Raw genomic sequence first — 57063 nt, 5'->3', positions numbered from 1 at the left:
CTCGGGCCGGCGGTCGTCTTCTACCTGTTCTACATCGGGGTGCTGGTCTATTTCGTGAGCTGGCCCGCGCTGCGGGACGGCCATTCGCTGGGGTGGGTGGCGCTTCATGCGGGCCTGCTCGGGGCGTTCGCCTACGGCACCTACGAATTCACCAACTACGCCACGCTGGCGCGGTGGCACTGGCAGATGGTGGCGGTGGACGTGACCTGGGGGACGATCCTGACTGCGACGGCGGCGACGCTGGGCGTGGTCGCGGCCCGCGCCCTGAGCTGACGCCGGTCGGGCGCGGCGGGGAAATGCCGCAGCCGCGCAGGCGTCGGGATCTATGTCCAAGGCTGCGGGGCGGCGGTAGACTCGGGCCATGGCCGCAGCAGATCCCGCATTGGTCCGACGCGGAGGCGACGGGACGTCCGGGTCCGCACAGGACCCGGAGAGGCCGTGGCACAGCCGGACGACCGGGGAAACCCTGGAGGCGTTCTCGACGGGTCCGGACGGGCTGTCGGAGGCCGAGGCGCGGGACCGGCTCGGGACGGCAGGGCCGAACCGGCTTCCGGAGCCGCCCCGGTCCGGTCCGGTCGTGCGGTTCCTGCGCCAGTTCAACAACCTGCTGATCTACGTTCTGCTCGCGGCGGCGGTCGTGACCGCCGGCCTCGGGCATCCGGTCGACACGGGCGTGATTCTTGCCGTGGTGCTGGTGAACGCGATCATCGGCTTCGTGCAGGAGGGGCGCGCCGAGGAGGCGCTTGCCGCGATCCGCGGAATGCTGGCGCCAGAGGCGCGGGTGATCCGCGACGGCCGGCGGCGCAGCGTGCCCGCCGATGCGCTGGTTCCGGGCGATCTCGTGATCCTCGAGCCCGGCGACCGGGTACCGGCCGATCTGCGGTTCATCCTCGCCAACGGCCTGCGCATCCAGGAGGCGGTTCTGACCGGCGAGTCCGTCGCCGTGGAGAAGACCACGGAGCCGGTCGGGGAGGACGCGGCGCTCGGCGACCGCCGGTCGATGGGGTTCAGCGGCGCGCTGGTGGCCGCGGGCAGCGGGCGCGGGATCGTCGTGGCGACGGGCCCCGCCACGGAGATCGGCCGGATCAGCGGGCTGATCCAGTCGGTCGAGACCACGACGACACCTCTTCTGCGGCAGATGAACGTCTTTGCCCGCACCGTCACCCTGGCGATCCTCCTCGTGGCCGCGGCGATCCTCGCCTTCGGCGTCTTCGCCGCGGACATGCCGTTTCGGGAGGTGTTCATGGCGGTCGTGGGCCTCGCGGTCGCGGCCATACCCGAAGGCCTTCCCGCGATCCTCACGGTCACGCTCGCGATCGGCGTGCAGGGGATGGCGGCGCGAAACGCGATCGTCCGGCGGCTCCCGGCGATCGAGGCGCTCGGCTCGGTCTCGGTGATCTGCTCGGACAAGACCGGCACCCTGACGAAGAACGAGATGACGGTGGCCTCCGTGGCCACGGCGGGGTGCGGCTACGGCGTGGAGGGCGCCGGATACGCGCCCCATGGCGGCATCGTGCAGGACGGCCGCGAGGTGACGCCGCAGGAGCATCCGCTGCTCGGCGAGCTCGCCGCGGGGGCGGCGCTCTGCAACGATGCCGAGCTGGCCGAGGCCGGCGGCGCATGGACGGTCTCCGGCGATCCGATGGAGGGCGCCCTCGTCACCTTCGCCTGCAAGGCGGGACTCGATCCCGCGGCGCTGCGCGCGGCAAACCCGCAGACCGACGCGATCCCGTTCGACGCGGCGCACCGCTTCATGGCCACGCTGCACCACGATCACGAGGGCCGCGCGGCGGTCCATGTGAAGGGCGCGCCGGAGCGCATCCTGTCGATGTGCGCCACCGAGCGCCGGGATGCGGACGGCACCGGCCCGCTCGACCTCGACCGGTGGCACCAGCGGGCTCTCGAGATCGCGGAGCGGGGCCAGCGGGTCATCGCCATCGCCACCCGGCCGATGCCCGCGGACGTGCGCGGGCTCCGGTTCGAGGACGTGGAGGGCGGTCTGACGCTTCTGGGGCTCGTGGGTCTGATCGACCCGCCCCGCGAGGAGGCCATCGCGGCGGTAGCCGAGTGCCGGACGGCGGGTATCGCGGTGAAGATGATCACCGGCGATCACGCCGGAACGGCCCGCGCCATCGCCCGCCAGCTCGGCCTCGAACAGGCGGACAGGGTTCTGACCGGCGCCGAGATCGACGCGCTGTCGCCCGAGGAGCTGCGCGCCGAGGTCGCGCGGACGGATGTCTTTGCCCGGACCTCGCCCGAGCACAAGCTGCGGCTCGTTGAGGCGCTGCAGGCGGGGGGCGAGGCGGTCGCCATGACGGGGGACGGGGTCAACGACGCGCCGGCCCTCAAGCGCGCCGACATCGGCATCGCGATGGGCCGCATGGGCACGGATGCGGCGAAGGAGGCGGCCGAGATCGTTCTGGCCGACGACAATTTCGCGACGATCGCGGCGGCCGTCAGGGCGGGCCGGACCGTCTACGACAACCTCAAGAAGGCCATCGTCTTTCTGCTTCCGGTCAACGGCGGCGAGTCGCTGGCGCTGATCGTGGCGCTGCTTCTGGGGCTCACGCTGCCGATCACGCCGGTCCAGATCCTCTGGGTGAACATGGTCAGCTCGGTGGTTCTGGCCATGGCTCTCGCCTTCGAGAGCGCGGAGCCCGACATCATGCGCCGCCCGCCGCGCCCGGCGGACGAGCCGATCCTGTCGCGGTTCGTCCTGTGGCGCGTCGTCTTCGTGTCGCTGCTGTTCTGCGCCGGCATCTTCGGGATGTTCTCCCTCGCGCAGGCGCGCGGCGCCACCCTGGAGGAGGCGCGCACGGTCGCGGTCAACACGCTGGTGGTGATGGAGATCTTCTATCTCTTCTCGGTGCGGTTCCTGAACACCACGTCGCTCTCCGTCCGGGCCGTGCTGGGGACGAAGCCGGTGCTGGTGGCCATCTCGGTGGTGACGGCGCTGCAGTTCGCCTTCACCTATGCGCCGTTCATGGCCACCTTCTTCGACACCCGGCCCCTGACCCTCGGGGAGGGGCTCGCGGTGCTCGCGGTCGGGCCGGTCCTGCTTCTCGTGCTGGAGGTGGACAAGCGCATCACCCGCCGGCGCCCGGCCCTCCGCTGAGCGGGCGGTCGCGCGGCGGCCCTGTCAGCGCGAAGCGGGCTCGGGCCGGAGCGTCGTGATGCCCGTCGCGCCGCCCCGGGCGAGGGCCGGGTCGAGGGACATCGGGATGTATTCGCCGCGCCGCCAGAGCCCGCCGAGATCGTCGTAGTGGCGCGACAGCGGGTGGCCCGACTGGCCGGTCGCGATGACGAAGACGGAACTGTCGGGATCGGCGAAGTCGTAGACGCCGCGATAGGCAGCGGCGTGGACGTTGAGGAACGGATGCGGCCCGGTGCCGAGGGTGCGGCCGCGCTGGAGCGTGTGATCGCCGCCCGAGGTGGACTGGCGGATGTTCACGAACCAGCGCAGGAGCGGCACCTCGCCCAGCACCGGGTGATCGTGCGTCGCCTCGTGGGCGTCGCCCCAGCGCAGGGTCTCGAGGCTGGAGCCGTAGGTCTCCTCGACCCAGACCAGGGCGTCGTCGAGGGCGAGGCGCGACATCTCGAGGCAGGTCTCCTCGACGGCCGACTGGATCACGTTGCACCAGCGCGACGCCCCGTCCACGTCGCGGAACACGCGCTCGATGAAGAGCGGCTCCACATGGGTGAATTCCTCGGCGAGGGGGCCGAGTTCGTCGCGGATAAGGCGCTGCTGCAGGAAGCGGACCCAGGCGGCGTAGAGGAGCGGCTCGGGCAGGTGCTCGTTCATCTCGCCGTTCCATTCGGCCAGCAGCGCCAGCGCCATCTGGCGGCGGCGTTCGGGCGTGCCTTCGGGCGCCGCCTCGCCGGTGAACCACAGGTCCGCGCCGATCAGCGGCAGGAGCGAGCGGGCGGTGAAGCTGACCGTGTCGAGCTGCGCCTCCATGAAGCTCTCGCGGGTGTGCACCTCGCGGGTCTGCATCAGCCGCTGCCAGCGGTTCACGCGCTGCGTGTCGCCCCAGTCGAAGCTGACGTGGCGCGGGAATGGGGCATCGAGGATCTTGTTGTTGGTATGGCCGACGAGCCCGCCGGGCGGATCGACCCATTCGGGATTGGCGCTGGCGGGGAACATCCCCTGCCAGCGGTTTTCCTGTCGCCAGCCGGGCGAGGGCAGCCGACCCCGGGACTGGTGATCGGGGTGGCGTTCCGGCATCGCACCGATCAGGCGCAATGCCACGCGGTTGCGGTCCGCGAGGGTCAGCATCATCGCCGGGGCGACGAAGCGTTCCGAGGCCTCGATCGCCTCTTCCACGCTGGTGGCGCGCATCAGGTCGTAGGCGGCCGTCACCGAGGTGTCGTCGGGATCGAGCGCCGTCCAGGCGACGGAGGTGACATGGCCTGGCGGGCGGATCGTGCCGAGGTCGAACATGTCGGGCGGCAGGACCGGGCCGTTCTCGGTCCAGCGCAGCTGCAGGGTCACCGGGCTTTGCCCGCGCACGCCGACGATGCTGTCGCGGGCCTCGAACGGCGCCCAGCCGTCCGGCGTGCGGTAGCGCGTGGCGTCGGCGGAATCGACCTCCTCGATATAGACGTCGGCATCGTCGAGATAGGCCGAGGTGATGCCCCAGCCGATCTCTGCCGAGCGCCCGGCGAGGATCAGCGGCACGCCGGGGATCGTGGCCCCGATCACGCCGCCCGAGCTCAGCTCGAGTCGCGCGAGATAGAAGATGGAGGGCGCGGTGAGGCCGAGGTGCGGATCGTTCGCCAGCAGGGTCGAGCCCGCCGCCGCGCGGGCGGGGGCCGCGGCCCAGGCATTGGACGCGCCCGCAAGGGGCGGCGCGGCCACGGGCCAGAAGCCGTCCTTCGGCGCGGGGGTGGAGGCGGCGTAGCGCGGCGCGCCGGGGGCCAGGGCGCGGTAGCGGGGCAGGGCGGCGACGCCGGGGCCCGGCGCGTCGGGCAGGATGTCGGAGACGCGCCCGTCGTCCAGCATCAGCGACACCCGGGCGCGCAGCACCTCGCGGCCGATCTGGTTCTGCATCTCCAGCGCCATCAGCTTGACGATGGCGATGCTGTCGGCGGCCGCCCAGGGCGAGACGGCATGGTTGAAGAGCCACATCTCGGGCGCGCCGCGGCCCCGCGCGCCCTCGTTCACCTCGCCGAGCCAGGCATTGACGCCTGCGGCATAGGCGTCGAGCGCCGCGCGTGCCGCGGGCGACTGGTCGGGCACCGAGGCCACCGCCGTCCCGTAGAGATCGAGCCGGCGCATCAGCTCGTCGGTCTCGAGCGTGCGCGGGCCGAAGAGCTCGCTCAGCCGGCCCTGGGCGGTGCGGCGCAGCATCAGCATCTGCCACATGCGGTCCTGCGCATGGGCGAATCCGAGCGCATAGAAGACGTCGGCATCGGTCTCGCCGAAGATGTGGGGCACGTTGGCGTTGTCGCGCACGATCTCCACGGGGGCGGAGAGACCCGCGGTCTCGTAGGTCGCCTCATAGTCGGGCAGCGAGCGCGCGGCGAACCACCAGGCCAGCACCAGCATGGCCACGGTCAGCGCCACGAGACCGGTGGCGATGCGCAGAAGCCAGCGGAACAGGAGGCTCATGTCGGGCGGGCTTTCAGGGGCTGGTCATCGCGGTTGCGGCGGGGCGGCGTTGACCGCGCGCCGGCTGTGGCTAGGGTTGCGCCCGGCTTTAGGCCGTCAGGCGGAAAGGGACAAGAGAATGGCTGCATGCGCGTATCTGGGACTGGGCGTGATGGGGGCTCCGATGGCGCGGCATCTCGCCGGGGCGGGGCATCAGCTCTGCGTCTACAACCGCACGGCGGCGAAGGCCGAGGCCTGGGTCGCGGCCCATGGCCATCGCGCGGCGGACTCGCCGCGCGAGGCGGCCGAGGGCGCGGAGATCGTGCTGGCCTGCGTCGGCAACGACGACGACCTGCGCAGCGTCTGCCTCGGCGAGGACGGCGCATTCGCGGGCATGGCGGAGGGCGCGCTCTTCGTCGATCACACGACCGTCTCGGCGCAGGTGACGCGCGAGCTGGCCGAGGCAGCGGCGGCGCGCGGCATCGGCTATGTGGACGCGCCGGTCTCGGGCGGGCAGGCGGGGGCGGAGAACGGGCAGCTTGTCGTCATGTGCGGCGGTGCGGAGGCCGATTTCGCCCGGGTCGAGCCCGTGATCGCGGTCTATGCCAAGGCCTGCCGGCTGATGGGGCCCTCGGGCGCGGGTCAGCTCACGAAGATGGTCAACCAGATCTGCATCGCGGGGCTGCTTCAGGGCCTGTCGGAGGGGCTGCATTTCGCCGAGAAGGCGGGGCTCGACGGGCGCGCGGTGGTGGAGGTGATCGCGGGTGGCGCAGCGGGGTCCTGGCAGATGGCGAACCGGCACGGCACCATGCTGGACGGTCAGTTCGACCATGGCTTCGCGGTGAACTGGATGCGCAAGGATCTCGCCATCTGCCTTGCCGCCGCCGAGGAGAACGGCGCGAGCCTGCCGGTCACCGCGCTCGTGGACCAGTTCTACAAGGACGTGCAGAAGATGGGCGGCGGGCGCTGGGACACCTCCTCGCTCTTCGCCCGGCTCAGGGGTATCGACGGACTCGGGGGCAGGGACTGAGGCCCGGGCATCGTAGCCCGGACGAACGGGGTAGAGGCCTTCCCGCCCTTCCGGCGGGGGTCCCGGAGGCATCGCTCTCACGGTCGTTTCTCGCGTGACACAAGGCAGCGCGACCGCGGGCTCAGCGCAGCAGGATCGCACGGAAATCGTTGACGTTGGTGCCTGTGGGACCCGGGGAGAAGAGGTCTCCGAGCAGGTCGAAGGCCGTCCAGGCATCGTGCCGGGCAAGAAGGCGCGCGGGGTCCGCTCCGAGACGGCGCAGCCGGGCGCCGGTCGTGCCGTCCGCGAAGGCGCCGGCATTGAGTTCCGAGCCGTCGATCCCGTCCGTGTCCGCCGCCAGCGCCGCGACGCCCTCCACGCCCTCAAGGGCCAAGGCCAGCGACAGCAGGAACTCGGTGTTCCGCCCGCCCCGTCCCGCGGCCTCGCCCAGGGTCACCGTGGTCTCGCCTCCAGACAGCAGGATCACCGGGCGCGCGAAAGGCCGGTCGCGGGCGGCGATCTCGCGGGTAATGGCGGCAAGCACCCGGCCGGCCTCGCGCGCCTCGCCCTCGATCGCGTCGGACAGGATCACCGCGCGCCAGCCCTCCCGCTCCGCCGTCGCCTGCGCCGCCTCGAGGGACTGGCGGGCGGAGGCGACGACATGGACCTCGTCCCGGGCGAAGGCGGGGTCCGCCGGGTGGGGGGCATCCTCGGGGGCGGCGGCGAGATAGGCGCGGATGGGCTCGGGCAGGGCAATGCGCCATGCGTCCGCGGCGGCGAGCGCCGCCGCGCGGTCCCGCGCACAGGGCACGGTGGGGCCCGAGGCGACCTCGGCGGGATCGTCGCCGGGCACGTCCGACACCACGAGGCTGACCACCCGCGCGGGATGGGCTGCGGCGGCGAGGCGGCCGCCCTTGATACCGCTCACCTGCTTGCGGATCGCGTTCATCGCCGAGATCGGCGCGCCCGAGGCAAGGAGCGCCCGGGTGAGCGCGATCTCGTCCTTAAGCGTCAGCCCCGGGGGCGGCGCGGGCAGGAGCGCGGAGCCGCCGCCCGAGACGAGGGCGATCAGAAGATCGTCGGGCGTCAGGCCCCGGACCGCCTCGAGAAGCGCCGCGCCGGCGGCGAGCCCCGCCGCGTCGGGCAGGGGATGGGCCGCCTCGAGGACGCGGATGCGGGCGGTGGGGACGGCCTGTCCGTGGCGGGTGACCACGACGCCCGAGAGCGGCGCGTCCCACAGCGCCTCGAGCGCGCGCGCCATTTCCGCCGCGCCCTTGCCCGCGCCGACCACCACGGTGCGCCCGCGGGGGCGGGGCGGCAGGACGTCGGCCATGGCGCGGGCGGGATCGGCGGCGCGGACGGCGGCGTCGAAGAGGCGGGTCAGAAGGGCGCGGTCGCGGGCATCGGGCATGGCGGCAGTCATGCACGCCCCGGGTCGGGGTGCCAGTGGAACATCAATTGGGGAGGACCGATGGAGCGGGTGATGAGATTCGAACTCACGACCCTTACCTTGGCAAGGTAATGCTCTACCCCTGAGCTACACCCGCATCCGTTCGGTGAGCGGGGATTTATAAAGAACCGCGGGGGGCCGCAAGGGGAAAATCCGCGATTCTCGCACGTCAGACCGGTGTTCCGTCCTCGCGGGGTTTCGCCGCGCGTGCCGCGCGGCGATCCGAGGGGGCGCTGCCCCCTCTGGCGAAAGCGGGGCTTTCGCCATTCACCCCCGGGATACTTCCAGCCAGAAAAACCCAGGACGGGGTTCCGGGGAGGGCTGCCGCGCGCGGCCGTCCTGCGACGGGGGGCGCGGTCATTGGGCCGGCGCCCGGCCATGGCGCGCCGCCCGGGAGGACAGGGCCGTGGCCCCCTCCTCATCTGGCCGGAAATACTCCGGGGAGGTCCGGAGGGGCAGCGCCCCTCCGGCGGATCGCCGGGCCGCAGGCCCGGCGAAACCGCCTGCGCCGCCCTAGTCGTATTCGACGAGGAGGTCCTTCGCGTCGATCTGGGCGCCCGGGGTGACGTGGACCGCCTTCACCGTGGCCGCCCGTTCGGCATGAAGGCCCGTCTCCATCTTCATCGCCTCGATGGTCAGCAGAAGGTCCCCCTCCTTGACCTTCGCGCCGGCCTGCACCCCGACCGAGGCCACCACGCCCGGCATGGGCGCGCCCACATGGGCGGGGTTGCCCTGCTCGGCCTTGGGGCGCCTGACCGTCTCGCCCGCGACCTTTCGGTCGGGGACGCGGATCGTGCGGGGCTGGCCGTTGAGTTCGAAGAACACGCGGACCTCGCCCTCCTCGTTGGTCTCGCCGAGGGCGGAGAGGCGGATCTCCAGCGTCTTGCCGGGGTCGATCTCCACCGAGATCTCGGCACCGGGCTCCATGCCGTAGAAGAAGGTGGAGGTGGGCAGGGTGCGCACGGGGCCGTAGGTCTCGTGGCGGCGGGCGTAGTCGGTGAAGACCTTGGGATACATGAGATATGCCGCCAGATCCTCGTCGTCGGCATCATGACCCAGGGCCTCGGAGACCGTGGCGCGGGTGGCCTCGAGATCGGCGGGGGGGAGGTGTTCGCCGGGGCGGTCCGTGAAGGGCTGCTCGCCCTTCAGGGCCTTCTTCCGGATCGCCTCGGGCCAGCCGCCGGGGGGCTGTCCGAGCCCGCCCTTGAGCATCTCGACCACGCTGTCGGGGAAGGAGACGTCCTTGTCGGGATTCTCCACATCCGCCCGGCTGAGGCCCTGGGAGACCATCATCAGCGCCATGTCGCCCACGACCTTGGACGAGGGCGTCACCTTCACGATGTCGCCGAACATCATGTTCACGTCGGCATAGGCCTGGGCGACCTCGTGCCATTTCTCCTCGAGCCCGAGGCTGCGGGCCTGGGCCTTGAGGTTGGTGAACTGCCCGCCGGGCATCTCGTGCAGATAGACCTCGGAGGCGGGGGCCTGCATGGACGATTCGAAGGCCGCGTAGTGGGCGCGCACGGCCTCCCAGTAGTTGGAGATCGCGCGGATCGCGGCGATGTCGAGGCCGGTGTCGCGCTCCTGGAACCGCAGCGCCTCGACCACCGAGCCGAGGGTGGGCTGGGAGGTGTTGCCGGAAAGCGCGTCCATGGCGCTGTCGACGCAGTCCACCCCGGCCGCCTGGGCGGCCATGATCGTGGCGATGGCCGCACCCGAGGTGTCATGGGTGTGGAAGTGGATCGGCAGGTCCACCGCATCCTTCAGCGCCGAGATCAGCGCCGTGGCCTGGGCGGGTTTCAGGAGGCCGGCCATGTCCTTCAGACCCAGCACATGGGCGCCTGCGGCCTCGAGGTCCTTTGCCATGGCGACGTAGTATTTCAGGTCGTATTTCGCCCGGTCCGGGTCGAAGATGTCGCCGGTGTAGCAGATCGAGCCTTCGCAGATCTTGCCGCTCTCGATCACCGCGTCCATCGCGACGCGCATGTTCTCCACCCAGTTGAGGCTGTCGAAGACGCGGAAGACGTCGACGCCGCTGTCGGCGGCGGTCTTAACGAAGAACTGCACCACGTTGTCGGGATAGTTGGTGTAGCCGACGCCGTTGGAGGCGCGCAGGAGCATCTGCGTCAGGATGTTGGGCATCTTGGCGCGGATGTCGCGCAGGCGCTGCCAGGGGCATTCCTGCAGGAAGCGGTAGGCCACGTCGAAGGTGGCACCGCCCCAGCATTCGACCGAGAAGAGCCCCGCCATGTTCGCGGCATAGGCGGGCGCCACGCGGACCATGTCGATGGAGCGCATCCGGGTCGCGAGCAGCGACTGGTGGCCGTCGCGCATGGTGGTGTCGGTGATCAGGAGCTTCTTCTGCGCCTTCATCCAGCGCGCCACGCCCTCGGGCCCCTCGCGGTCGAGGATCTGGCGGGTGCCCTCGGGGGGCGTGTCCGTGAGCGCCGCGGGCGGGACCGGCTCGCGCGCGTCGGCGCGGGGGCGCTGGCGACCCTCGGTCTCGGGATGGCCGTTGACAGTGATGTCGGCGATGTAGGTCAGGATCTTGGTCGCGCGGTCCCGGCGCGGCTTGAACTCGAAGAGCTCGGTCGTCGTGTCGATGAACTTCGTCGAGTATTCGTTGTTCAGGAAGGTGGGGTGTTTCAGCAGGTTGATGACGAAATCGAGGTTGGTCGACACGCCGCGGATGCGGAATTCGCGCAAGGCGCGGTCCATGCGGGCGATGGCGGCCTCGGGCGTGGGCGCCCAGGCGGTGACCTTTTCCAGGAGCGAATCGTAGTAGCGGGTGATGACCGCGCCCGAATAGGCCGTGCCGCCGTCGAGGCGGATGCCCATGCCGGTGGCGCCGCGGTAGGCGGTGATCCGGCCATAGTCGGGGATGAAGTTGTTCATCGGATCCTCGGTGGTGATCCGGCACTGGATCGCATGGCCCTCGAGGCTGACATCGTACTGGCTGGCGCAGCCCGTGGCCTCCATCAGGCTCTTGCCCTCGGCGATCAGGATCTGGGCGCGGACGATGTCGATGCCGGTGACCTCCTCGGTCACGGTGTGTTCGACCTGCACGCGGGGGTTCACCTCGATGAAGAAGAACTCGCCCGTCTCCATGTCCATCAGGAATTCGACGGTGCCCGCGCATTCGTAGTTCACATGGGCGCAGATCTTCTTGCCGAGGTTGCAGAGCTGCTCGCGCTGCGCGTCCGAGAGATAGGGCGCGGGGGCACGTTCCACGACCTTCTGGTTGCGGCGCTGCACAGAGCAGTCGCGTTCCCAGAGGTGGTAGATGTTGCCGTCCTTGTCGCCGAGGATCTGCACCTCGACATGGCGGGCGCGGGTGATCATCCGCTCGAGATAGCCCTCGCCGTTGCCGAAGGCGGCTTCGGCCTCGCGGCGGCCTTCGCGGACCTTCTCCTCGAGCTCCTCGGGCTTCAGGATCGGGCGCATCCCGCGCCCGCCGCCGCCCCAGGAGGCCTTGAGCATCATCGGGTAGCCGATCTCCTCGGCGGCCGCGCGGGTCTTCTCCATGTCCTCGTCCAGCACCTCGGAGGCGGGGATGACCGGCACGCCCGCCTCGATGGCCACGCGGCGCGCGCTGGCCTTGTCGCCGAGGGCGCGCATGGTCTCGGCGCGGGGGCCGATGAAGGTGATTCCGGCGGCGTCGCAGGCATCGACGAAGGCGGGGTTTTCCGACAGGAGGCCATAGCCCGGGTGGATCGCGTCGGCGCCGCAGTCGCGGGCGACGCGGATGATCTCCTCGATCGACAGATAGGCCTGGACCGGGCCGAGGCCCGCGCCGATCCGATAGGCCTCGTCCGCCTTGAAGCGGTGGAGCGAGAGCTTGTCCTCCTCGGCGTAGACCGCGACCGTCCGCTTGCCCAGCTCGTTGGCCGCCCTCATGACCCGGATGGCGATTTCGCCGCGGTTGGCTATGAGGATCTTCCGGAAATCGGCCATGACGGGCTCCTGACGTTCGCACTCGCAGAAATTTGTAGGGGCAAGCCGGGGGAACGTAAACTGGGCGTGACAGGAAGGCCGCGCCGTTAACGAATGTTAACGACGCGGACCCCGCTTCGCTTGCCGGACGCGGGTCCGGGATCCATGTAAAGGGCATGGTTTTCGAGACGGAACTGACCGCGGCGCTCTGCGCCTTCGTGCTGGGCGGCGAGGTGGAGGTGCGGCACGACTTCACGCTGGCCGATGATCGGAGCCATATCCGCGTCGATTGCGAGACCGAGAGCCATGTCTACGAGGTGGGCCTCGATGCCCGGACGTCCTCCTATGACAGCGTCAGTCAGGCGCTCTTTGCGGCGGAACTGACGGGCAAGCTGCCCGCCGTGGTCATCATCGACACCAACGGGATCGAGGATCACGAGGAATACCGGGTGCGCGTCGCGGCGCGGGCGGCGGGGATCACCTATCTGACGATCGACCGCGACTTCCTGATCCGGATGCAGATGGCCTGGCCCTTCAGGCTGCGGAAGGAGCATTTCCTGGGCCCCGACGAGCTGGCGGCGCTGAACTGACGGCTGGGGCAGGGCGCGCGATCCGGGGAATTGCCGGAACGGATCGTGAACGGACCCTTTGCGCGCGGGGCGATCTGCGCTAGGATCGCGTCCCATGAGCAGTCATTCCGAAGAAGACGCCTTCGAAGGCGCCGTCTCGCTCTCCGCGCGCGCGATGGCCGCGCGGCCGGCGCCCTATCTCGACGATCTCAACCCCGCGCAGCGGCAGGCGGTGGAGGCGCTCGACGGCCCCGTGCTGATGCTGGCCGGCGCGGGCACGGGCAAGACCAAGGCGCTGACGAGCCGCATCGTGCACCTGCTGGCGCAGGGCCGGGCGCGGCCCGACCAGGTGCTGGCCGTGACCTTCACCAACAAGGCCGCGCGCGAGATGAAGACGCGCATCGGCCGGATGCTGGGCGAGACGGTGGAGGGGATGCCCTGGCTGGGCACGTTCCACGCGATCTGCGTGAAGCTGCTGCGCCGGCACGCGGAACTGGCCGGGCTGAAATCGAACTTCACCATCCTCGACACGGACGACCAGCTGCGCCTGCACAAGCAGCTGATCGTGGCTGCCAACATCGACGAGAAGCGCTGGCCGCCACGGATGCTGTCCGGGATCATCGACGGCTGGAAGAACCGCGCCTGGACGCCGGACAAGGTGCCTGCCGCCGAGGCGGGGGCCTTCGATCACAAGGCGGTCGCCCTCTATGCCGAATACCAGGCGCGGCTGCGGGAGCTGAACGCCGTCGATTTCGGCGATCTGCTCCTGCACATGGTCACGATCTTCCAGACCCGCGAGGACGTGCTGGCGCAGTATCAGGCCCGGTTCCGCTACATCCTCGTGGACGAATACCAGGACACGAACGTGGCGCAGTACCTGTGGCTGCGGCTGCTGGCGGGCAAGGCGCACAACATCTGCTGCGTGGGCGACGACGACCAGTCGATCTATGGCTGGCGCGGCGCCGAGGTGGGCAACATCCTGCGCTTCGAGAAGGATTTTCCGGGCGCCACGGTGGTGCGGCTCGAACAGAACTACCGCTCGACGGGTCATATCCTTGCCGCCGCGTCGGGCGTGATCGCGGCCAACAAGGGGCGGCTTGGCAAGACGCTCTGGACCGCGGGGGAGGAGGGCGAGAAGGTCCGCCTGATCGGGCATTGGGACGGCGAGGAAGAGGCGCGCTGGGTCGGGGAGGAGATCGAGGCGATGCAGGGCGGCACCCGGGGCATGGCGCCCATGTCGCTCGACGACATGGCGATTCTCGTGCGGGCCTCCCACCAGATGCGCGCCTTCGAGGACCGCTTCCTGACCATCGGTCTGCCCTATCGCGTGATCGGCGGCCCGCGGTTCTACGAGCGAATGGAGATCCGCGACGCGATGGCCTATTTCCGCCTCGCGGTCAGCCCCGAGGACGATCTCGCCTTCGAACGGGTGGTGAACACGCCCAAGAGGGGCCTCGGCGACAAGGCGATCCAGACGATCCAGACCACCGCGCGCGCCAATGGCGTGAGCCTTGTGGAGGGCGCGCGGCTCTGCGCGGAGGACGGGCTGGTGAAGGGCAAGGGGGGCGCCGCGCTGGCGCTGCTGGTGAAACAGATCGGGCGCTGGCACGGGCAGGTCCTCGACGAGGCGGACACCCATGTGGAGCTTGCCGAGATGATCCTCGACGAGAGCGGCTACACGTCCCATTGGCAGAACGACAAGACGCCCGAGGCGCCGGGCCGGCTCGAGAACCTCCAGGAACTGGTGAAGGCGCTGGAGGAATTCGAGAACCTTCAGGGGTTTCTCGAGCATGTCGCGCTGATCATGGACAACGGCAGCGAGGCCGAGGGCGCGAAGGTGTCGATCATGACGCTCCATGCCGCCAAGGGCCTCGAGTTTCCCGCCGTGTTCCTGCCGGGCTGGGAGGACGGGCTGTTTCCGTCCCAGCGGTCCATGGACGAGAGCGGTCTCAAGGGCCTCGAGGAGGAGCGGCGGCTGGCCTATGTGGGGATCACCCGCGCCGAGGAGCTGTGCACGATCTCCTTTGCCGCGAACCGCCGGGTCTACGGCCAGTGGCAATCGGCGCTGCCGTCCCGGTTCATCGACGAGCTGCCCGAGGCCCATGTGGAGGTGCTGACGCCGCCCGGCCTTTACGGCGGCGGCTACGGGGCGGCGGGGATGGCGGCGGCTTCTCCGGTGCTGCAGGGGATGGCGGGGTCCGAGCTGCACCATAAGGCGAGCCGGGCCGATGTCTACAACTCGCCGGGCTGGCGGCGGCTGCAGACGCGCAGCCAGGAGCGCGGCATGTCCCAGCCGCGGGAGGCGCGGGCCATGACGATCAATCTCGAGGCGGTCTCGGCCTTCAGCGAGGGAGACCGGGTGTTTCACCAGAAGTTCGGCTACGGGCGCGTGACCGGGATCGAGGGCGACAAGCTCGAGATATCCTTCGAGAAGGCGGGCACGAAGAACGTGGTGGGCCGCTTCGTGGTGCCCGCGGCGCAGGCGGACGACGTGCCCTTCTGAAGCTTGCGGTGCGCCTGCGGCGCGCTGCCCTGAGCCCGGCCCCCGCCTGTGGCGGGGCCCGGGCGGGAGGGGGGCGCTGCCCCCCACCACCGAAAGCCGGGGGCTTTCGGCGGTCCCCCCGGGATATTTCGGGCCAGAAAAATGGAGGACGAGGTCCGGGCCGGTGGCGGCCGGGCAGACGGGCGCGGCGCGCGGTCAGTCGGTGCGGCCGATGGGGCGATCGGGAATCCGACCGTCGCCGAAGGCGTCGTCGGCGTGGAGCGGCTCCTCGCCGTCGGGCAGGCTGCGGGCGCTGTCGTCGATGCGCTCGTCGTCGCGGGTTTCGTCCATCACCGCGTCGGCGGGCTCGAGGCCTGAAATCCAGTCCGCGATCTCGGCATCGGCGCCGAGTTCGTCGAGCCCCAGCGTGTTCTGCAGGAGCCGGTTCACCTCGGCGCGGTCGCCGTCGGTGGCCAGAAGATCCGCCTCGTCGAGTTGCGGCCAGCGGGTCAGGGCCCGCGGCACATGGGCGGTCCAGCGTCTTTCTATGGTGGTCCAGTCCATTCGTCCCTCCCGTGGGTGCGTGTCGGGATGGAACGGAGGCCGGCGCGTCGGGGTTCCGGTCCTCGCCGCGTCAGGCGCGCACCATCACTGTCCGGCCGAGGCGGCGGCGGAAGACGGCGAGCCAGTCGTCGAGGGTCTCGGCGGCCTCGCAGCGGGTGAGCTCGTGGGCATCGGCGAGATAGGTCACCAGCTTTTCGCGATCGCCGCGGAACCGGCGCAGGGCGGCGGCGTCGAGATGGCGAAACTCCTGGGCGAGTTCCTCCGCCACGGAGTGCCAGATTTCCGTTACCTGTTCCCAGGGCATGCTCTCCTCGCCTCCTCTGCTGAAGAGAGAACCTGCGGGCTTGGGTGCCGCAGCGTGAAGCAGCCTAGCAAAAGCGGGCCGTCGATCAAGCGCGGTATGCGAATGGATACGGCAGAAATCTCCTGGGCAGACCAAGGACGGCCCGTGACGGGCCGCCCCTTCGATTATTCCGGATCAGCCTTCCTCGTACCACCACACGTCGGGCTGCCAGTTCGTCCAGTCGCCGAAGAGGGGGATGGTCTCTGGGTAGTGCAGGTTCGCGTCATGGGCGATGCGGCTGATGTTCCACTGGTAGATCGGGATCACGTAGCGGCCCGCCGTGAGCACCCGGTCCAGCGCCTTCGCGGCGGCGTAGAAGTCCTCGGTCTCGGCGGAGGTCAGCAGCCGGTCGACGAGACCGTCGACGGCGGCGCTTTCCACGCCCATCAGGTTGCGCCCGCCGGGGACCTGGGCCTGGGCGGAGCCCCAGTAGAGGTACTGTTCCGTGCCCGGGCTGAGCGAGAGGGCGCGGCGGAACCATGTCATGTCGAAGTCGTAGGCGTCGGTGCGTTCCTTGTACTGGGCGCTGTCGACGAGCTGGACCGTGGGAAAGATCCCCACCCGCGCCAGGGTCTGGACATACATGTCGATGATCGCCTGGTTCTCGGAGCTGCCGGTCTCGAGCAGGATCTCGAAGGTGAAATCCTCGCCCTCGGCATTCCTGAGCACGCCGTTCTCGACGGTCCAGCCGGCGGCCTCGAAGAGGTCGAGGGCGGCGGCGATGTTGGCGCGGTTGCGCTCGCTGCCGTCGCCCACCGGCAGGGCATAGCCCTCGATCGCGCCCGGGGGCAGGTCGTCGTACGCCTCGAGGAATTCGAGCACGCGGCCCGTGGCGGGGGTGCCGGGCTCCATCCCGAGGGGAGAGTTCGAGAAGTAGGAGGTGATGCGGGGCTGGGCGCCGCCGGTCATGGTCTCGTTGATGAACTCGAAGTTGAAGGCATGGATCATCGCGTCGCGCACCCGCCAGTCGGCGAAGAGCGGATTGCGCGTGTTCATCACGAAGCCGGTCATGCCGGAGGGGCGGGCATGGGGGATGATCGACTTGACGATCTCGCCCTGCTGGACGGCGGGGAAGTCGTACTGGCTGTCCCAGCGGCCCACGTTGAACTCGCGCTGGGTGGTGACGATGCCGGCCTTGAAGGCCTCGAAGGCGGCGGTCTCGTCGCCGAAGAATTCGAGCCGGTATTCGTCGATGTTGTAGGTACCGGCGCGGAACGGCACGATGCCCCAGCCCCAGTAGTCCGGGTCCCGCCGGAAGGACACGTAGCGGCCGAGTTCGTAGTCGCCGATCACGTAGGGCGCGGAGCCGATTGGCACGAGGCTGTCGCCTTCCTCGGCGAAGTCGATCCCCTCCCACTGGGCCTTCTTCAGGATCGGGCGCATGCCTGCGATCAGCGCAAGCTCGCGGTTGTCGGTGTTGAAGGTGATGCGGACGGCGCGGGGCCCGGTCTGCTCGATGCGCTCGATCGCGGTCCAGAGCGAGGCGTAGCGGGGATTGCCCTCGGTGCCCAGGGTCTCGAAGGACCAGATCACGTCCTCGACCGTCACCGGGTCGCCGTCGGAGAATCGCGCCTCGGGGCGGAGGGTGAACTCCACCCATTCGCGATTCGGGCCGGTCTCGACGGTTTCCGCGAGAAGCCCGTAGAGCGTGAAGGGCTCGTCGAGCGAGCGTGCCATCAGGGTCTCGTTGAGGTGAAAGCGGATCTGCCAGGGCACGTTTCCCTTGCGGATGTAGGGATTGAGCGAATCGAAGGTGCCCACATTGGCCTCCACGATGCGGCCGCCGACGGGGGCATCCGGGTTCACATAGGGCATGGCCTCAAAATCTGGGGGGAGGGCGGGCTCGCCGTACATAGCTATGCCGTGGGCGGGCTCCGCCACGGCCTGGGCGCCGAGCAAGGTGGCGAGCGCGAGGGTGGCGGCGCCGGCAAGGCGCGGGATCGGTTTCATGGTCATCGGCTCGGGTCTCCCCCTGCTGCTCTGGCTGTTTTGTCGGGAGCCTAAGGGTGTCCGCCCGCCTTATCAAACTTTTAGCTTGGCCTCGGGCGCCGGATTGCTTATACAGGCGGTACTGCTCGATAGGTTTCTTGCCTGTATGAAACCTGCCTCAATAACTTAACGCCCGCCTTGTGCGGGCGTTTTTTTTGGTCGGGCGGGCGGCGAGGTTATGTTGGACGCATCACGGCCCGGCCGGTGCCGCGTCGGGCGCGGGCGCGTCGCGCCGGGCGTTCGGCCCTTCATTTCGCGGACGCAGCATCTATGCTGCGCGGGAAACGGGGACCAAAGGACACGCGACATGAACCTCAAGGGAAAGACCGCCGTCATCACCGGATCGAATTCGGGGATCGGCCTCGGGATCGCACGGGCCCTGGCCGGGGCGGGGGCCGACGTGGTGCTGAACTCGTATACCGACCGCGACGAGGATCACGCCCTCGCCCGCGAGCTGGGGGCGGAGTTCGGCGTCGCCGTCCGCTACATCCGCGCAGATCTCTCGAAGGGCGCCGAGGCGCGCGGGCTGATCGAGGAGGCGGGCGCCTGCGACATCCTCGTGAACAACGCAGGCATCCAGCAGGTGGCGCCGATCCCCGAGTTTCCGGTGGAGAAATGGGACGCGATCCTCGCGATCATGCTGAGCTCGGTGTTCCATACCACCGCCGTGGCCCTGCCGATGATGCGCGCGGCGGGCTGGGGGCGGATCATCAACGTCTCCTCGGCGCACGGGCTCCGGGCCTCGCCCTACAAATCGGCCTATGTGGCGGCCAAGCATGGCGTGGTGGGGCTCACCAAGGTGACCGCGCTCGAGACGGCGGAGGAGCCGATCACCTGCAACGCGCTCTGCCCCGGATACGTGCTGACGCCGCTGGTGGAGGCGCAGATCCCCGACACGATGGCGCAGTACGGGCTCGACCGGGAGCAGGCGATCCGGCAGGTGATCCTCGAGCGGCAGCCGTCGAAGGACTTCGCCACGCTCGAGCAGCTGGGCGGCACCGCGGTGTTCCTGTGTTCGGACCATGCCGCGCAGATCACCGGCACGACGCTGTCCATGGACGGCGGCTGGACCGCGAAGTGACATGAAGGACGCGGGCACCGGGACCAAGCGGATCAACCTCGCGCTTCAGGGCGGAGGCGCCCACGGCGCCTTTACCTGGGGCGTGCTCGACCGGCTTCTGGAAGAGGAGCGGCTGGAGATCGCGGCGATATCCGGCACCTCGGCCGGGGCGCTGAACGCCGCGGCGCTCAAGGCCGGCATGATTCACGGCGGCCGCGAGGGCGCGAAGGCCGAGCTGGACTGGCTCTGGAGCCAGGTGGGCGCAGTGAACGATCCCGCCCTCTCGGACTGGCTCGCCGCCCTGGGACCTTCGGCGCCGGCCATGGCCAAGGCGCTGGAATACAGCCCCGGCTGGCAGGTGGCCGACGGGATCATGCGGATGATGTCGCCCTATGCCTACGGGCCACTCGTGCGCAATCCGCTGGAGCGGATCGTGGAGCGGTTCGACTACGACGCCGTCTGCGGCGCGGGGGGGCCGGAGCTGCATGTCTGCGCCACCAACGTGCGCTCGGGCAAGGTTCGGGTCTTCACGGGAGCGGAAATCTCGACGCCCGCGATTCTCGCCTCGGCCTGCCTGCCCACCCTGTTCCAGGCGGTGGAGATCGACGGCGAGGCCTACTGGGACGGCGGTTACACCGGCAATCCCGCGCTCTTTCCGCTCTACGCGCCGCATCTGCCCGACGACCTGCTGGTGGTGAACATCAACCCGCTCTACCGCGAGGCGCTGCCGCGGGACCCGCAGGCGATCCAGAACCGGATCAACGAGATCAGCTTCAACTCCTCGCTGCTGCGCGACCTGCGCGCGATCAATTTCGTGAAGCGGCTGATCGCGGGAGGGCGGATGCCCGAAGGCGCGATGAAGGACGTTCTGGTGCACATGATTGCCGACGACGGGCTGATGAACCGGCTCAGCGTGGCGACGAAGATCGTGCCGAACCCGGTGGTGCTCGCCCGCCTCAAGGCGGCGGGGCGCGCGGGGGCGGCGGCGTTCCTCGAGACCCACTGGGATGACATCGGGGCGCGGGGAACGGTCGATCTTCAGGCGATGTTCGGCTGAAGCGGCGGCGCGCCGGGTGCGGACCGGGCGCCCGAAGGGAGTATTTCCGGCCAGATGAGGAAGGGGCGTGCCGCGGCAGGTCAGAGCGCGAGCACGAGGCCGGCGGCGAGGGCCGGCATGGTGACGCCGATCCCGGCGTCGCGGAGCCCCCTGGCGCGGGGGGAGGTCATGACCGGCGCGAGGAGCCGCGCGCCGTGGCCTGTACCGACGAAGAAGAGCGCCGGGGCCAGGGCCGCGCCGGCGCCGAAGGCGGTGCGTTCTGCGCCGGTTGCGAGGGCCGTGGCGAGGGTGCCGATCAGCCCCATCGTGTAGAGATAGACATGGGGATTGAGCGAGGACAGCGCCGCTTGCGTAGTGCCCGCGGTGCGCCGCGCTCAGCCGCAGGACACCGTGGGCCGCAAGAAGCGCCGCGCCGCCGAGGTGAGGATCGCGGACGGGCAGGGCCGCGGCCAGCGCGCCGAAGCCGGCCACCCCCGCGGCGCTCAGCAGCGCGTCAAAGAGCGTGCAGAAGAGGCAGAGCTGCCAGTCATGGGCGCCGGTCCTCCCCCGGCGCAGCAGGACGGCGTTCTGCGGCCCGAAGGCGACGATGAGCGACAGGCCGGTCAGGAACCCGGCAAGGCCCGCGGCGGTCGTCGGGCTCAGGCGTCCTCGTTCTCGCGCCGGTGGGCCTCACGGGCCTTGTGGGCGAGACGCTCGGCCTCGTGTTCGAGCACCTCGGGCATGGTGTCCTTTTCGCCGGGATGGACGAGACCGGCGGAGATCACCAGCTTGGCGGCGTCCTCGATCGTCATGTCGAGCTCGATCACGTCCTCCTTGGGGAAGAACAGCAGGAAGCCCGAGGTCGGGTTCGGCGTCGTGGGCACGAAGACCGACAGCATGTCCGCGCCGTGTCCCTTTTCGCGGACCTCTCCGCGGGTCTGCGTGGAGATGAAGCCCACGGCCCAGATGCCCTTGCGCGGATACTCGACAAGGCAGGCCTTCTCGAAGCTGGTTTCGGTCTGGGCGAAGATCGTTTCGGCGATCTGCTTCACCCCGTTGTAGACCGAGCGGACCACCGGAAGGCGGCCCACGAGGTTCTCGCCCACGGCGATGAAGCTGCGGCCGATGATGCCCTTGGCGACCCAGCCCACGAGCACGGTGAAGACGAGAAAGACCACCACGCCGAGACCGCGGACATTGACCTCGATCCGGTCCTCGCCCTCGAGCCCGAGAATCCGGTTCAGGAGGTTGTTCGGCAGGTAGGGCTCGGGGATGAAGGGCCAGACGAAGCCGTCGACCCAGCCCACCACGGTCCAGATCAGCCAGACCGTGAGACCCACGGGCGCGATCACCACGATGCCCGTCAGGAACGAGTTGCGCAGACCCGCCAGGACACGCGCGAACAGGCGCAGGCGCGTGCGGCCCTGGGGGAGTTCGGGGGAGGGCGTGGTCAAGGCCGGGGCATCACATGCAGCTCGTTTCGGGGTATCTATGACGGGGTCGGGGCCGGCACAACGGCGCGGGCGCCGATTATGGCTCCGCCGCGGAAGACGCGCCCAATTCCCGGGCGATCGCCGCGGCGAGGCGCGCATTGTTCAGCACCAGGGCGATGTTGGCGGTCAGCGACCGCCCGTCCGTCATGTGGAAGATGCGGTCGAGCAGGAAGGGGGTCACGGCCTTGGCGGCGATGCCCCGCGCTTCTGCCTCGGCGAGGGCCATGGTGATCGCGGGCGCGAGGTCGTCTGAGGGGATCTCGTCGGCCTCGGGGATCGGGTTCGTCACGAGCTGCCCGCCGGGCAGGCCGAGCGTGGCGCGCATCGCATGGGCGCGAGCGATCTCCGCCGGGTCGTCCATCCGCAGCGGCGCGGGAAGGCCGCTGTCGCGGGACCAGAAGGCGGGCAGACGGTCCGAGCGGTAGGCGATCACCGGCACGCCGAGCGTTTCCAGCACCTCGTAGGTCTTGGGCAGGTCGAGGATGGCCTTGGCGCCGGCGGCCACCACGGTCACCGGGGTCTGCGCCAGTTCCTGAAGGTCGGCGGAGATGTCGAAGCTCGTCTCCGCGCCCCGGTGGACCCCGCCGATGCCCCCCGTGGCGAAGACGGCGATGCCCGCCGCACGGGCCGCGATCATCGTGGCGGAGACGGTGGTCGCGCCGCTGCCGCCGCGGGCGAGGCAGGCGGCGAAGTCGGCGCGGCTGAGCTTGGCCACGTCCGTCGAGCGGGCGAAGCCTTCCAGCGTCTCGGCGTCGAGACCGACCCGGATGCGGCCCTCGATCACCGCCATGGTCGCGGGCACGGCACCCGCGGCGCGGACCGCGTCCTCGGCGGCGCGGGCGGTCTCGAGGTTCTGCGGCCAGGGCATTCCGTGGGTGATGATCGTGCTTTCGAGCGCCACGAGCGGCGCGCCCTCCGCCAGGGCGCGGGCGACCTCGGGGCTGGGCGTGAGGGGCAGGGTCATGGATCGCGGTCTCCGGAGACATGGGCGGCGGCGGCGAGGAGGGCGGCCTCGAGGGAGGCGGCCGGGTCCGCGCCCGCCAGGTCGGCGACGACATGGGCGGCCATGAAGGTGTCGCCCGCGCCGGTGACGCGTGCGACGAGCACCTCGGGCGGGGTCCGCTCGAGGCAGAGCCCCGGCGTGGCGAGGGCCGCCGGGCGGCCGCCGTCGGTCACGAGGACCCGCGCGACGCCGCGCGCGACAAGCGCCCGGGCGGCCTCTGCGGCGGTGTCGAAGGGGGTCAGGGCGAGAGAGCCGGCCTCTTCGAGGTTGACGTAGAGCGTGGCCGAGGGATGGCCCATGAGCGCCTGGAGCCGCGTGGCCTTGCCCGGGGAAGCGGGGGCCACGCGCAGGTCCGCGCGGGCGAAGAGCGGAGAGGCCGCGATCTCGCGCAGGAGCGCCTCCGTGAGGTTGCCGTCGAGGACAACCGGCCCCGCCCAGGGGGCCTCGGGCGTGCCGAGGCGGCCGTCCGAGAGCGGCGCGAGGATGCGGGCCCCGGCCCGCTCGAGCGAATGGGCGTCGGCAATGGCGGCCACGAGGCCGCCCGCCCCCTCGATCGCCATGTAGGCGTCGGTCGGCAGGTCATCGGAGCGGTAGATGAAGCCGGTCTCGATGCCGAGCGCGCCGGCCTCCTGCATGAGCTCGTCCCCCGCCGCGTCGCGGCCGAGGACCGAGAGGAGCGCGGGGCTCAGGCCGAGTCGGGCCAGGGTCATCGCCACGTTGAGCGCGACGCCGCCAGGCAGGCGGACGATGCGGCCAGGGACGTCGGAGCCGATCCGCATGGAGGCGGGCGAGCGGCCGATCACGTCCCAGAGCACGGAGCCGATGCAGAGGATGTCGGGGGCGGAGCGGGTCATGGCGCCTCTTGCCGCGCCGCGCGGGGGGCGTCAATCGCCCCCGGGAGGGGGTGTCGCCGCGCTGGCGCGCGGCGATCCGGAGGCTCTGCCCCCGTCGCCCGTCCCGGGCGTCTCCCCGGCCAGAAAAGACAGCCGGGGGCGGAGCTGCAGGGGTGGCGGGGGTGCTTGACGGGTGGCGGCAGGATGGCGAGGCTTGGCGCGGGGGAGGAGCGGGTGATGAGCGATGCGATGACGGGTGCCGTTCCGCCGCCGGCCTCGCCGCGGCCCGAGGTCCGGCGGGTGACCCTGGCGGACCTGAGGGACTGCCTGGCGCGGGGGGTGGCGGATTTCCGCGCCGCGCCGGCCTTCGGCGTCTTCTTCTCGGCGGTCTATGTGCTGGGCGGGTTCCTGATGGTCTGGCTCGGCGCAGGGCATGTGACCTGGACGCTGGCGACGTCGCTGGGATTTCCGCTGGCCGCGCCCTTCGCGGCGGTCGGGCTCTACGAGGTGTCGCGGCGGCTGGAGGCGGGGGAGCGGCTCGACTGGGGCGGGGTCCTCGGTGTGGTCTGGGCCGAACGCGGGCGGCAGATCCCCTGGATGGGCGCGATCATCGTGATCTATTTCCTGTTCTGGACCTTTCTCGCGCACATGATCTTCGCGCTCTTCATGGGGCTGTCGGTGATGACCAACGTCAGCGAGAGCTGGGAGGCGTTCCTGACGCCGCGGGGGCTTGCGATGATCGCGGTGGAGGTGGCCGTGGGCGGGGTGCTGGCGTTCCTGCTCTTCTCCCTGACCGTGGTCAGCCTGCCGCTGCTGCTGGACAGGGAGGTGGATTTCGTCACGGCGATGATCCTGAGCGTGCAGACCGTGAAGGCGAATGCCGTGGTGCTGGGCGCCTGGGCCGCGCTGATCGCGCTGGCGACGCTGCTGGCGCTGCTGCCCTGGTTCCTGGGCCTCGTGGTCGTGCTGCCGGTCTTCGGCCATGCGACCTGGCATCTCTATCGCAGGGCGCTGGCCACCCCGGTTCCGTCCTGAGGCCGCGGCAGCCGGCCCGCGGGACCCCGAAACGCAGGAAGGCCCCGCCGAGGCGGGGCCCGATCGGCGCGCCCGGAGGCGCGGGTCAGAGGATCACGACTTGTCCTGGGAGGCGGCCGGCTGGGGCGCCTTCGGCTTTGCACTGCCGCTCGTGGAGAGCGGATCGTCCTGGCGCTGGACCGATCCCTCGAAATGGGCGCCGGACTCGATGGCGATGGTCTTGTGGATGATGTCGCCCTCGACCCGCGCGGTGGAGGTCAGGCGGACCTTTAGGCCGCGGACCCGGCCAACGATGCGGCCGTTGATCACCACGTCGTCGGCGATGCATTCGCCGCGCACGGTGGCGCCCTCGCCGATGGTCAGGAGATGCGCGCGGATGTCGCCGTCGACCTGGCCCTCGATCTGGATGTCGCCCGATGTCTTGAGATTGCCGGTCACGGTGAGGTCGGCCGACAGGATCGAGGCGGGGGGTTTTGCCTTGGGGGCGGTGGGCTTGTAGTCCGAGGAGGCCGGCACGGCGGGCTTACCCTGGTCCGATGCGGTGGTCTCGCCGGCCTTGGGGCCCGGCTCGTTGATCTTGCTCTTAGAAAACATCCTGTCCGGCCCGTATATAGATCATGGGGTTCACAGGCCGACCGCCGACACGCACTTCGTAGTGGAGATGAGGGCCGGTCGACCGTCCGGAGTTGCCCATATCACCGATCCGCTGTCCGCGCGAGACCCTTTCGCCCACGCTGACGCGAATCTGGTTGAGATGGGCATAGCGCGTCTCGATGCCGAACTCGTGCTGGATCTTGATGAGGCGGCCGTAGCCCGAGGCCCAGCCGGCCTCGATGACGACCCCGTCGGCGGTGGCGTAGATCGGCGTGCCGATGGGGGCCGCGAAATCGGTTCCGTTGTGCATCCTGCCCCAGCGCATCCCGAAGCCCGAGGTGTAGCGGAAGCTGTCGCGCACCGGCATGGCGAAGGGCGCGCGTTCGGCCGCGATGCGGTAGAGGTTGATGCGGTCGAGTCCGTCGAGGATCTCGTTGGCGCGGGCCGCGTCCGCATCGGGCGCGCCGCGGGTGGAGAAGCTGAGCGGGGTCAGCGGACCGCCGGTGCCGGAATAGCCGCGGCGCACGGCCGTGAGCAGGGTGTCGGGGTTCAGCCCGGCCTCGCGGAACATGCGGTCGAGCGGTTCCACCGAGATGGTCATGGCCTCTTCGAGCTGGCGGAAGATCTCGTCGTTCTTGTCGCGCAGGAGGCGGAGCTCCAGTTCGGCCTCGGCGGCGAGTTCCAGGGCCTCCGCCGCGTCGGCGGCGATCGTGTCGCGGGCCTCGGCGGTTTCGGACAGGGCGGCGGCGACGAGATCGAGCATGCCGGTCATGTCGTCGCCCGGAAGTCCGGTGCCGCCCTCTTCGAGCCGGGCGGCGAGGAGAACGGCCTCGCCCCGTGCGGCATCCCGCTCGCGGCGCATCTCCATCAGCTTGGTCTGCATCACGTCGATGCCGGTGCGCAGTTCGTGGGCGCGGGTCTCGGCCTCGAGGAGTTCGGTCTGCATGACGCTGACCTGATCGAGGGTGGTGGCGAAGCGCTGCTGCGCGGCCAGCGCCTCTTCGGCGCGGGCGTCCCGTTCGGCGGAGAGCGCGTTGAGCCGATCCTCGTAGATCATCTGGTCGCGAAGCGCCTGGGCGCGATAGCTGCCGGCCCCGATGCTGTCCATCAGCAGCACGGCGGTGGCGACGATCGTCCATCCGACCACCAGCGTCGCCCCGAGCCAGGCCACGGCCTGCGTCTCCGATTTCAGGCGGATGAAACGGGTTTCGGTATCCGACCGGATGAAGAGCCGCTTTTCCGGAAACCGGCGTTCGAGCGCGGAATGCACTCCCTGCATCATTCGAGATCTCAAGGTCTCAATTCCTGTCCCTACTCCTCGCACGGACAGCCTGCCCCCACCCGCGCAGGTCGGGTCTAGACGGGGGTCCCCCATGTCGCAAGCCTTGCGCCGCCGCAGGGGGCCCCCGCGGGCGGGACTGTGGCGCCATGGGCGAAATCTTGCCGAAACCGGGCCTTAAGGCGCGTCGGAAAGCGGCCAGTAGAAATCCGGCGGCATCCCGGCTTCTGCGCGCTTCTCCTCGTTGAAGGGCGGTTTCGTGCCGCCGGGGAAATAGCGCCGGACAAGGGCGTGAAAGGTCTCGGTCGGATCGAGGTCATCGCGGCCGCAGAGGAAGTTGAACCACTTGGCGCCGTAGGCGACATGATGGACTTCCTCGGCGTAGATGATCTCGAGCGCGGAGACGACATCCTCGTCCCCGGCGCGCCGGAAGAGGTCGATCATGCCGGGCGTCACGTCGAGGCCGCGGGCCTCGAGCACCATGGGCACGACGGCGAGGCGCGCGAGGATGTCGCCCGCCGTATCCTCGGCAGCGCGCCACATGCCGGCATGGGCGGGCAGCGCGCCGTAGTGGCTGCCGCGGGCCTCGAGGCAGTCGCAGAGCAGGGTGAAGTGCTTCGACTCCTCGTCCGCGGCGCGCACCCAGTCGTCGAAGAAGCCCGGCGGGAAAGGGATTCGGGAGAAGCGGGCGACCATGTCCCAGTGCAGGTCCACGGCATTGAGCTCGATATGGGCCACCGCGTGAAGCATGGCGAGACGGCCGGCCTCGGAACCGGGCTTGCGGCGGGGGACGTCTCGGGGCGGCAGGAGATCGGGCTTTTCCGGGCGAGACGGGCGCAGCGGCGGGGTGGCCTCGCCGACGATAAGCGGCGTGCCTGCGGCGCGGGAGGCCGTCCAGGCGGCCGCATGGCGGCGGGAGAGCGCGGTCTTGGCGCGGCCGTCGGCGGTGGTGAGCACCTCGGTGGCCATGTCGGCGAGGGTCCGGGGCATCGCGATCTCCGTCGTGGCCGGTCTGCCCGCCTCATGCACCCCCGTGCCGGTCCTCGTCCAGTGTGCGCAAGGGGGCCGAGCCGCGCGTGACATGCGTGGACCGGACCGGCGGGGCCGGTCCGGTGCCCCCGGCTCAGAGCGCCTTGACGGCCTCGAGCACCTCCTCGACATGGCCGGGCACGGAGACCTTGCGCCAGGCGCGGGCGATCCTGCCGTCTCCGTCGATCAGGAAGGTCGCGCGCTCGATGCCCATGTAGGTCTTGCCGTACATGCTCTTTTCCTTCCAGACGCCGTAGCGCTCGCAGACGTCTCCGTGTTCGTCCGACAGGAGGGCGACCTTCAGCCCGTGCTTGTCGCGGAACCTGTCGTGCTTCGACACGGAGTCCTTGGAGACACCCAGAACCACCGCGCCCGCCTCGGCAAAGGCGTCGGCATGTTCCGTGAAGCCCAGGGCCTCCCTGGTGCAGCCCGGGGTGTCGTCCTTGGGGTAGAAGTAGAGGACGACGGGCCTGCCGCGCAGATCGGCGAGGCCGATCTCGCCGCCGCCGTCGCGGGGCAGGGTGAAGGGGGGAGCCTCGGCGCCCGCTTCGATGATCATCGTGTCCGACATGTCTCTCGTCTCCGTGGTTGGACCTCGTCCCGCTTTCGTTCTAGGCCGCGGCACAGCAGAATAAAGCGCGGACGGAACGGGAGCGGATGAGCGGGGCGGACGAGCCAGGGCAGGCGGGGCGCAGGCGCGGGACGGGGCGGCGGGCGCGGCGCCTCGCGCGCGCGGGGGCCGCGGCGCTGGCGCTGCCAGTTGTTTTCGCCGTCGTGGCCGCGCTGGTGCTCTTCGGGCGCGACATCTCCGCGCCGAGCTGGGTCGTCGAGGAGGTGGAGGCCCGCGCCGCGGCCCTGACCGGCGGAGAGCTGAGTGTCGGGCATATCGCGGTGACGCTGGGGCGCGACTTTCATCCGCGCGTGCGGCTGTCGGATGCGGTCCTGAGGGATGCGGACGGCACGGACGTGGCGCGCATTCCGAAGGTCGATGCCCTGATCTCGCCGCGCGGCGTGCTTTTCCGGCGCACGCTCCTGGTGCAGCGGATCGAGGTTGCGGGCGCCGTGGTCGACCTGAGCCGGGACGAGGACGGGCGGCTGGCGGTGGCCTTCGGCGTTCCGGACGCGGAGGATGCGCCCGACCTCGCGGGTCTTCTGGGAGCCCTCGACCGGGCCACCGCGCGGGCGGAGCTCGAAGCGCTCGAGGAGATCCGGGCCGAGGGGCTGGTGCTCAATTACGTCGATGCGCGGGCGGGCCGGAGCTGGACGGTGGACGGCGGCAATCTCGCCGTCACCTTCGGCCGCGCGGACCTGGAGATCGCGGCGGACCTGTCGGTGATGTCGGGACTGGCCGAACCGACGGCACTTTCTGCGCGCTACGTGTCGCCGCGGGGGCTGGAGGCGGCGGAGCTGTCGCTGACCGTGGAGCGGGCCATGGCCGCCGACCTGGCCAGCCAGGCGGCCGCCCTGAGCTGGCTTGCGGTCCTCGACGCGCCGCTGACGGCGAACCTGCGCGCGAAGCTGGACGACGCCGGCGCCCTGAGCGACTTCGACGCCTCGCTGGCGCTGGGGTCCGGGGCGCTGAGGCCCACGGCGTCGGCCCGTCCCGTGCCGTTCGACGCCGCGCGCACCTATCTTGCCTATGATCCGCACGACGGCGTGGTCCGCTTCGACCTGATCGAGGTCGAGGGGGCGGCGGGCCATCTGGAGGCGAGAGGCCGGGCCTATCTCGGGGACATGGAACAGGGGTTGCCGGAGGAGATCCTCGGGCAGTTCGAGGTGGCGCGGGCGTCGGCCAATCCCGGGGCGCTCTACGGCGCGCCGCTGGAGGTCACCGGGGCGAGCGCGGATATCAGGCTCGAGCTGCGGCCCTTCCGGCTCACGGTGGCGGGCGCGCGGGCGCTGCTGGCCGCGCCGGGGGACGACGTGGCGCAGGTCACGCTGGCGTCGGCTCCGGGCATGCCGGAAGCGGTCCGGTCGGGGACGGAGATCCTCGGCGGGGCGCGGGTCTGGACCGGGCCGCAGGGCTGGCACGTCGCTGTGGACGGGTCGGCGGACGGTATCGGCCTGCGGCAGGCGCTGAGCCTCTGGCCCGAGGGCTGGAGGCCCGGCGTGCGGTCGTGGCTCGAGGCCAACATCCTCTCGGGCGAGATGCGCGACGCCACCGTGGCGCTGCGGGCCGAGCCGGGGTCGGACCTGCTTCTGGCAACCGATTTCACCCTCGCCGGAGCGGAGGTGCGGTTCCTGCCCCGGATGCCCGTGCTCGAGGGGGTGGACGGCTTCGTCGAGATCGTCGGACGCAGTTTCGCGGTGTCGCTCGACAAGGGCAGGGTCGTGGCGCCCGAGGGCGGCACGCTCGATCTGGCAGGTTCGACCATGGTGATCCCCGTGATGGGTCTCCCCGGTGCGCCGGTGGAATTCGGGCTGGAGGCGGCGGGCCCGATCCCGGCCCTCCTGTCGGTGCTCGACCAGCCGCCGCTGCGGCTGATACAACGGTCGGGTCTCGACACCGACGTGGCGGAGGGGACGGCGAAGGTCTCGGGCCGGCTCTTCATGCCGCTGGTCGAGGACCTCAGCCCCGAAGCGGTGAGCTATGTCATGGCGGCGGAGCTCGCGGGCGTGGACGCCGACGGCCTGATCCCCGACCGCCGGCTGACCGCGGCGCGGCTCGATCTCGCGGCGACGCCCGACGGGCTGGAGATCGCCGGCCGGGCCGAGGTCGACGGCGTCCCGGTGGAGGGGGCCTACCGCAAGGCCTTCACCCGCGGCGCCCCCGGCATCGTGGAGGCAGGGGTCGCGCTCTCTGCCGCGACCCTCGACAGCTTCGGCATCGCCTTGCCCGCAGGCGTGGTGACGGGGCAGGCCGAGGGGCGCCTGACCATGAGGATGCCCGAAGGCCGGGCGCCGGACTTCTCGCTGATCTCCACGCTTCAGGGGGTGCGCCTGTCGCTGCCGTGGATCGGCTGGAACAAGCCTGCCGGAGATACCGGGGCCTTCGAGATCGCGGGCACGCTGGGCCGCGATCCGAGGATCGACCGGCTGTCGCTCTCGGCGGGCGGGCTGGAGGCGCGGGGGCGGATCGATCTGGGACCCGGAGGCACGTTTCAGGCGGCGCGATTCGACCGGTTGACGGTGGGAAGCTGGCTTGACGCGCCGGTGACCCTGCGCAGCCGGGGCGAGGGCAGGCCGGTGGCGGTGGACATGCCGGGCGGGCGTCTCGATCTGCGCCGTGCGAGGTTCGGCACCGGCGACGCGGAAACCGGCGCGGGAGGGCCGCTGTCGATCCGGCTCGACCGGCTGCAGATCACCGACACCGTGGCGCTGACGGAGTTCGTGGGCGCCTTCCGGTCCGAGGGCGGGCTTGGCGGGACCTTTACCGCGCTGGTCAACGACGGTCCGGAAATCCAGGGCAGTCTGGTCCCGTGGCAGGGGCGCACCGGCGTGCGGCTGACCTCCCAGGACGGGGGCGCGGTGCTGCGGGCGGCGGAGCTTCTGCCCAATGCCTCGGGGGGCGGGATGGAGTTGATCCTGCAGCCCGCGGGTGGCGAGGGCACATTCAACGGCTCGCTGCGGATGACGGATCTGCGGGTGCGCGACGCGCCCGCGATGGCGGCGCTTCTTAACGCGGTGAGCGTCGTGGGCCTCCTGCAGCAGCTCGACGGGCAGGGTCTGGCCTTTTCGGAGGTCGATGCGCAGTTCCGCATGTCGCCCGAGGCCATCGTGGTGACCGCGGCGAGCGCGGTTGGCCCGTCGCTCGGCGTCTCGCTCGACGGCACCTACGAAATGGCGAGCCAGGTGATGGATTTCCAGGGCGTGGTCTCGCCACTCTACCTGCTGAACGGACTCGGCGCGGTGCTGACGCGGCCCGGCGAGGGGCTGATCGGCTTCAACTTCCGGCTTGGCGGCACGGTGGGGCGGCCGCAGGTGCAGGTGAACCCGCTTTCGGTGCTGACGCCGGGCATGTTCCGGGAGATATTCCGCCGCCCGCCTCCGCAGGTGGGTCAGTAGCGCCGGACGGGGGGCCTCATGAAGCTGAGCGAGTTCGATTTCGATCTTCCGGAGGCGCTGATCGCCACGCGCCCGGCGCGGCCGCGGTCCTCGGCGCGGCTGCTGCTGGCTGAAGGGGACGGGATCGAGGATCGACTCGTGCGGGATCTCGTGGAGATCCTTCGCCCCGGCGACCGGCTGATCCTGAACGACACGAGGGTGATCCCGGCGCGGCTGACCGGGGAAAGACGCAGGACCGGGGAGGCCGGGGAGAGCGCCGCCCGGATCGAGGTGACGTTGCTGGAGCCGCAGCCGGACGGGCTGTGGACGGCGCTCGTCAAGCCGCTGAGGAAGCTGAGGGAGGGCGAGGAGGTGGTGTTCTCGCCGGACCTTGCGGCCCGTCTCGAGGGGCGGCGCGACGGGCAGGGTCTCTTGCGGTTCAACTGCGCGGGCGAGGATTTCGACCGGGCCCTCGCCGAGGCCGGGGCGATGCCGCTGCCGCCCTACATCGCGGCGCTGCGCGCGCCGGACGAGGCGGACAAGGAGGATTACCAGACGGTCTGGGCAAGCCGGCCCGGCGCCGTGGCGGCGCCGACCGCGTCGCTGCATTTCGACGCGCCGCTTCTCGAGGCGCTGGAGCGGAGGGGCGTCGCGTTCACCCATGTGACGCTGCATGTGGGGGCGGGGACCTTCCTGCCGGTCAAGGTGGACGATGTCTCCCTGCACCGGATGCACGCCGAATGGGGCGAGGTCAGCGAATCCGCCGCCGCCGAGATCACCGCGACGAGGGCCGCGGGCGGGCGGGTGCTGCCTGTGGGCACCACCGCGCTGCGGCTCATCGAGAGCGCGGCGGACGGTCGGGGCGGGGTCAGGCCGTTCCGGGGGGATACGGACATCTTCATCACCCCGGGGTTCGAGTTCCGGGTGGCGGACGGGCTGATGACGAATTTCCACCTGCCGAAGTCGACGCTGATGATGCTGGTCTCGGCCCTGATGGGCGTGGAGCGGATCCGGGCGATCTATGCCCATGCGGTGGCGGAGAGGTACCGGTTCTTTTCCTACGGAGACGCGTCGCTCCTGTTGCCGAAGGGATGAGGGGGACGGGGCAGGCGGACCTTGGCCAAGGCCATGGGGGCGGGGCGTCTTGTCGGACGCGCCGTCGGGTGGATGCGTGGTGGGGGCCGGGTGGCGGGGTGGAACCCCGCCCTGCGGTTGAGGGTGACCGGGGTCGGGGCGCGGGTGCCATTGACCGGGCGGGGGTCCGGCGGTAGGGCCGCGGTCCGGCGGCGACATGGTGATGTCGCGCAAAGGTGCGACCCCCGGCGGGGCGACGCGGCATGGGGTCCGGACTCGGGGGACGCCGGAAGGGACGACGACAGATGATTTCGGTTCTCGGATCGGCCTGGCCGCTGCTGCTGGGGCTCTTCATGCTTATGGTGGGCAACGGTCTTCAGGGCACGCTTCTCGGCGTGCGCGGCGATATCGAGGGGTTCGGCACCTTCGAGATGTCGCTGGTGATGTCGGCCTATTTCGTGGGCTTTCTCGGCGGCTCGCAACTGGCACCGGGGCTGATCCGCCGGGTGGGTCATGTGCGGGTCTTCGCCGCGCTCGGTTCGGCGATCTCGGCGATCCTGGTCCTGTATCCCACGCTGGTGGACCCCTGGGCCTGGATCGCGGGGCGCATCATCATCGGCTTCTGCTTCTCGGGGGTCTATGTCACCGCCGAAAGCTGGCTCAACAACGCGGCCACCAACGAGACCCGCGGGCAGGCCCTGTCGCTCTACATGATCGTGCAGATGGGCGGGATCGTCTCGGCGCAGTACCTGCTGCTGCTGGGAGACGCGGGCGGGTTCGTGCTGTTCATCATTCCCTCGGTGCTGGTGTCGCTGGCCTTTGCGCCGATCCTGCTGTCGGTGTCGCCGACACCGGCCTTCGAGGCGACGAAGCCGCTGAAGCTGCGCAAGCTCGTGGAGGCCTCGCCGCTGGCGGCGATCGGCATGATCCTGCTCGGGGCGGTCTTTTCGGCGCAGTTCGGCATGGCCGCGGTCTATGCGACGCAGGTCGGGCTGAGCCTTGCGCAGATCTCGGTGTTCGTCTCGGCCTTCTACATCGCGGCGCTGGTGGCCCAGTATCCGATCGGCTGGCTCTCGGACCGGCTCGACCGGCGGCTCCTGATCGTCGGGATCGCGCTGGTGGGCGGGGTGGGCGGCCTCATCGGTGTCCTGCTTCCCCCGGACTTCTGGGTGCTCGTTGTCGCGGCGGCGCTGATCGGCGGGGCCTCGAACCCGCTCTATGCGCTGCTCATCGCCTATGCGAACGACTATCTGGAGCGCGAGGACATGGCCGCGGCCTCGGCGGGCTTCGTCTTCATCAACGGACTCGGGGCGGTCGCGGGGCCCGTTGCGGTGGGCTGGCTGATGGGCGCGATCGGCCCCTACGGCTACTGGCTCTTCATCGGGGTGCTGATGACTGCTCTGGCGGGCTACGGCCTCTACCGGATGACGCGTCGTCCGACCCTCAGCGACCCTGGCGCGACTGTGCCCTATCGGCCCGTCCTCGCGAATGCGTCGCCGGTTGCGGTGGAATTGGCGCAGGAGGTCTATATCGAGGCCGACACCGAGCTCGCCGAGATCGCGGAGCGGGCCGGGGACACCAGATCCGGCTGACCGCCGGCCGCGCGGAGGAGACATCGCCATGACGCCCCAGGACATCCTCGACTTCTGGTACGAGGACATGACGCCCGAGGAGTGGTTCTCCGTCTCCGAGACGCGGGACGCGGAGATCACCCGGCGTTTCGGCGCGCTCTGGGAGACGGCCGCCTCCGGCGGGCTGACGCGCTGGCTCGCGAGCCCGAGGGCGACGCTGGCCTACGTGATCGTGACGGACCAGTTTCCGCGCAACATGCACCGCGGCTCGCCCCGCTCCTTCGAGACCGATCCGAAGGCGCGGGCCGCGGCGAAATCCGCGCTCCTGCGGAGGCTCGACGCGCGGCTGAGCCAGAGCGAACGCTACTTTCTCTATATGCCGCTCATGCATTCGGAGACCCTGCCGGACCAGGACCGCTGCGTGCGGCTGATGCAGCTGCGCGTGCCCGACAATGCCCCGGCGCTGCTTCATGCGCGGGCGCATCGCGAGGTGATCCGCCGGTTCGGGCGGTTCCCCTTCCGCAACGAGGCGCTGGGGCGGGTCACCACCGATGCCGAGCGCGCCTTCATGGAGGCGGGCGCCTACGGGGCGGTGGTGCGGGAGATGGACGCCGCCGCCTGAACGGGGCGGAACGCCCGCATTCGAGCCAAATCCCCCGGGTCCGGGCCGACAGCGTTAAGGCTGCGGCAAGGCGGCTCGTCTATGCGTGATGCCGGGGCATGGGCGAAAGAAGGGCCGGTGAGCATCAAGCAGGGCACCGAGCAGTGGCGCGAGGACTGGGCCATGGCTCCGGTCGACGAGGCAGTCGTGCCCGAGGCCCTGGGCATCGCCAGCGAGATCATGGACGTCATGGAGCAGGGGATCGTGGTCTGGTCCGCGGCGGGCCTCTGCGACCTGCACAACGCCCGGGTCTTCGACGTGCTGGGGCTGGAGACGGGCGATCTCGGCCCCGGCATGTCAAGGGAGGCCTTCCGCGCGCGGCTGCACGACCTTGGCGTCGCCATCGACCCCGAGGCCGAGGCGACGGCCGGCGAGCGGATCGCCGACCGTCTGCCCTATACGCTCGACTTCAACCTGCCCGACCGGCGCGTGGTGCGGGCCAGCGCCCGGCCGACCCAGTCCGGCGGCTATGTGGTGAGCCTGTCGGACGTCACCGACGCCCGCCGCGCGGCGCGCGATCTCGTCGCGGCCCAGGAGGAGATGCAGGCGGTCGAGGAACGGGCGAGCCGGGTGCTGGCCCATGAACGCGCCCGCCAGACGGAACAGAGCCAGCTGTCGACGCTCGACGAGTGGCTGCAAAGCTGCAAGACACTGGACGAGCTCTACATGATCGTCACGCGCTTCATGGGGCGGGTCATGACCGGCACCGAGGGCGAGCTCTACACCTTCTCCGGCAGCCGCGACGTGCTCGACGGCGTCGGCAGCTGGGCCACCGGATCGCTGCATTCCGATATCGCGCCCGACAGCTGCTGGGCCTTGCGCCGGGGCAGGGCCTATGAATACGACCCGCAGGGCATCTGTTTCGTCTGCGGTCATGTCGATCCTGCGCCCGATGCCGACTATCCCGACCAGTATGTCTGTGTGCCGGTCGTCGCACACGGGGACACGGTGGGCCTCATGCATGTCCGCTTCGACCCCGGGGTGTGGACGGGGCAGGCACTCGCCGACAAGATGCGCTTCACCCGCCAGTGCGCCGAACACATCTCCATGGCGATCGCCAACGTCCGCCTGCGTGACGAGCTGCACGACCAGTCGATCCGCGATCCGCTGACCGGCATCTACAACCGTCGACATTTCATGGATGCGATGCGCCGGGAAATGTCGATCGCCGACCGTCGCGGGACACCCCTTGGACTGATCTCTTTCGATGCCGACAGGTTCAAGGATTTCAACGACAACCACGGTCATGACGCGGGTGACGCGGTGCTCCGCGCCCTCGCCGCCGTCACGCTCGAGGTGCTGGTCCATGGCGAGATCTGCTGCCGCGTGGGCGGCGAGGAATTCGCCGTGCTGCTGCCGGGACGGACCCTCGCGCAGACCCATGCCGTGGCGCTCCGGCTCTGCGAGGCCGTGGCGGCGATGGGCGTGCGCTACGCGGACGGGGTCCTGCCGCAGGTGACGATCTCCGCCGGCGTGGCGGAATATCCTGTGTCGGCCGCGAAGCCGGAGGCGCTGATCAAGCGGGCGGACGAGGCGCTCTACCGTGCGAAGCAGGAAGGGCGGAACCGGGTCGCGGGTCATGACGGCGCCCCGGACGCGGCCCCGCCGCGGCGCCCCGCGCGGCCAGAGCCCTGGCATGAACCCGCGCCCGCCATGGGGACGGGCGTGTCCGACGACGCGCCCGCCCGGGGCCTGCCGTCCGCGGGTCCGTTGCCGGAGGATGCGGGCGATGCGCTCGCCGATCCGCCACCCCGCCCGACCGAGCTCGCCTCCGCCGGGCCGGTTCCGCTGCCGGAGCGGGGCGGCATGGCGGCGCCGCGGTCCGGACGCGATCCGCCGTCGGAGGGGCCGGAGCGGCCCCGTCCGTCCGCGCCGCCTGCCTTTCTCCGCGGCCCGGTCCCGCCGCGCGACAGCGCCCTGGCGCCTCCGCAGATCCCCGAGGCCCGGGCCGCGGCATCGCCCGCTCCGCCTGCCGCGCCGCGCTCCCTCGGCGCAGACCCGCTGCCCTCGCGCGGCCCGCGCCCGGGCGGAGGGACCTGACCGCCGCCATGCAGGGACCGGGGGGCGGCCTTTCCCCGCAGGCCGGTGGCGGGCGGCGGCAGGATCGTCTAGCCTCTCGTGAAGTGCCCGAGCGGAGGACAAGATGGCCAGGAACTTCGACATGATCGTCATCGGCGCCGGACCCGGCGGCTACGTCGCGGCGATACGGGGCGCGCAGCTCGGTCTGAACGTCGCCTGTATCGAGCGCGAGCACCTGGGCGGCATCTGTCTCAACTGGGGCTGTATCCCCACGAAGGCGATGCTGCGCTCGGCCGAGGTGTATCACCTGATGCACCGGGCGAAGGATTTCGGCCTGTCGGCCGAGGGGATCGGCTACGATCTCGACGCCGTGGTGAAACGCTCCCGCGGCGTGGCCAAGCAGCTCTCGGGCGGCATCGGGCATCTGTTCAAGAAGAACAAGGTCACGACGGTGATGGGGGACGCGCGCCTCGCCGGAAAGGGCCGCGTCACCGTCACCACCGACACGGGCGAAGAGGAGCTGACCGCGCCCGCCATCGTCCTGGCCACCGGCGCCCGGGCGCGGGAGCTGCCGGGGCTCGAGGCGGACGGCGATCTCGTCTGGACCTACAAGCACGCGCTGCAGCCGCCGCGCATGCCGAAGAAGCTGCTCGTCATCGGCTCGGGCGCCATCGGCATCGAGTTCGCCAGTTTCTTCAACACGCTCGGCGCCGACACCACAGTGGTGGAGGTGATGGACCGGATCCTGCCCGTGGAGGACGAGGAGATCTCCGCCTTCGCCCGCAAGCAGTTCGAGAAGCAGGGGATGACGATCCTGCAGAAAGCCATCGTCAAGAAGCTCGACCGCGGCAAGGGCAAGGTCACCGCCCATATCGAGTCCGGCGGCAAGGTCGAGACGCGGGAGTTCGACAGCGTGATCTCCGCCGTCGGCATCGTCGGAAACGTGGAGGGGCTGGGCCTCGAGGAGGCCGGCGTCACGGTGGATCGCAGCCATGTGGTGACCGACGAATACTGTCGCACCGGGGTGGAGGGCGTCTACGCCATCGGCGATCTCGCCGGCGCGCCCTGGCTTGCGCACAAGGCCAGCCACGAGGGGGTGATGGTGGCCGAGCTGATCGCGGGCCGCAACGACGTGCATCCGATCAAGCCCGGGTCCATCGCGGGCTGCACCTACTGCCATCCGCAGGTGGCGAGCGTCGGCCTGACCGAGGCTCAGGCGAAGGAGAAGGGCTACGAGATCAACGTGGGCCGCTTCCCCTTCATCGGCAACGGCAAGGCGATCGCGCTGGGAGAGCCCGAGGGCATGGTCAAGACGATCTTCGACAAGGCCACCGGCGAGCTTCTCGGCGCCCACATGGTCGGCGCGGAGGTGACCGAGCTGATCCAGGGCTATGTCGTCGGCCGCCAGCTCGAGACCACGGAGGAGGACCTGATGGCGACGGTCTTCCCGCATCCGACGCTGAGCGAGATGATGCACGAAAGCGTGCTCGACGCCTACGGCCGGGCCATCCACTTCTGAGCTGCACGCCCTGGCCGCGCCCCGGCCCGGGGTCCGGGCGCGCGCGCCTCGTTCATCTGGCCGGAAATACTCCCTTCGGGAGCGCCCCCTGTCCGGGACGCGCCGCCTGCGGGATGCCCCGCCGGGCGCGCGGCACGCGCGCCCGGCGGATCGCCCCGGCGCAGCCGGGGCGAAACACCTCACTCCACGGTGATGGTCCGGGTGCCGAGAACCGTGTCGGGTGAGGCATCCATGAAATAGCGCAGCTCGTAGGTGCCCGGCGCATCGGGCAGGGGCACCTCCAGAGGATTGCCTTCACGGGTGTAGCGGTAGGTCTCGTAGCCGTCGCTGCCGGGCACGGCCACGCCGATGTAATCCCGGTCGTAGTCCGGGCCGTCATGGCCCACGAGCAGGGTGCCGCCGGCAGGGCCGCTGTCGGGGGCCACGAGGGTGACGGCGACGTCGTCCACCTCGATGGCGCGCACGGCCAGGACCTTGCGGTCCTGCCGCATGAAGTACCGCAGCTCGTAGCTGCCGGGCTCCGGCGGCATGACGATCTCCAGCGGATTGCCTTCCCGGGTATAGGTGAAGGTCTCGTAGCCGTCCTCGCCGGGCACCGAGACGCCGATGTAGTCGTTGTCGTAATCCGGTCCGGTCCAGTCCACCTGCACTCTTTCGCCGATCGCGGCCCGCTCAGGCGCCGTCAGCTCCGCCTTCACGGGGTTCACGGTGATTGGCGCGGTCGCAAGCACGCTGCGGTCCTGCCGCAGGAAGTAGCGCAGCTCGTAGCTGCCGGGCTCCGACGGCATCAGGAGGTTCAGCGGATTGCCTGCGCTCGTATAGGTGAACTCGACATAGCCACCGTCGCCGGGGATGGAGACGCCGATGTAGTCGTTGTCGTAGTCGGGTCCGGTCCAGCCGACCTGGATGGTCTCGCCCGCAACCGCCTCGGTCGGAGCGACCAGGTCGGCGCCCACCGCGACCACCTCGATGGGGCGGCTGGCGAGCACGCTGCGATCCTGGCGCAGGAAGTAGCGCAATTCATAGCTGCCGGGTTCGGTGGGCATGACCAGGTCGAGCGGATTGCCCGAACGGGTGTAGCTGAAGTTGACGTAGCCGTCCTCGCCCGGGATGGAGACGCCGATGTAGTCATTATCGTAGTCCGGCCCGGTCCAGCCGACCTGGATGGTGCTTCCGGCGGTCGACGACTCCGGCGCCACGAGGTCCGCGCCGACCGCGACCACCTCGATGGGACGGCTGGCGAGCACGCTGCGGTCCTGCCGCAGGAAGTAGCGCAGTTCATAGCTGCCGGGTTCGGTGGGCATGACCAGGTCGAGCGGATTGCCCGACTGGGTATAGCTGAAGTTGACGTAGCCGTCCTCGCCCGGGATGGAGACGCCGATGTAGTCGTTGTCGTAATCTGGTCCGGTCCAGCCGACCTCGATCGTCTCGCCGGCCGTGGCCTGCTCCGGCGCGGTGAGCTGCGCGCCCACCTCGACCACCTCGATGCTGCGCACAGCGAGCACGCTGCGGTCCTGCCGCAGGAAGTAGCGCAGCTCGTAGGTTCCGGGCTCGGTCGGCATCAGGAGGTCGAGGGGGCTGCCCTCGCGCGTGTAGGTGAAGTTGATGTAGCCGTCCTCGCCCGGGATCGACACGCCGATGTAGTCGTTGTCGTAGTCGGGCCCGGTCCAGCCGACCTCGATCGTGCTTCCGGCGGTAGCCTGCTCGGGAGCGGTGATCTCGGCCTTGACGACGCTCACGCTGACCGGCGCGGTGGCGAGCACGACCCGGTCCTGGCGCATGAAGTAGCGAACCTCGTACTCGCCGGGGTCGGGGGGCATGAGCAGGTCCACAGGATTGCCCTCGCCGGTATAGGTGAAGTTGATGTAGCCGTCCTCACCCGGGATCGACACGCCGATGTAATCGTTGTCGTAATCCGGTCCGTCCCAGCCGACCTGGATCGTCTCGCCGGCCATGGCCTCGGGCCGGAGGACGAGCTGTGCGGTCACCGGAGTGACCTCGATGGGCGAACTGGCGAGCACGACGCGGCCGTCGCGGCGATGGTAGCGGACCTCGTAGCTGCCGGGCTCGGAGGGCATGAGCAGGTCGAGGGGATTGCCCTCCTGCACATAGGTGAAGTTGACGTATCCGTCCTCGTCGGGGCGCGAGACCGCGATGTAGTCGTTGTCCTCCGCCGGACCGGTCCAGCCGACCTCGACGGTGGCGCCCATGGGCGCGGATGCGGGGGCGACGACGGTGGCCTGGGGCAGGGGTTCCTCGAAGACGAGAACGATCTCGCGCGGTTCGTCCACGAGGACGAAATCCTGGCTCTGTTCGGTTTCCGCCACGGTCCAGTAGCCCGTCACGGTATAGGCGCCGCGTTCGAGCGAGACCGTGGCGGGGTTTGCGGGGTCGATCTCCGTCCCGTCGCCGGCGGGGGTGATCTCCCACAACACCGGGTCCGTGATCACGGGACCGTCGGCGCTGCCGATGCGGGCGGTGAAGGTCACGTCTGTCATCTGCGGCGGGGCGGGGAACACGACCGCGGCCGTCACGTCACCGGGGCCCGTGACGGAAACGGAGGTCTCGCGGGACATTTCGCCGACGGTCCAGAAGGCCTCCACGTTGTAGCTGCCTTCGGCCATCCCGGGCAGGGTGAAGGGATTGCCGGCGCCCTCGTCGGTCAGGGTCGTGCCGTCGGCGGAAGTGACCGTCCAGAACACCGGATCGGCGATGGTCTCGCCCGTGTCGAACCGGGCGGTGAAGGTGCCCGTGACGGAGACCGGCTCGGGCTCCACCACCACGGCAAGCGCCTCGGTCAGCTCGCTGGCGTTGGCGGCGGTGGTGAAGGTGCCGCCGGTCTCCTCGGCAATGCACTGCATCTGGGCCAGTGCCTCGGGGTCCGATCCCACATCGAAGCCGATGACATGGGCGGTGAAGTCGATGCCGGCCTCCTCGAGCGCGCGCATGGCCGAGCAGGGGTCCGGGTTGCAGGTCTCGATCCCGTCGGAGACGAGCACCACGGTGGCCTTCTCCTCGGTGAAGCGCAGGGCCTCGGCGGCGGCGATGATCGCATCGGTCATCGGCGTGCTGCCGCGGGGGTTCAGGCCGTTGACCACCTCGACGATCTGCCCGGCGGTCCCTGTAGCCGGCGCGATCACCGTCTCGATGTCCGTGCAGTCGCCGCGGGTCCGGTGGCCGTAGACCGTCAGGCCGAGGTTCTGATCGGCGGGAAAGTCGCCCAAGACATCGGACACAACCTCGCGGGCGATGACGATCTTGTTGACCCCGTCGATCTGGCCCCACATCGAGCCCGAGCCGTCCATCACGAGGATCGTGTTCGGCCGCTGTTGCGCGGCGAGGGAGAGCGGCGTGAGCAGAAGGACGAGAAGCAGGAACAAGGCGCGCATGACTGACTCCGGAGATTCGCTGGGACGAAAGTTGCATGCCCGAAGGGCATTTGGCAATTTTTCGCCGTCCGACCCGGGTCAGACGTAGGCGATCAGACGTCCGGAGAGCAGAATCGCGGGCCAGAGCAGGAGCGAGAGCAGCGCGGCGGCGCGCATTCGGGCGATACCGAGGCGAGAGAGCCGCGCATGCAGCGCGAGATTGATCAGCGCCGCCGCGAGCAGCCCCATCTTGATCCGAAAGGCGGTGTTGCCGATGTAGTCGGTCGCCTGGGTCGCGAAGAGGGCGACGCCGAAGAGGAGCGCCAGGACAAGACCTCCGGCGGCCCAGACGCGGAGCCGCCCGATGTCGCGGCGACCGCGCAGCAGTGCCACGTCCATCGGTACGACCGCGCCCACCAGCAGCGCGAGACCGAAGATATGCCCCGCATTGACCAGCGGATAGGTCCAGCGCGAGGCCTTCAGGTGCTGAGCGAGGGCAGTGGCCTCGAGCGCCTCGGCCAGCCCCGTCACAGCCGTTCGGGATAAAGAGGATAGGTCTCGCCGTCGATCACGACGGCCTCAGCCTTCATCCGCTGATCGGCCGGGTCCGCCGAGCGTTCGCCGATGATGACCAGCTCGGCGCCGGGGGCGAGCATCTCGTCGGTGAGTCCCGCGCGGTCGTTGCGCCAGGGCTGGCCGACTTCGACAGTCCAGGTCTCGTCGTCGACCTGCATGGTGAGGACGCCATGCGGATTGCCGAGTTGCGCCTCGGTGACGCGGCCGGTCAGCTCGAACTGGCCGCCTTCGGTCCACCGCCAGCCATGATGAGCCAGGGCCGGAAGAGCGGTGGCAAGAGCGAGGATCGTTGCGAGGGCGAAGCGTATCATGAGCTGTCTCCGGTTGGATTGCCTTTGCCAAACCTGCCATGGAGGGGCCCGTTCCGGTAACGTCACGGTTTCGTGAGGATCCGGGGGCTTCGTGCCGCCGGACCTGGGGGGATGGCGGTGCGCGCGGGACAGCGCTAGGGGCGGGGGATGGACAGGGACAAGACCGACTGGCTGCTGATCGGACTGCTGTGGGCGCTCGGCCTGCTGGCGGCGGGACAGTTCGCCAAGGTGGCTCTCGCGCTCGAGGCCCTGGGCCGGAGCTACCCGGGGGCGCCGCTGCCGCTGGCAGTATCGGCGCTGAGCATCACGGGGATCGTGTTCGGTGTCACGGCGGGCGTGATCGTGGCGCGGCTGGGCCTGTCCCGGGCGCTGATCGGGGCGATGGCGCTGGGGGCGGTCGCATCCCTGGCGCAGGCGCTGCTGCCGCCGTTTCCGGTGCTGCTGGCGCTGCGGCTCCTCGAGGGTGTCGCGCACCTTGGGATCGTCGTCGCGGCCCCCACCGCCATGGCGATGGCCGCCAGTCCGCGGGACGAGCCCGTCGCCATGGGTCTCTGGGGCACGTTCTTCAGTCTCGGATTCGCGCTCTGGGCGGTCGTCGTAGGCGTCCTGCCAGACCCGAGCGCGGGCTTCGTGCTCCACGCGGTGGCGCTCGTGGCGCTGGCGCTGCCGCTGTGGCGGCGGCTGCCGCCCTCGCCGCCGGTGGCACAGGACCGCATGGCCTTCGTGGCCCGGCATCTGGAGATCTACCGGGCGCCGAGACTCGTGGCGCCGGCGCTGGGGTTTTTCTGGCACACGGCGCTGTTTCTGGGGCTGCTGACCTTCCTGCCCGGATTCGTCGGGGGCTGGACCGCGCCGCTCCTGCCCCTCGTCGCGCTGGTGGGGACCTTCGGCGCGGGCCTCGCCGCGCGCCGGATCGCGCCCCGGGCGGTGATGATGACCGGGTTCGCCCTGTCGCTGCTGGGCCTGGCGGTTCTGCTGGCGGTGCCGGAGGAGGCGCGAGGCGCGGTCGCGCTCTGTCTCATCGTGGTGATCGGGATCGTTCCCGGGGGCGCCTTCGCCGCCGTGCCGGCGCTCAACCAGAGCCGGGCGGACCGGGCGCGGGCAAACGGAGCCATGGCCCAGCTCGGCAACGTCGGAACGGGCGTGAGCGTCCCGTTGATGGCGGCCACTCTGGGCGCCGGGCTGACCGGTCCGGTGGCGGTGGCCGCGGTGCTCTCCGCCCTCGGGCTGGGCGTGGTCTGGCTTATCCACCGAAAGATCGCGTGAGGCGCTGGATATCGCGTTAATGTTCCCGTAACGTTCCGCCTGCGTGGTGGCCGAGCGCGGAGCGATGCACTAAGTCACGGCGGTCCCGAACAGGAGGGCGGCATGGCCGAGCTCAAGTACATCGAAGTCCGCGGCGCGCGCGAGCACAATCTCAAGGGCATCGACGTCGATATCCCGCGCGATCAGCTGGTCGTCGTCACCGGGCTTTCGGGGTCGGGCAAGTCCAGCCTCGCCTTCGACACGATCTATGCCGAGGGTCAGCGCCGCTATGTCGAATCGCTGTCGGCCTATGCGCGGCAGTTCCTCGACATGATGGAAAAGCCCGACGTGGACCACATCTCGGGGCTGAGCCCGGCGATCTCCATCGAGCAGAAGACGACGTCGAAGAACCCGCGCTCCACCGTGGGCACGGTGACGGAGATCTACGACTACCTGCGGCTTCTGTTCGCGCGGGTGGGCACGCCCTATTCGCCGGCCACCGGCCTGCCCATCGAGGCGCAGCAGGTGCAGGACATGGTCGACCGGATCATGGGCATGGAGGAGGGCACGCGCGGATACCTGCTGGCGCCGATCGTGCGGGACCGCAAGGGCGAGTATCGCAAGGAATTCGCGGAGCTGAAGAAGCAGGGCTTCCAGCGGGTCAAGGTGGACGGGGCGTTCCACGACCTCGACGATCCGCCGGCGCTCGACAAGAAGTTTCGACACGATATCGACGTCGTGGTGGACCGGATCGTGGTGCGCGAGGGTCTGGAGACGCGGCTGGCGGACTCGCTCAGGACGGCGCTCGACCTCGCGGACGGCATCTGCATCCTCGAGACCGCGCCGCGGGAGGAGGAAGGCGCCGAACCGGAGCGGATCACCTTCTCCGAGAAGTTCGCCTGCCCGGTGTCGGGCTTCACCATTCCCGAGATCGAGCCGCGGCTGTTCTCGTTCAACGCACCCTTCGGCGCCTGCCCGGCCTGCGACGGGCTGGGGCAGGAGCTGTATTTCGATCCGGCGCTGATGGTGCCGGACGCAGCGCTGTCGCTGGAGAACGGGGCCATAGCACCGTGGCGGAAGGGCAAGAGCCCGTATTTTCTGCAGACGATCGAGGCCATCGCGAAGCATTACGACTTCGATCCCAAGACGCCCTGGCGGGATCTCCTGCCGCATATCCAGCAGATCTTCCTTTACGGCTCGGGAGAGGAGGAGATCCGGTTCCGCTATGACGAGGGCGGCCGCGTCTACCAGGTCAGCCGCGTCTTCGAAGGCGTGATCCCCAACATGGAGCGGCGCTACCGCGAGACGGACAGCGCGTGGATCCGCGAGGAGTTCGAGCGGTATCAGAACAACCGGCCCTGCGGGACCTGTGGCGGCTACCGGCTGCGCGAAGAGGCGCTGGCCGTGAAGATCGGTCCCGCCAGAAGCGAGCATCCGGGCGGTATGCATGTGGGCGAGGTCGTGCAGATGTCGATCCGCGAGGCCTTCGACTGGTGCGGCAAGGTGCCCGACAGCCTGACAAGGCAGAAGAACGAGATCGCCCGTGCGATCCTGAAGGAGATCCGGGAACGGCTGGGGTTTCTCAACAACGTGGGCCTCGATTACCTCACGCTGAGCCGCAACGCCGGCACGCTCTCGGGCGGCGAGAGCCAGCGAATCCGGCTGGCGAGCCAGATCGGGTCGGGGCTGACGGGCGTGCTTTACGTTCTGGACGAGCCTTCCATCGGGCTGCACCAGCGCGACAACGACCGTCTGCTGACCACGCTGAAGAACCTGCGCGACCAGGGCAACACGGTGATCGTGGTGGAGCATGACGAGGAGGCGATCCGCGAGGCGGATTACGTCTTCGACATCGGACCCGGGGCGGGGGTGCATGGCGGGCAGGTGGTGGCCCACGGTACGCCCGCGGAGATCGCCGCGAACCCTGACAGCGTGACCGGCGACTACCTTGCCGGGCGGCGCGAGATCGCGGTGCCCGCGACCCGCCGCAAGGGATCGAAGAAGAAGATCACGGTGGTCAAGGCCTCGGGCAACAACCTGCAGGACGTGACGGTGGATTTCCCGCTGGGCAGGTTCGTCTGCGTGACGGGCGTGTCGGGCGGGGGCAAGTCCACGCTGACCATCGAGACGCTGTTCAAGACGGCGTCGATGCGGCTCAACGGGGCGCGGCAGGTGCCGGCGCCCTGCGAGACGATCAAGGGTCTCGAGCATCTCGACAAGGTCATCGACATCGACCAGCGCCCCATCGGGCGCACGCCGAGGTCGAACCCGGCGACCTATACCGGAGCCTTCACCCCGATCCGCGACTGGTTCTCGGGCCTGCCGGAGTCGAAGGCGCGGGGCTACAAGCCCGGACGGTTCAGCTTCAACGTGAAGGGCGGGCGCTGCGAGGCCTGCCAGGGCGACGGCGTCATAAAGATCGAGATGCACTTCCTGCCGGACGTCTACGTCACCTGCGAGACCTGCCACGGCGCGCGCTACAACCGCGAGACGCTGGAGGTGAAGTTCAAGGGAAAGTCCATCGCGGACGTGCTCGACATGACGGTCGAGGATGCGCAGGAATTCTTCAGGGCGGTCCCGTCGATCCGCGAGAAGATGGACGCGCTGATGCGGGTGGGCCTCGGCTACATCAAGGTGGGCCAGCAGGCGACGACGCTCTCGGGCGGCGAGGCGCAGCGGGTGAAGCTCTCGAAGGAGCTGGCGAAGCGGTCCACGGGTCGGACGCTCTACATCCTCGACGAGCCCACGACGGGGCTGCATTTCGAGGACGTCAAGAAGCTGCTCGAGGTGCTGCACGAGCTCGTCGAGCAGGGCAACACGGTGGTGGTGATCGAGCACAACCTCGACGTGGTGAAAACCGCGGACTGGATCGTCGACATCGGACCCGAGGGCGGTGACGGTGGCGGGCGCGTGGTGGCGACCGGCACGCCGGAGGACGTGGTCACTGTCGCCGAGAGCCATACCGGCCGGTACCTGGCGCCCCTGCTCAAGACGGGGCGGGTGGCGGCGGAGTAGGGCGCGCGCGTCTCGCCCTTGCGGGCGAGTCTCGCGGGCGTGGCGAGGGACGCGACCGTCCTCGCCCCCCCCGGGAGCCTTGGTCCGGAGGATGCCGGCGAGGGGGTGCGGCGCGCGCCCGGGCGCGCCTCACAGATCGGCGTGGAACTCCTCGATGAGGTGGCGCACCACGGCGCGCATCTGGGCGTCCCGGTCCTGACCTTGCGCCTCCGCCGCGTCGCGCACGGCGCGCTGACGTTCCGAAGACGTCCCGCCCTGCAGGATGTCGCGGGTGGCCTCGAGCTCGGCCGTGCAGCCCAGGGCGTCGGCATCCTCCGTCACGAGGTCGATCAGTTCCTCGAGGAGCGCGGGGACGGGAACGATCTCGCCGCGACCGAAGTCGATCAGCCCGCCGCCGACCCCGTAGCGCTGCGCGCGCCAGCGGTTCTCGGCGATCAGGAAGTTGTCGTAACGCCGCCAGCGCTGGTTCGAGCGCCGGAGCCGCCAGAGCATCCGCGCGATGCACTGGGTCGCCGCGGCGAGGGAGACCGCATGGTCGAGACGGGGGGAGACGTCGCAAATGCGGGTCTCCAGCGTCGGAAAGCGGTGGGAGGGGCGGATGTCCCACCAGATCTTCGTCGCGTCCTCGATCACGCCGATCTCGACGAGGGCGGCCACGGAACGCTCGTACTCCTCCCAGTTCTCGATGCGTGGCGGCAGGCCGGTGCGGGGCAGGTTGTCGAAGACCGAGATACGGTAGCTGGCCAGACCGGTGTCGATGCCCTGCCAGAACGGCGAGGAGGTGGAGAGCGCGAGGAGGTGCGGCGCGAAATAGGCCATCTGGTTCAGGAGATCGGCCCGCAGGCTGTCGTCGTTGAGGCCCACATGGACATGCATCCCGCAGATCAGCATGCGCCGCACCACGCCGCCGAGATCGTTGCGCAGCTGGTTGTAGCGTTCCTTGTCGGTGTGGTGCTGGGCCTTCCAGTCCGCGAGCGGATGGCAGGAGGCGGCGATGGGCGAGAGGTTCCAGCGCGCGGCGTGGCGGCTGACGCTGGCGCGGCAACGGCGCAGGTCGTCGCGGGCCTCGGGAATGGTGCGCGCAACGCGGGTGCCGATCTCGATCTGGCATTGCAGGTATTCGGGGCTGACCTGTTCGGCGAGGTCCTCCTGGCAGGCCTCGAGCAGGCCCTCGGGGGCCTCTCGCAGGGCGAGGCTGTCGCGATCGACGAGGAGGTATTCCTCCTCTATCCCCAGGGTGAAATCGGGCTCCGCCATCGCGTGCTCCCTGCCGTCGTCGCCGCATCAAAGCACAGGCGGCACCCGTGGCAAAGCGGAGGGTCTCAGGCGGGCAGCCTCAGGTCCGCAAAGCTGCGTTCGCTGCGTCCCAGCAGTTCGAGCGCCCCGATCTCGTCCTCGGCGATGGCGACCGTGACCCCGGGCAGGCCCTCCCAGCTGCGCTGGCTGATCCGGGCCATGCGGTAGGAGACGGGCGTGGGCGCATAGTAGACGACGAGCGTGTTCTCGTCGTGTTCGCGAAAGAGGCTGGCCTTTTCCGCCTGGAGCTTCATCACGCTCACAAGGTCGTCGTCGAAGCTCTCGATCGCGGACAGGTCCACGAGCTGGGGCTGGCCCGGCGTCCGCTCGGGATGGCGGGCGTAGGCGGCGAAGGCCCGCAGCGTCTCGGCGGTGTCGACATGGTAGAGATAGCGGACGTAGACGAGGCCGCCGGGAATGAAGTGAAACGTGACCGCCAAGGTTCCCTCCCGTCAGACTACCCGACCGGGTTTACCGATCGGGCGCGAAAAGGCAACCTTTGCGAAGCCTTGGCTCAGTCCATAGCCTTGAAATTGAACTCGCCGCCGTCCTTGATGCCGGAGAACCACCGGGCGGTGACGGTCTTCGTGCGCGTGTAGAAGCGGAAGGCGTCGGGGCCGTACTGGTTGAGGTCCCCGAATGCGGATTTCTTCCAGCCGCCGAAGGTGAAGTAGCTGAGCGGCACCGGGATCGGGAAGTTGATGCCGACCATGCCCACGTTGACCCGGCTGGCGAAGTCCCGCGCCGTATCGCCGTCGGCTGTGTAGATCGCGGTGCCGTTGCCGTACTGGTTCTTCATCACAAGGCTCAGCGCCTCCTCGTAGGAGCCGGCGCGGACCTGGGTCAGGACGGGGCCGAAGATCTCCTCTCGGTAGATGTCCATCTCGGGCGTCGCGCGGTCGAAGAGCGAGGGGCCGACGAAGAAGCCCTGCTCGTAGCCCTGAAGCTCGAAGCCGCGGCCGTCGACGACGAGGTCCGCGCCCTGGTCGACGCCGGACTGGATGAGGCTCTCGATGCGCTCTTTCGCGGCGGCCGTGATGACCGGGCCGTAATCCACGTCCTCGCCGGCCGTGTAGGGGCCGACCTTCAGCTTCTCGATGCGGGGAACGAGTTTCTCGACCAGCCGGTCGGCGGTCTCCTCGCCCACGGGCACGGCGACGGAGATCGCCATGCAGCGCTCGCCCGCCGCGCCGTAGCCCGCCCCGACGAGCGCGTCGGCGGCCTTGTCGAGATCGGCGTCGGGCATGACGATCATGTGGTTCTTCGCGCCGCCGAAGCATTGCGCGCGCTTGCCCGTCGCCGCGGCCCGTCCGTAGATGTACTGCGCGATGGGGGTGGAGCCGACGAAGCCCACAGCCTGGACCGTCTCGTCGTCGAGCAGCGCGTCGACCGCCTCCTTGTCGCCATTGACCACCTGCAGCACGCCGTCGGGCAGGCCCGCCTCCTTCAGCAGTTCGGCCAGCAGGATCGCGGTGGAGGGCGTGCGCTCGGACGGCTTCAGGATCATGGCGTTGCCGGAGACCAGCGCTGGCGCCATCTTCCAGAGCGGGATCATGGCGGGGAAGTTGAAGGGCGTGATGCCCGCCACGACGCCGAGGGGCTGGCGCATGGCGTAGAGGTCGATGCCCGGGCCGCCGTTGTCCATGTACTCGCCCTTCAGAAGATGCGGCGCGCCCATGCAGACCTCGACCACCTCGAGCCCGCGCTGCACGTCGCCCCGCGCATCCGGCAGGGTCTTGCCATGCTCGCGGCTCACGCATTCGGCGAGCCGGTCCATGTGCGCGTTGATGAGCGCGCCGAACTTCATCATCACCCGCGCCCGGCGCTGGGGATTGGTCGCGGCCCAGGCGGGCTGGGCGGCGGCGGCCCTTTCGACGGCCGCGCGCACCTCGTCCGCGCTCGCAAGCGGGACGCAGGCCTGCACTTCGCCGGTGGCGGGGTTCATCACGTCCGCAAATCGGCCCGAGCTGCCGGGCGTCCGCGCGCCGTCGATCCAGTGGTGAAGCTCTTCCATGGCGGTATCCTCCGAATTTCCGGCAGTCTAGTCTTGCGCAAATGCAGGGAACAGAGAGAATGTGGCAAAGTCATCTTGCAGGAATGCCTGACCCCATGTGCCGCCATCCCGCCGCGCCCCTGTGCGCCCGCCCCGGCCGGGGGCGTGTCCCCAGTCCTCATCTGGCCGGAAATACTCCTCTTCCGGACCGGCAGCGCGGGTCCGGGCGGTTCGGGCGATGAACTGGGACGACCTGCGCGTCTTTCTGGCCGTCGCGCGCACGGAAAGCCTGACCGGGGCGGGGCAGGTGCTGCGGATGGACCCGGCCACCGTGGGGCGGCGGGTTGCGCGGCTCGAGGAAGGGCTGGGACGGGCGCTCTTTGCCCGGAGCCCGAGGGGCTATGCGCTGACCGACCTCGGCGTGCGGTTGCGGGACCACGCGGTGCAGGCGGAGGCGGCGCTGGATGCCGCCCTCGAGGAGGGGCAGGGAGAGGCCGGCCTGACCGGAACGATCCGCATCGGCGCGCCGGACGGCTGCGCCAACTTCCTGTTGCCGCAGGTGGTGGCGCGGCTCGCCGAGGAGAATCCGGGCCTCGACATCCAGGTGCTGGCCGCGCCCCGGGTGGTGAACCTGTCGCGGCGGGAGGCGGATCTCGCGATCACCGTCTCTCCGCCCAAGACCGGGCGGCTGACGGTCCAGAGGATCACGGGCTACCGGCTGCATCTCGCCACCCATCGCGACTGGGCGGGGGGCGATCCGCTGGCGTTGCCGCTGGTAGGCTACATCCCCGACATGATCTTCGATGCCGAACTCGACTATCTCGGCGAACTGGGGCGCGAGCGGGTGGCGCGGGCGTCGAACTCGGTGGCGGTGCAGCTCCAGATGCTGCGGCAGGGCGGGGCGGCGGGGATCGTGCACGATTTCGCGCTGCCCTTCGCCCCGGAACTGGTCCGGGTGCTGACGGACCGCCTGTCGCTGGAGCGGGCCTTCTACCTCGTGCGGGATGCCGCCGACCGGCGGTCGGACCGGATGAACCGGCTGGCGGAGGTGCTGATCGCGGGTCTGCGCGCGGAAGTGATGCGCCTGGAGCGGATCGCGGCGGGGGATCAACCGTAATCGGACCAGTCGATACCGTGGCGCCGGGTGAACCAGAAGAAGAGCGGCATCTCCATGGCGAGCATCGTCAGGAACGAGAAGACCCACCAGCGCGTCTCGACGAAGAGCAAGTCGAAGCGCAGTCCATGGCCCGCGTAGAGCAGGCCCGCTACCAGCAGGGCCGCACCCGTGATGGCGACGTCGCGCAGGCTGATCGCCAGCGCGGTCTTCTCCTCGAGGCCCGGATAGACCCAGAAATACCCGAAGGCGAGGAAGGCGGCGTTGATACAGAGAAGGACGGCTTCGGGCGGCATCGCTTTCCCCGCGGCAGGACGCTTGACAGGACGGACTTTCAGGGTGGAGCCTGTGCGGATCAAGCCGGTTTTGGGAGGACATGGCATGACGGTGGCGAAAATTCTCAAATCGAAGGGCAACGACCAGGTCGTCTGCATCGCGCCGGAAAAAACCGTCGCCGACGCCGCCCTCATGCTGTCGGAAAGACGGATCGGCTCGCTGGTCGTCTCCAGCGACGGCAAGACGCCCCTCGGCATCCTGTCCGAGCGCGACATCGTCCGCGAGATCGGGCGGCGCGGGGCGGGCTGCCTGCAGGAGCGGGTCGAGGCGATGATGACGACGCGGCTTGTGACCTGCACCCGCGAGGACAGGGCCGACGGCATTCTCGCCACCATGACCCAGGGACGGTTCCGCCACATGCCGGTCATGGACGGCGAGGCAATGGTCGGTCTGATCACGCTGGGCGACGTGGTGAAGTACCGTCTCGAAGAACTCGAGATGGAGAAGGGCGCGCTCGAAGGCATGATCATGGGTTTCTAGAGCGCTTCGCGTTCAGCGGACCTCCCGGGCGCGGTGGAACGCGCCCTGCGGGGCGACCGCTGCATCGCCCGCGTGGGGCACGGCCTGAACCCGGTCGACCGCGAGACGCTACGGGGCCCGGCTTGCACGCCCCTGCGCAATCGTGCTCTCTGACCGCCGACGGACGCGTCCGGCGGGCGGCGAAGGAGAGGTGGGATGCGGGTGGCGCTTTATCCGGGGACGTTCGACCCCGTCACCTATGGCCATATCGACATCATCCGGCGGGCCTGCCGGTTGGTGGACAGGTTGGTGATCGGCATCGCGATCAACCGGGACAAGGGGCCGCTGTTCACCCTCGAGGAGCGCGTGGCGATGGTCGAGGCGGAAAGCCGCGCGCTCTCGGGAGAGACCGGGACGGAGATCGTCGCCCATCCTTTCGAGAACCTGCTGATCGACTGCGCGTGGGACGTGGGCGCGCAGATCATCGTTCGGGGCCTGCGCGCGGTCGCGGATTTCGAATACGAGTACCAGATGGTCGGCATGAACCGGAAGCTCGATGACAGCATCGAGACGGTGTTCCTCATGGCGGAGGCGGAGCATCAGGCGATCGCCTCGAAACTCGTCAAGGAGATCGCGCGGCTGGGAGGGGATGTCTCGAAATTCGTCAGCCCGCCGGTGGAGGCTCTTCTGGCGGAGAAATACGGCTGAGGCCGATGCTCGGAATGCTTCTCGGGCTGTACCTGCTCTATGCGCTGGCGGCCTCGCTGATGGTGCCTGCGGCGATCTATCCGTTCTTTCCCGACCCCGGGCGGATCGACGGGTTCGAGAGCGTCCGGGTCGAACGGGAGGACGGGAGCGCGCTGGAGCTGCTCGTGACCGAGGGGCCGGAGGGCGCGCCGGCGGTGCTCTATTTCATGGGCAATGCCGGGAGCCTCGCTGCCTTTGCGCCGATCCTCGCGCGGCACCGGGCGGCGGGGCGCAGCGTCGTGGCGATGACCTATCGCGGTGGCGGCGGGACGGAGGGGCGTCCTTCGGAGGCCGGGCTGAAGGCCGATGCCCTGACGGCGCATGACGCCGTGGCGGCCATCCTGCCCGGGCATGGCCCGCTGGTAGTCGAGGGGTATTCGCTGGGCACCGGCCTCGCGCTGCATGTGGCGGCGCGAAGGGAGGTGGACGGGGTGATCCTTGCGGCGCCATACGGGCGGCTTTGCAGGTTGATGACGCGGCGGTCGGGCGTGCCCGCCTGCCTGGTGCCCTGGATCGACAGGTGGCGGTCGGATCGCGATGCGTCGGAGTTGACCGTGCCGGTCCTGATGCTGCACGGCGACGAGGACGTGCTGATCCCGCCCGGCGAAGGCCTGCGCCTGGCCGCGACGCTGCCCGAGGGGGTCGGTCGCTTCGAGCGGCTGGCCGGTGTGGGGCACAACGATCTTACGGCGGCGCGGGATTACTGGCCGACGGTCGAGGGGTTCATCGCCGGACTGGCGCCGTAGCGTCGGGCGGAACAGGGCGCGCTACGCGCCGTTTGCGGAACATGACACGTTTGATGATGCTGCTCTTCGCAGGGGCCGCGCTGGCCCCGGCCGCCGCCCTGACGCAACCCGCGCCCGACGAGATCCGAAATGCCGTCCACGACGGGGGACCTCTGCCCGAGGGGCAATCCGGGCTGACCGTCGTGACGCAGGTGCTGCTGGACCGGGCCGGGATCTCTCCGGGGATCATCGACGGATGGCGGGGACCGATGTCGCGCTCGGCCATCCGGGCGTTCGAGGCGCGCGAGGGTCTGCCCGAGGACGGGCGGCTCGACGCCGAGGTCTGGGCGGCGCTTGGCGGCGACGACCGGGCGCCGGTCCTGCAGGATCATCGGGTGACGGCCGGGGACACCGACGTCCGGGGGATGCCGCTGCCCGAGGACTATGCCGAGCTCGCGGAGCTGGACTGGCTGGGTTACGTCCGGGTCTCCGAGAAGATCGCCGAGGACTATCACATGGCCGAGGACCTGCTGATCGCGCTCAACCCCGGCGCGGATTTCGTGGAGGGAGAGCGGCTGACGGTCGTGGCACCGGGCACTGCCGAGGAGCACGAGGTGGTGCGGGTGGAGGTGCGCAAGGCCGAGGGTCGGCTCGCTGCCTTCGACGAGGCGGGAGACATGGTGGCGAACTATCCCGTCACGGTGGGATCGGACGATCTGCCCTCGCCCTCGGGGACCCACGAGGTGGTCGGGATCGCCATCGAGCCGACCTATGCCTACAGGCCGGACGAGAATTTCCAGCAGGGCGACAACGACGAAGAGCTGACCCTGCCGCCGGGTCCGAACGGCCCGGTGGGAATCGTGTGGATCGATCTGTCGAAACCGACCTACGGCATCCATGGCACGAGCGAGCCCGCCGCGCTGTTTCAGAACCAGAGCCACGGCTGCGTGCGGATGACGAACTGGGATGCGCGGGAGCTGGCGGATATGGTCTCGCCCGGAACCGAGGTCGTGTTCCGGTGAGGGCGCTGGTGCTCTGTTCCGTGCTGGCGGCGGGACCTGTGGCGGCCCAGACGGAGACCGCGCCCGAGACGTCGCCCGCGCCGCCGGTGCGGCCCGCCGAGAGCCTCGCCGAAGAGCGACCGGCGCCGCGGATCACCGGCGAGGAGGAGGTGACGGTCGCGGACCCGCCGGAGATGCCGGACTTTCGCCGTGTCGCCGCGGAGCCCGATGTCTATGCGGAGTGCCTCGCGGCGCTCGATGCGCTCGGCACGGTCTACGGCGAGAGGGAGACGATCGCGGAGCCGGACGACCGCGACTGCGGGATCGTGAACCCGGTGACCGTTTCGCAGATTCTGCCGGGTGTGGCGCTGTCGCCGCCGGGGCCCATGCGCTGCGAGACGGCGCGGGCGCTGGCGGAGTGGACGCGGGACCATGTGCTGCCGGTCACCGGGAGGCTGCCACGGCGCGGCGCTCTCGAAACGCTGGAGACCGGGTCCACCTATGTCTGCAGGCGGCGGAACAATGCGGAGGAGGGCAAGCCGTCGGAGCATTCCTTCGGCAATGCGGTGGACATCATGGGGATGACCTTTGCCGAGGGACCGCCTCTCGATATCCGTCTGAGGGAAGGCGACGGCGACCTCGAGGAGGCGGCGCAGCGGGCGATCCGGGGTGCGGCCTGCATTCACTTCGCCACGGTGCTCGGGCCGGGGACGGATGCCTCGCATGAGGATCACCTGCATCTCGACGTGGTGCAGCGGCGGGGCGATTTCCGGCTGTGTCAGTAGGCCGGACAGGGAAAGGGCCGCGCTCCGGTGTCGGAGGCGGCCCGTTCGATCTGGCAGTCCGTGCCGCGCGGTGCGGGGCAGGTCACCGGCCGTAAACGGCCTGGTAGGCGATCCGGTCGGCGTCGCCGGGATAGAAGCCCAGATCCTCGATCGCGAAGTCGGCAGGCAGGTTCGCGAGTTCGCGGCGGGTGCGGTTGTAAAGGGCGCGCTTCTGAACGGCGCTGAGGAGGGTCGAAAGCATTTGGCTGTCCCTTTCTGACTTTGGCTGTGGCCGTTGCGTTCGACCCGAGATGTAGTGATGCCGCAGTGCAGCGCAATCGACAGTTTGCGCTAACGGCCCTGCATCCGCTGCATGGCTGAACAAGGGGTCCGGTCGAGGCGTTTCCGACGGGTGTGATCCGTTGGAGAGAAAGATGCAACAGCCGCCCGCGACGACGCTTCCCGACGCCACCATTCCGTTCCGGCGCGATCCTTACGGCTATGCGCGCCGGACTGCCGACGCCCTCGGTACCGACGTGTTCCGCACGCGCCTCATGCTCCGCCCCGCGGTCTTCTTTCGCGGGGCGGAGGCGGCGGAGCTCCTTTACGACGAACAGAAGTTCACCCGGGCCGATGCGGTGCCGGGGCGCATCGGGTCGGTTCTGTTCGGAAAGGGCGGGGTGCAGGGGCTCGACGGGGACGCGCACCGGGCGCGCAAGGCGATGCTGATGTCGCTGATGACGCCGCAGCGGATGGAGGCGCTGGCGGGCCGGGTGCGGGAGGGTCTGACCGAGCGGCTTGCGCGGGCGGATGATCTCTGCGTGGGCGAGGTCGCGCGCGACGCGATCGCCGAGGCGGTGCTCCACTGGGCCGGGCTGGGAGACCTGACGGGCGAGGCGGCGGAGAAGAAGGGCCGGGAGATGTCGCGGCTTTTCGGCCATGCGGCCGATGCGGGGCCTGTCCATCTGCGGGCACGGCAGACGCGGCGGCGGCTCGACGCCTGGGCGGCCGAGAGGGTGACGGCACTTCGTGAGGGCCGGGCCGCGGCGCCGGAGGGCAGCGCGCTTGCGGTCACCGCGGCATGGCGCGGACCGGATGGCGAGGTCCTGGTGCCGGAGGTGGCGGGCGTGGAGCTGCTCAACGTCCTGAGGCCCATGGTTGCGGTCGCTCTGTGGGTGGAGTTCCTCGTTCATGCCCTCGCGGTGACCGGGGCGAGACCGGCTACGGAGGGCGAGCGGCGGACTTTCGCCCTGGAGGTGCGGCGGCTTTACCCGTTCTTTCCGGTGCTCGGGGCGCGCACCCGTGGCCCGGTCTCGGTCGGCGGGATGGAGCTGCCGGGCGACAGCCGCGTGCTGCTCGACGTGCCGGGGACGAATACCCATCCGGGCACATGGCGCGATCCGGACCGGTTCGATCCGTCGAGGTTCGAGGGGGCCGAGCCCGGACCCTTCGACATGGTCCCCCAGGGCGGGGGCGATTTCGGGACGGGCCACCGCTGCGCGGGCGAATGGCTGACCGAGCGGTTGATGCTGGCGGCGCTGGAGGTGTTCGCGGATCGCGTCGCCTGGACGGCCGGGACACAGGACCTTGACCTGACGCACGCGGCGGTGCCCCCGAGGGTCAGGGGCGGGATGCGGATCCGTGTCCTCGGGGCCGCTGCCTGAAAACGGGATCGCCCCGGCCTGGGGGCCGGGGCGACCGGGTCATGTGGGCGCGCGGATCAGATGAACCTGGCCATCGCCACCGCGGTGTCGTTCATCCGGTTGGAGAAGCCCCATTCGTTGTCATACCAGGTCAGGATGCGGCACATGGTGCCTTCCATGACCTTGGTCTGGTCGGTGTGGAAGATCGACGAATGGGGGTCGTGGTTGAAATCCATCGACACGAGCTTCTCGTCAGTGAAGCCGAGGATGCCCTTCAACGGACCGTTCGCGGCGGCGCGGATCGCGTCGTTGATCTCTTCCACCGTGGTCTCGCGCTCGGCCTCGAACGTC

Annotated in this window: 46 protein-coding genes and 1 tRNA gene (2 of these 47 only partly in view); 23 read left to right on the top strand and 24 right to left on the bottom strand. The window is 69.9% G+C overall.

Annotated elements, in window-relative coordinates; all coding sequences use genetic code 11:
• Both EAT49_RS01885 and EAT49_RS01880 read left to right on the top strand, forming a co-directional pair.
• A protein-coding gene (locus tag EAT49_RS01885) for a DUF2177 family protein (protein WP_123640574.1) crosses the window boundary here: on the top strand, positions 1-273 show its 3' portion. It extends 129 nt beyond the left edge of the window; only the last 273 of its 402 coding nucleotides appear in the window; the start codon falls outside the window, past its left edge; the stop codon is at positions 271-273.
• Between the two features lie 109 nt (positions 274-382).
• Complete coding sequence (locus tag EAT49_RS01880) at positions 383-3115, top strand: cation-transporting P-type ATPase (RefSeq protein ID WP_281274703.1); 2733 nt, start codon at positions 383-385, stop codon at positions 3113-3115.
• Between the two features lie 24 nt (positions 3116-3139).
• On the opposite strand, the gene EAT49_RS01875 is transcribed toward EAT49_RS01880, so the two are convergent.
• Complete coding sequence (locus tag EAT49_RS01875; protein ID WP_123640572.1) at positions 3140-5611, bottom strand: penicillin acylase family protein; 2472 nt, start codon at positions 5609-5611, stop codon at positions 3140-3142.
• Positions 5612-5729: 118 nt separating this feature from the next.
• On the opposite strand from EAT49_RS01875, the gene EAT49_RS01870 reads away from it, so the two are divergent.
• Entirely contained in the window at positions 5730-6620 is an 891-nt protein-coding gene (locus tag EAT49_RS01870; RefSeq protein WP_123640571.1) for an NAD(P)-dependent oxidoreductase, read from the top strand.
• A gap of 121 nt (positions 6621-6741) precedes the next feature.
• On the opposite strand, the gene EAT49_RS01865 is transcribed toward EAT49_RS01870, so the two are convergent.
• From EAT49_RS01865 to EAT49_RS01855, 3 genes are all read right to left on the bottom strand, one after another.
• Complete coding sequence (locus tag EAT49_RS01865; protein ID WP_246003723.1) at positions 6742-8022, bottom strand: glycerate kinase type-2 family protein; 1281 nt, start codon at positions 8020-8022, stop codon at positions 6742-6744.
• 49 nt (positions 8023-8071) lie between these two features.
• A tRNA-Gly gene (locus EAT49_RS01860) sits at positions 8072-8146 on the bottom strand.
• A gap of 416 nt (positions 8147-8562) precedes the next feature.
• Complete coding sequence (locus EAT49_RS01855) at positions 8563-12003, bottom strand: pyruvate carboxylase (RefSeq protein ID WP_123640569.1); 3441 nt, start codon at positions 12001-12003, stop codon at positions 8563-8565.
• Between the two features lie 155 nt (positions 12004-12158).
• Here EAT49_RS01855 and EAT49_RS01850 point away from each other — a divergent pair, with 155 nt between their 5' ends.
• Positions 12159-12572, top strand: a complete 414-nt coding sequence (locus tag EAT49_RS01850; RefSeq protein ID WP_185020609.1) for a hypothetical protein — start codon at positions 12159-12161, stop codon at positions 12570-12572.
• 94 nt (positions 12573-12666) lie between these two features.
• The gene (locus tag EAT49_RS01845; protein WP_123640568.1) at positions 12667-15054 is read left to right on the top strand and encodes an ATP-dependent helicase; all 2388 of its coding nucleotides are present in this window, start codon (positions 12667-12669) and stop codon (positions 15052-15054) included.
• A 195-nt stretch (positions 15055-15249) separates the two neighbouring features.
• Here EAT49_RS01845 and EAT49_RS01840 read toward each other — a convergent pair whose 3' ends face one another.
• The 3 genes from EAT49_RS01840 to EAT49_RS01830 all read right to left on the bottom strand — a co-directional run bounded on the left by EAT49_RS01840 (position 15250) and on the right by EAT49_RS01830 (position 17896).
• Positions 15250-15597 (bottom strand): hypothetical protein, encoded by a 348-nt coding sequence (locus EAT49_RS01840; protein WP_123640567.1) that lies wholly within the window; start codon positions 15595-15597, stop codon positions 15250-15252.
• 70 nt (positions 15598-15667) lie between these two features.
• Positions 15668-15901 (bottom strand): hypothetical protein, encoded by a 234-nt coding sequence (locus EAT49_RS01835; protein ID WP_123640566.1) that lies wholly within the window; start codon positions 15899-15901, stop codon positions 15668-15670.
• 174 nt (positions 15902-16075) lie between these two features.
• The gene (locus EAT49_RS01830) at positions 16076-17896 is read right to left on the bottom strand and encodes an extracellular solute-binding protein (RefSeq protein WP_425459506.1); all 1821 of its coding nucleotides are present in this window, start codon (positions 17894-17896) and stop codon (positions 16076-16078) included.
• A gap of 340 nt (positions 17897-18236) precedes the next feature.
• Between EAT49_RS01830 and EAT49_RS01825 the strand changes: the two genes are divergently transcribed.
• The gene (locus EAT49_RS01825) at positions 18237-19010 is read left to right on the top strand and encodes a 3-hydroxybutyrate dehydrogenase (RefSeq protein WP_123640565.1); all 774 of its coding nucleotides are present in this window, start codon (positions 18237-18239) and stop codon (positions 19008-19010) included.
• 1 nt (position 19011) lies between these two features.
• Positions 19012-20046 (top strand): patatin-like phospholipase family protein, encoded by a 1035-nt coding sequence (locus EAT49_RS01820; RefSeq protein WP_123640564.1) that lies wholly within the window; start codon positions 19012-19014, stop codon positions 20044-20046.
• A gap of 80 nt (positions 20047-20126) precedes the next feature.
• On the opposite strand, the gene EAT49_RS21765 is transcribed toward EAT49_RS01820, so the two are convergent.
• The 4 genes from EAT49_RS21765 to EAT49_RS01800 form a co-directional block, all read right to left on the bottom strand.
• The gene (locus tag EAT49_RS21765) at positions 20127-20351 is read right to left on the bottom strand and encodes a hypothetical protein (RefSeq protein ID WP_342773814.1); all 225 of its coding nucleotides are present in this window, start codon (positions 20349-20351) and stop codon (positions 20127-20129) included.
• A 333-nt stretch (positions 20352-20684) separates the two neighbouring features.
• Positions 20685-21479, bottom strand: a complete 795-nt coding sequence (locus EAT49_RS01810) for a DUF502 domain-containing protein (RefSeq protein ID WP_246003722.1) — start codon at positions 21477-21479, stop codon at positions 20685-20687.
• A 76-nt stretch (positions 21480-21555) separates the two neighbouring features.
• Positions 21556-22482 carry a pseudouridine-5'-phosphate glycosidase gene (locus EAT49_RS01805; RefSeq protein WP_123640562.1) on the bottom strand — a complete coding sequence of 309 codons (927 nt, stop codon included), beginning with the start codon at positions 22480-22482 and terminating at the stop codon, positions 21556-21558.
• On the bottom strand, positions 22479-23375 hold the full coding sequence (locus EAT49_RS01800; RefSeq protein WP_123640561.1) for a PfkB family carbohydrate kinase: 897 nt from the start codon (positions 23373-23375) through the stop codon (positions 22479-22481). Before EAT49_RS01800 ends, EAT49_RS01805 begins: the two co-directional genes overlap by 4 nt.
• 216 nt (positions 23376-23591) lie before the next feature.
• On the opposite strand from EAT49_RS01800, the gene EAT49_RS01795 reads away from it, so the two are divergent.
• Positions 23592-24389 carry a DUF2189 domain-containing protein gene (locus EAT49_RS01795; RefSeq protein WP_246003721.1) on the top strand — a complete coding sequence of 266 codons (798 nt, stop codon included), beginning with the start codon at positions 23592-23594 and terminating at the stop codon, positions 24387-24389.
• Between the two features lie 93 nt (positions 24390-24482).
• On the opposite strand, the gene EAT49_RS01790 is transcribed toward EAT49_RS01795, so the two are convergent.
• The 4 genes from EAT49_RS01790 to bcp all read right to left on the bottom strand — a co-directional run bounded on the left by EAT49_RS01790 (position 24483) and on the right by bcp (position 27862).
• Positions 24483-24983, bottom strand: a complete 501-nt coding sequence (locus EAT49_RS01790; RefSeq protein WP_123640560.1) for a bactofilin family protein — start codon at positions 24981-24983, stop codon at positions 24483-24485.
• Complete coding sequence (locus EAT49_RS01785) at positions 24973-26262, bottom strand: M23 family metallopeptidase (RefSeq protein ID WP_123640808.1); 1290 nt, start codon at positions 26260-26262, stop codon at positions 24973-24975. The genes EAT49_RS01790 and EAT49_RS01785 overlap by 11 nt, the downstream gene beginning before the upstream one ends.
• 177 nt (positions 26263-26439) lie before the next feature.
• A complete protein-coding gene (locus EAT49_RS01780) occupies positions 26440-27252 on the bottom strand; it encodes a ferritin-like domain-containing protein (RefSeq protein WP_123640559.1) in 813 nt (270 codons plus the stop codon).
• Positions 27253-27385: 133 nt separating this feature from the next.
• Positions 27386-27862 (bottom strand): thioredoxin-dependent thiol peroxidase, encoded by a 477-nt coding sequence (gene bcp / locus EAT49_RS01775; RefSeq protein WP_123640558.1) that lies wholly within the window; start codon positions 27860-27862, stop codon positions 27386-27388.
• A gap of 86 nt (positions 27863-27948) precedes the next feature.
• Here bcp and EAT49_RS01770 point away from each other — a divergent pair, with 86 nt between their 5' ends.
• The 6 genes from EAT49_RS01770 (at position 27949) to lpdA (ending at position 38119) form a co-directional block, all read left to right on the top strand.
• Positions 27949-31296: a YhdP family protein gene (locus EAT49_RS01770; RefSeq protein WP_123640557.1), complete on the top strand. Its 3348-nt coding sequence runs from the start codon at positions 27949-27951 to the stop codon at positions 31294-31296.
• A gap of 18 nt (positions 31297-31314) precedes the next feature.
• Positions 31315-32370, top strand: a complete 1056-nt coding sequence (gene queA, locus EAT49_RS01765; RefSeq protein WP_123640556.1) for a tRNA preQ1(34) S-adenosylmethionine ribosyltransferase-isomerase QueA — start codon at positions 31315-31317, stop codon at positions 32368-32370.
• A 284-nt stretch (positions 32371-32654) separates the two neighbouring features.
• Positions 32655-33941, top strand: a complete 1287-nt coding sequence (locus EAT49_RS01760) for an MFS transporter (RefSeq protein ID WP_123640555.1) — start codon at positions 32655-32657, stop codon at positions 33939-33941.
• A gap of 28 nt (positions 33942-33969) precedes the next feature.
• A complete protein-coding gene (locus tag EAT49_RS01755; RefSeq protein WP_123640554.1) occupies positions 33970-34542 on the top strand; it encodes a DUF924 family protein in 573 nt (190 codons plus the stop codon).
• Positions 34543-34659: 117 nt separating this feature from the next.
• On the top strand, positions 34660-36621 hold the full coding sequence (locus EAT49_RS01750) for a sensor domain-containing diguanylate cyclase (RefSeq protein ID WP_185020608.1): 1962 nt from the start codon (positions 34660-34662) through the stop codon (positions 36619-36621).
• 103 nt (positions 36622-36724) lie between these two features.
• A complete protein-coding gene (gene lpdA / locus EAT49_RS01745) occupies positions 36725-38119 on the top strand; it encodes a dihydrolipoyl dehydrogenase (RefSeq protein WP_123640552.1) in 1395 nt (464 codons plus the stop codon).
• A 179-nt stretch (positions 38120-38298) separates the two neighbouring features.
• Here the strand turns inward: lpdA and EAT49_RS01740 are convergent, their stop codons facing one another.
• The 3 genes from EAT49_RS01740 to EAT49_RS01730 all read right to left on the bottom strand — a co-directional run bounded on the left by EAT49_RS01740 (position 38299) and on the right by EAT49_RS01730 (position 42374).
• Positions 38299-41508 carry a VWA domain-containing protein gene (locus EAT49_RS01740; protein ID WP_123640551.1) on the bottom strand — a complete coding sequence of 1070 codons (3210 nt, stop codon included), beginning with the start codon at positions 41506-41508 and terminating at the stop codon, positions 38299-38301.
• Positions 41509-41586: 78 nt separating this feature from the next.
• Positions 41587-42018 (bottom strand): hypothetical protein, encoded by a 432-nt coding sequence (locus EAT49_RS01735; RefSeq protein WP_246003720.1) that lies wholly within the window; start codon positions 42016-42018, stop codon positions 41587-41589.
• On the bottom strand, positions 42015-42374 hold the full coding sequence (locus tag EAT49_RS01730) for a DUF6152 family protein (RefSeq protein WP_123640550.1): 360 nt from the start codon (positions 42372-42374) through the stop codon (positions 42015-42017). Before EAT49_RS01730 ends, EAT49_RS01735 begins: the two co-directional genes overlap by 4 nt.
• A 147-nt stretch (positions 42375-42521) precedes the next feature.
• On the opposite strand from EAT49_RS01730, the gene EAT49_RS01725 reads away from it, so the two are divergent.
• Together EAT49_RS01725 and uvrA are read left to right on the top strand one after the other, a co-directional pair.
• A complete protein-coding gene (locus tag EAT49_RS01725) occupies positions 42522-43640 on the top strand; it encodes an MFS transporter (protein ID WP_123640549.1) in 1119 nt (372 codons plus the stop codon).
• Between the two features lie 102 nt (positions 43641-43742).
• A complete protein-coding gene (gene uvrA, locus EAT49_RS01720; RefSeq protein WP_123640548.1) occupies positions 43743-46634 on the top strand; it encodes an excinuclease ABC subunit UvrA in 2892 nt (963 codons plus the stop codon).
• Positions 46635-46763: 129 nt separating this feature from the next.
• On the opposite strand, the gene EAT49_RS01715 is transcribed toward uvrA, so the two are convergent.
• The 3 genes from EAT49_RS01715 to EAT49_RS01705 form a co-directional block, all read right to left on the bottom strand.
• Complete coding sequence (locus EAT49_RS01715; protein ID WP_123640547.1) at positions 46764-47891, bottom strand: carboxylate-amine ligase; 1128 nt, start codon at positions 47889-47891, stop codon at positions 46764-46766.
• 65 nt (positions 47892-47956) lie between these two features.
• The gene (locus EAT49_RS01710) at positions 47957-48370 is read right to left on the bottom strand and encodes a hypothetical protein (protein ID WP_123640546.1); all 414 of its coding nucleotides are present in this window, start codon (positions 48368-48370) and stop codon (positions 47957-47959) included.
• A gap of 74 nt (positions 48371-48444) precedes the next feature.
• Positions 48445-49944, bottom strand: coding sequence for a CoA-acylating methylmalonate-semialdehyde dehydrogenase (locus EAT49_RS01705; RefSeq protein ID WP_123640545.1), 1500 nt, complete (start codon positions 49942-49944; stop codon positions 48445-48447).
• A gap of 217 nt (positions 49945-50161) precedes the next feature.
• Between EAT49_RS01705 and EAT49_RS01700 the strand changes: the two genes are divergently transcribed.
• Positions 50162-51040, top strand: coding sequence for a LysR family transcriptional regulator (locus tag EAT49_RS01700; RefSeq protein WP_123640544.1), 879 nt, complete (start codon positions 50162-50164; stop codon positions 51038-51040).
• Here the strand turns inward: EAT49_RS01700 and EAT49_RS01695 are convergent.
• Positions 51031-51333 carry a hypothetical protein gene (locus EAT49_RS01695; RefSeq protein WP_123640543.1) on the bottom strand — a complete coding sequence of 101 codons (303 nt, stop codon included), beginning with the start codon at positions 51331-51333 and terminating at the stop codon, positions 51031-51033. The two genes, EAT49_RS01700 and EAT49_RS01695, sit on opposite strands and share 10 nt — an antisense overlap.
• An 85-nt stretch (positions 51334-51418) precedes the next feature.
• On the opposite strand from EAT49_RS01695, the gene EAT49_RS01690 reads away from it, so the two are divergent.
• From EAT49_RS01690 to EAT49_RS01670, 5 genes are all read left to right on the top strand, one after another.
• Positions 51419-51853: a CBS domain-containing protein gene (locus EAT49_RS01690; protein ID WP_123640542.1), complete on the top strand. Its 435-nt coding sequence runs from the start codon at positions 51419-51421 to the stop codon at positions 51851-51853.
• A gap of 195 nt (positions 51854-52048) precedes the next feature.
• Complete coding sequence (gene coaD, locus EAT49_RS01685; protein ID WP_123640541.1) at positions 52049-52540, top strand: pantetheine-phosphate adenylyltransferase; 492 nt, start codon at positions 52049-52051, stop codon at positions 52538-52540.
• A 14-nt stretch (positions 52541-52554) separates the two neighbouring features.
• Entirely contained in the window at positions 52555-53325 is a 771-nt protein-coding gene (locus EAT49_RS01680; protein WP_123640540.1) for an alpha/beta hydrolase, read from the top strand.
• A 53-nt stretch (positions 53326-53378) separates the two neighbouring features.
• Entirely contained in the window at positions 53379-54326 is a 948-nt protein-coding gene (locus EAT49_RS01675; protein ID WP_123640806.1) for a L,D-transpeptidase family protein, read from the top strand.
• Positions 54323-55090 carry an extensin-like domain-containing protein gene (locus EAT49_RS01670; protein WP_123640539.1) on the top strand — a complete coding sequence of 256 codons (768 nt, stop codon included), beginning with the start codon at positions 54323-54325 and terminating at the stop codon, positions 55088-55090. Before EAT49_RS01675 ends, EAT49_RS01670 begins: the two co-directional genes overlap by 4 nt.
• 82 nt (positions 55091-55172) lie before the next feature.
• On the opposite strand, the gene EAT49_RS21030 is transcribed toward EAT49_RS01670, so the two are convergent.
• Positions 55173-55331 carry a DUF1127 domain-containing protein gene (locus EAT49_RS21030; RefSeq protein ID WP_185020607.1) on the bottom strand — a complete coding sequence of 53 codons (159 nt, stop codon included), beginning with the start codon at positions 55329-55331 and terminating at the stop codon, positions 55173-55175.
• Positions 55332-55503: 172 nt separating this feature from the next.
• Between EAT49_RS21030 and EAT49_RS01665 the strand changes: the two genes are divergently transcribed.
• A complete protein-coding gene (locus tag EAT49_RS01665; RefSeq protein ID WP_123640538.1) occupies positions 55504-56733 on the top strand; it encodes a cytochrome P450 in 1230 nt (409 codons plus the stop codon).
• A gap of 56 nt (positions 56734-56789) precedes the next feature.
• Here EAT49_RS01665 and gap read toward each other — a convergent pair whose 3' ends face one another.
• Positions 56790-57063, bottom strand: the 3' portion of a protein-coding gene (gene gap, locus EAT49_RS01660; RefSeq protein ID WP_123640537.1) for a type I glyceraldehyde-3-phosphate dehydrogenase. Its footprint extends 728 nt past the window's final position; 274 of the gene's 1002 nt are visible here — the last part of the coding sequence; the start codon falls outside the window, past its right edge; the stop codon is at positions 56790-56792.

This window comes from Histidinibacterium lentulum, assembly GCF_003789055.1.
Classification (GTDB): Bacteria; Pseudomonadota; Alphaproteobacteria; order Rhodobacterales; family Rhodobacteraceae; genus Oceanicola; species Oceanicola lentulus.
The sequence above is the reverse complement of the archived record's forward strand: the minus strand, read 5'-3'. Positions and strand labels throughout refer to the sequence as shown.

What these genes read in the sequence shown, in the direction of transcription:
- EAT49_RS01730 (WP_123640550.1), bottom strand. Translation starts at nt 42,374, where the DNA reads ATGATACGCTTCGCCCTCGCAACGATCCTCGCTCTTGCCACCGCTCTT.
- EAT49_RS01770 (WP_123640557.1), top strand. Translation starts at nt 27,949, where the DNA reads ATGAGCGGGGCGGACGAGCCAGGGCAGGCGGGGCGCAGGCGCGGGACG.
- EAT49_RS01700 (WP_123640544.1), top strand. Translation starts at nt 50,162, where the DNA reads ATGAACTGGGACGACCTGCGCGTCTTTCTGGCCGTCGCGCGCACGGAA.
- EAT49_RS01865 (WP_246003723.1), bottom strand. Translation starts at nt 8,022, where the DNA reads ATGACTGCCGCCATGCCCGATGCCCGCGACCGCGCCCTTCTGACCCGC.
- EAT49_RS01715 (WP_123640547.1), bottom strand. Translation starts at nt 47,891, where the DNA reads ATGGCGGAGCCCGATTTCACCCTGGGGATAGAGGAGGAATACCTCCTC.
- EAT49_RS01875 (WP_123640572.1), bottom strand. Translation starts at nt 5,611, where the DNA reads ATGAGCCTCCTGTTCCGCTGGCTTCTGCGCATCGCCACCGGTCTCGTG.
- EAT49_RS01705 (WP_123640545.1), bottom strand. Translation starts at nt 49,944, where the DNA reads ATGGAAGAGCTTCACCACTGGATCGACGGCGCGCGGACGCCCGGCAGC.
- EAT49_RS01805 (WP_123640562.1), bottom strand. Translation starts at nt 22,482, where the DNA reads ATGACCCTGCCCCTCACGCCCAGCCCCGAGGTCGCCCGCGCCCTGGCG.
- EAT49_RS01780 (WP_123640559.1), bottom strand. Translation starts at nt 27,252, where the DNA reads ATGCCCCGGACCCTCGCCGACATGGCCACCGAGGTGCTCACCACCGCC.
- EAT49_RS01870 (WP_123640571.1), top strand. Translation starts at nt 5,730, where the DNA reads ATGGCTGCATGCGCGTATCTGGGACTGGGCGTGATGGGGGCTCCGATG.
- EAT49_RS01760 (WP_123640555.1), top strand. Translation starts at nt 32,655, where the DNA reads ATGATTTCGGTTCTCGGATCGGCCTGGCCGCTGCTGCTGGGGCTCTTC.
- EAT49_RS01820 (WP_123640564.1), top strand. Translation starts at nt 19,012, where the DNA reads ATGAAGGACGCGGGCACCGGGACCAAGCGGATCAACCTCGCGCTTCAG.
- EAT49_RS01690 (WP_123640542.1), top strand. Translation starts at nt 51,419, where the DNA reads ATGACGGTGGCGAAAATTCTCAAATCGAAGGGCAACGACCAGGTCGTC.
- EAT49_RS01665 (WP_123640538.1), top strand. Translation starts at nt 55,504, where the DNA reads ATGCAACAGCCGCCCGCGACGACGCTTCCCGACGCCACCATTCCGTTC.
- lpdA (WP_123640552.1), top strand. Translation starts at nt 36,725, where the DNA reads ATGGCCAGGAACTTCGACATGATCGTCATCGGCGCCGGACCCGGCGGC.
- bcp (WP_123640558.1), bottom strand. Translation starts at nt 27,862, where the DNA reads ATGTCGGACACGATGATCATCGAAGCGGGCGCCGAGGCTCCCCCCTTC.
- EAT49_RS01840 (WP_123640567.1), bottom strand. Translation starts at nt 15,597, where the DNA reads ATGGACTGGACCACCATAGAAAGACGCTGGACCGCCCATGTGCCGCGG.
- queA (WP_123640556.1), top strand. Translation starts at nt 31,315, where the DNA reads ATGAAGCTGAGCGAGTTCGATTTCGATCTTCCGGAGGCGCTGATCGCC.
- EAT49_RS01835 (WP_123640566.1), bottom strand. Translation starts at nt 15,901, where the DNA reads ATGCCCTGGGAACAGGTAACGGAAATCTGGCACTCCGTGGCGGAGGAA.
- EAT49_RS21030 (WP_185020607.1), bottom strand. Translation starts at nt 55,331, where the DNA reads ATGCTTTCGACCCTCCTCAGCGCCGTTCAGAAGCGCGCCCTTTACAAC.
- EAT49_RS01795 (WP_246003721.1), top strand. Translation starts at nt 23,592, where the DNA reads ATGAGCGATGCGATGACGGGTGCCGTTCCGCCGCCGGCCTCGCCGCGG.
- uvrA (WP_123640548.1), top strand. Translation starts at nt 43,743, where the DNA reads ATGGCCGAGCTCAAGTACATCGAAGTCCGCGGCGCGCGCGAGCACAAT.
- coaD (WP_123640541.1), top strand. Translation starts at nt 52,049, where the DNA reads ATGCGGGTGGCGCTTTATCCGGGGACGTTCGACCCCGTCACCTATGGC.
- EAT49_RS21765 (WP_342773814.1), bottom strand. Translation starts at nt 20,351, where the DNA reads ATGGGGCTGATCGGCACCCTCGCCACGGCCCTCGCAACCGGCGCAGAA.
- EAT49_RS01830 (WP_425459506.1), bottom strand. Translation starts at nt 17,896, where the DNA reads ATGACCATGAAACCGATCCCGCGCCTTGCCGGCGCCGCCACCCTCGCG.
- EAT49_RS01855 (WP_123640569.1), bottom strand. Translation starts at nt 12,003, where the DNA reads ATGGCCGATTTCCGGAAGATCCTCATAGCCAACCGCGGCGAAATCGCC.
- EAT49_RS01845 (WP_123640568.1), top strand. Translation starts at nt 12,667, where the DNA reads ATGAGCAGTCATTCCGAAGAAGACGCCTTCGAAGGCGCCGTCTCGCTC.
- EAT49_RS01755 (WP_123640554.1), top strand. Translation starts at nt 33,970, where the DNA reads ATGACGCCCCAGGACATCCTCGACTTCTGGTACGAGGACATGACGCCC.
- EAT49_RS01680 (WP_123640540.1), top strand. Translation starts at nt 52,555, where the DNA reads ATGCTTCTCGGGCTGTACCTGCTCTATGCGCTGGCGGCCTCGCTGATG.
- EAT49_RS01825 (WP_123640565.1), top strand. Translation starts at nt 18,237, where the DNA reads ATGAACCTCAAGGGAAAGACCGCCGTCATCACCGGATCGAATTCGGGG.
- EAT49_RS01800 (WP_123640561.1), bottom strand. Translation starts at nt 23,375, where the DNA reads ATGACCCGCTCCGCCCCCGACATCCTCTGCATCGGCTCCGTGCTCTGG.
- EAT49_RS01790 (WP_123640560.1), bottom strand. Translation starts at nt 24,983, where the DNA reads ATGTTTTCTAAGAGCAAGATCAACGAGCCGGGCCCCAAGGCCGGCGAG.
- EAT49_RS01725 (WP_123640549.1), top strand. Translation starts at nt 42,522, where the DNA reads ATGGACAGGGACAAGACCGACTGGCTGCTGATCGGACTGCTGTGGGCG.
- EAT49_RS01740 (WP_123640551.1), bottom strand. Translation starts at nt 41,508, where the DNA reads ATGCGCGCCTTGTTCCTGCTTCTCGTCCTTCTGCTCACGCCGCTCTCC.
- EAT49_RS01675 (WP_123640806.1), top strand. Translation starts at nt 53,379, where the DNA reads ATGATGCTGCTCTTCGCAGGGGCCGCGCTGGCCCCGGCCGCCGCCCTG.
- EAT49_RS01850 (WP_185020609.1), top strand. Translation starts at nt 12,159, where the DNA reads ATGGTTTTCGAGACGGAACTGACCGCGGCGCTCTGCGCCTTCGTGCTG.
- EAT49_RS01695 (WP_123640543.1), bottom strand. Translation starts at nt 51,333, where the DNA reads ATGCCGCCCGAAGCCGTCCTTCTCTGTATCAACGCCGCCTTCCTCGCC.
- EAT49_RS01785 (WP_123640808.1), bottom strand. Translation starts at nt 26,262, where the DNA reads ATGCAGGGAGTGCATTCCGCGCTCGAACGCCGGTTTCCGGAAAAGCGG.